Origin of the sequence: Rhizobium sp. SG741, assembly GCF_012275435.1 — a bacterium.
Taxonomy (GTDB): Bacteria; Pseudomonadota; Alphaproteobacteria; order Rhizobiales; family Rhizobiaceae; genus Rhizobium; species Rhizobium lusitanum.
Genome location: NZ_JAAZQP010000001.1, coordinates 55,614 through 110,153, shown reverse-complemented (window position 1 = coordinate 110,153; position 54,540 = coordinate 55,614). Strand labels below are relative to the sequence as shown.

Sequence of the window (54,540 nt, the reverse complement as noted above, 5' to 3'; positions counted from 1 at the left end):
GGCGCCGACCGGCGGCATCATCTTCGTGGACAGCATCCACATCAACACGTCCTTGGTCCGCTTGGTCGGCGAAAATGCCATGGCCCAGGCGGCCGGAACGGCGACGATAAGGCCGAGGATCGTCGAGCCGAAGGCGATGATGACCGAGTTGCCGAAGTGGAGGAAGTAATCCGAGCGCGACTGCACCTCGAAATAATTCTCCAGCGTCCAGTGAAAGAAGAGGAACTGCGGCGGCGAGGCGATCGCGTCGCCTTCCGTCTTGAAGCTCGTCAGGATCGTCCACAGGATCGGGAAGAAGATGAGCAGGGCGACGATCCAGGCGACCACCGACATGAGCACCTTGCGTTGCGTAGTGACTTTGCGTGCCATCTTAAGCCTCCAGATTCTTGCCGACCGCGCGCATCAGGAAGATCGCGACGATATTGGCGAGGATGACTGCGATGATGCCGCCCGCCGATGCGCCGCCGACATCCTGCGACAGCACGATCTGCGAATAGACCAGATAGGTGAGATTGGTCGTGGCCGTGCCCGGGCCGCCATTGGTGGTGACGAGGATTTCGGCGAAGGCGGACAGAAGGAAGATCGTCTCGATCAGGATCACGACCGTAATGGCGCGGGCCAGATGCGGCAGGGTGATATAGATGAACTTCGAAACCGGGCCTGCGCCGTCCATTTCGGCGGCTTCCTTCTGCTCTTCGTCCAGCGACTGCAAAGCGGTGAGCAGGATGAGCGTGGCGAAGGGAAGCCACTGCCAGGCGACGATGATAATGACTGACAGCAGCGGAACGGTCTCCAGCCAAGTCAGCGGATCGAGCCCGAACAATCGGAAGAGATGCGCCAGCAGCCCGTTCACCGGGTTCATGAACATATGCTTCCAGATGAGGGCGGCGACCGTCGGCATCACGAAGAAGGGCGCAAGCACCAGCATGCGCACGATGCCCTGGCCGAAGATCGGCTGATCAAGAAGGAGTGCCAGCGCTATGCCGCCGACCACGGTAATCAGCAACGCACCACCGACGAGCAACAGCGTCACGATCAACGAACTCAGGAAGGCCGGATCGCTTAAGAAGTATTCGAAGTTGAGCCAACCGACGAAGTCGTGCGCGCCGGGCGACAGGAGATTGTAATTCAGCGTCGAGAAATAGATCGTCATCACGAGCGGGACGATCATCCACGCAAAGAGGAGGAGAACCGATGGCGCCATCATGATGCGCGCGGTGGAACGGGTGTGCAACGTTGCCATGGCAAGTACCGACCTATCTTTTAAGCAGGGAGAGGTGGCCGTGGACCGGCTGAAATAAAAAGGGCCGCCAAGGGCAATGCGGGCGCTCGGCGGCCTGGTGGAAAGCAATGCCCGAGAGGAGCACTGCTTTCCATACCTTCAACAGCTTCTATTTCGGATAACCAGCCTTCGTCATTTCGCGGCTGGTCAGCTGCTGTGCGGCCTTGAGAGCCTGATCCACGGAGATCTGGCCGGCAAGGGCTGCGGAGAACTGCTGGCCGACGGCCGTGCCGATGCCCTGGAATTCGGGGATCGCCACGAACTGGACTCCGACATAGGGAACCGGCTTGACGGTCGGATGCGTCGGATCAGCAGAGTTGATCGAGTCGAGCGTCATCTTCGCGAAAGGCGCAGCCTTCTGGTAATCCGCACTCGCATAGAGCGACGTACGGGTGCCGGGAGGTGCATTCAGCCAACCTTCCTTCTGGGCGACAAGGTTGGTGTAATCCTTGCTGGTTGCCCAGGCGATGAACTTCTCGGCGGCCTCAGTCTTCTTCGAAGAGGCCGGGATGGCGAGGTTCCATGCCCAGAGCCAGTTGCCACGCTTGCCGAGACCCTTGTCCGGAGCCAGCGCGAAGCCGACCTTGTCTGCCACCTTCGACTGCTTCGGGTCGGAAACGAACGAAGCGGCAACCGTCGCGTCGATCCACATGCCGCACTTTCCGGTCTGGAAGAGCGACAGGTTTTCGTTGAAGCCGTTCGACGATGCGCCCGGAGGGCCGGCGTCCTTCATCAGCTTGACGTAGAAGTCGAGCGTGTTCTTCCACTCCGGCTGATCGAACTGCGGCTTCCACTTCTCGTCGAACCAGCGCGCGCCGAACGAATTCGACATCGCCGTCAGGAACGCCATGTTCTCACCCCAGCCGGCCTTGCCGCGGAGGCAGATGCCGTAGACTTCATGATCCTTGTCGGTGATCTTGCGGGCAGCATCGGCGATGAAATCCCAGGTCGGCGCATCCGGCATCTTCAGGCCGGCCTTGTCGAACAGGTCCTTGCGGTACATCACCATCGAGCTTTCGCCATAGAACGGCGCAGCGTAAAGCTTGCCGTCCGTGGTCAGGCCGCTGCGAATGGCCGGGAGCAGGTCATTCACATCATAGTTCTTGTCGCCGGAGAGCTTGTCGAGCGGGGCGAGCCAGCCGAGCTTGCTCCAGATCGGCACTTCATAGGTGCCGATCGTCAGAACGTCGTATTGGCCCGCCTTGGTGGCGATGTCGGTCGTAACCTTCTGGCGCAATACGTTTTCTTCAAGGGTGACCCATTGCAGGTCGATATCGGGGTTCTTGGCTTTGAAATCGTCCGTAAGCTTCTGCATACGGACCATGTCGCCATTGTTGACTGTCGCAATTGTAAGGGTTTCAGCAGACGCCAAGCCGGCAAACATCAGGGCCGAGCAGGCGCTCAGCAATATGGTTTTCAATTTCATATCTTCCTCCCAGAAGATTAAAAATGAGCATTCGCTTTGCTCGTGGGCAATTACTCACCTCTTGCGACAAAATGTCAATGCGAATTCGTTGCTGCATTGCCGTGCAAACAACCTATCTATTTGTTTTCATGGACTATATTTTTTGCTCACGCCCTGAGCAAAAATTCGGCAACAGCCTCATCGGTAATCAAACCGTTGATTTGGCGGCCGACGACGGCCGCTTTGATCGCCTCGAACTTGCGTCTTCCCTTGGCGATTCCAATGACGGAAGAGGTGTCGCGCGACGGCAGGGGCGCGCTTGCGACGCGATCGTTGACGTCATCAGGCATCAGCTTCCCCTCGCCATCGAAGACCCAGCCGCAGATCTCGCCGGCAGCGCCGCGCTTCATCAGCGCCAGCATCTCATCCTTCTCGAGAAAGCCGTCGAGGCAAAGGGGCGCCTCGATGCCCATCTCGCCGATACCGACGAAGGTCACGTCGGCCTGCGCGCTGATATCGAGCGTCGAACGCACCAGCGCCTGCGCATGCAGCAGCTCGCGCTCCCCGGCGGAGGACACGAGCACCGGCAGCGGCATTGGAAAGTGCCGCGCCTTGATGACGTCGGCCATGCTGAAGATGACGTTGTAATAGGCAGCCGAGCCGTCCGGGCCGATATTGCCCGTCAGCGACACCACGCGATGCTGCAGACATTCGATGGCAGGCAATTGATCGACCGCGGCCTTCAGCGTGCGGCCGGTACCGATCGCCAGCACGATCGGATCGCTGCGCCTAAGCCAGCGCTCGATCTCGGCGGCGCCCGCCTGGGCGATGCCGATCGTGGAAGACGTGCCGTCGGGATCGCTCGGCACCACGTCGACATGCCGGAGATTGAATTTCTCGCGCAACGCCGCGGCGTATTCCAGGCAGGCGGCGATCGGATGATCCAGCCGCACCTTGATCAGCCGTTCCGCGACAGCCAGCGATACCAGTCTCTGCGCCGATTGTCGGGAGATCCCCATGGCGACCGCAATCTCGTCCTGTGTCCGCCCCGCGACATAGTAGAGCCACCCGGCTCGCGCCGCGTCGTCAAGCCGCCCCTGGGAATCCAGCTTCTTCGCCATCGCATTCCTTTACCGAAACAGCGCTCTTGTCCGAGTATCGGATCACTCAGTTTCCGGCGGGATGACGCCCTTGGTCAAGGTGAAACAACCATAGAAGCGGCGTTCGCCGGTCTGAACAACGCAATAGGCATTCTTTGCACGCTCGTAGAAAGCGAAGCGCTCGACAGGCGACAACGGCCAATGCTTGCCTTCGGCCTTGTCGATCGCCGCCTGCACCTCGTGCTGGACCTGCGGCACCTCGTCGGGTGCGCCGACCACTTCCATGCGCGTCGCCGCATCATCGATGAACGTATCGAGCGGCATCAGGGACAGCAGCGCGGCAACCGCGTCGGCAGCAGAGACGTTGTCGATGCGCAGCAGATGGCCCAAAGTCGTCTGCTGAGCGATGGCTTCGGCGGGAAAATTGGTGTCGACAACGACCAGCATGTCCCCGTGCCCCATCGACTTCAACGCATACAGCACATCCGCATTCAACAGCGGCGAAATTCCCTTCAACATGATCGAGCATCCTTTGATTGCCAGTGGCGGCTCTCCCGCGGCCGCCTCGTTCTCCGGGGCAAAGAAGTAACTACGGCGTTCCTATCTGTCCATAGGCACCGGGAACGTTTTCGGAAGGAAATCAGGCTATGAATACGCTCATCTCAGCACGGCTTATTTCGGCCGTTATTGACCCGATACGTTCACCGGCATTAACTGAGGTCCGGTCAGTAGCTGAGAGGCACAGGTGCGAATTCTTCTGGTGGAAGACGATGATACGATCGGCAGCGCGGTTCGCGATCATATCGCGGCAGGTCCCCATGCCGTCGACTGGGTTAAAAACCTGGCCGATGCCGAAGAGGTCACCAACGCCGTGCAATACGGCCTCATCCTGCTCGACCTGCAACTTCCGGATGGCAGCGGCGTCGATTTTCTGAAAAGACTGCGCCGCAGACCGGATGAAACCCCGGTCATGATCCTCACCGCCCGCGACCAGATCTCCGATCGCATCGAAGGCCTGAACAGCGGCGCGGACGACTACCTCGTCAAGCCGTTCAATCTGGGCGAACTCACCGCCCGCATCCTGGCGGTCGCCCGCCGTTATACCGGCAGTCCACAACCGACCATTCGGTTCGCCGATCTCGAAATCGATCAGCCGCAGCGGCGCGTCCGGCTTGACGGCAGGGACATCGTTCTCACCGGACGCGAATGGGCCGTGCTCGATCTGCTTGTGGCACGACCGGGCGCCATCGTGTCGAAAGACAAGATAGAGGAAGCGCTTTACGCCTTCGGCTCCGAGATCGAGAGCAATACGGTCGAAGTCTATGTCAGCCGTCTGCGCAAGAAGATCGGCAGGGACCGCATTCGGACGGCCCGCGGCGTCGGCTATTGCCTGGGCGACCGATGACTGAGCGCACGGGGCCTAGCCGCGCCAGCATCACCAGGCGTCTCATCGCCGCGCTCACCGGCACGGTCGTGGTCTTCTGGCTGATTGCGGTCGGCATCGGCGTCTATGTGGTCAACAAGGAACTCTCGGAGACCTTTGACGGGGCGTTGCAGGAAACCGCCGAGCGGCTGATGCCGCTGGTACTCGACGATCTTGCCAATCGCGATCCCTCTAGCGATCCGCAAAGCCTCAAGGAACTCAACAAGGGGCTGAACCGCGAATATCTGACCTATCAGGTACTCGACGGAAACGGCAAGGTCATCCTCCATTCGCACGACGCGCCGGCCACGGTCTACGACGTGCCGTTGAAGATCGGTTTCCACAATACGCCGCGATATCGCATCTACACGGAATCATCCCAGGACGGCTCGGTCTTCCTGCATGTCGCCGATGCCTTCAAGAATCGCCGGGAAGCCTCGCGGGAAAGCGGCGTCGCGCTGCTCTGGCCTTTGCTGGCCCTCATCCCCGCCAGCATCATTGCCATCGGCTTCGTCGTCGGCCGCTCCCTGCGGCCGATCGACCGGTTGAGATCGCAGATCGCCACCAAGGACAGCGGCAATATGGCGCCGTTGGATAGCGACGTGCTGCCGCGCGAACTCCAGCCGATCGCCCGCTCCGTCAATCTGCTGCTCGATCGTCTGCGGCTCGCCCTCGAGGCCGAGCGCGAATTCACCGCCAACAGCGCCCATGAATTGCGCACGCCGATCGCGGGCGCTCTCGCGCAGACCCAACGCCTGCTCGCCGAACTGCCGCAAGGCCAGTTGACGGAACGCGCCAGCCGCATCGAGACCTCGCTGTCCAACCTCGCCCGGCTGGCGGAAAAGCTGCTCCAGCTCTCCCGCGCTCAGGCCGGTATCGGCACGGGCGACAAGCCCGCCGATCTGATTGCGGTCATCGAAAGCGTTATCGGCGACTACGACCGCGACACCGGCACCGCCGGCCGCGTCCTATTGGAGACCGGAGCCAAGGAAAAACTGATCCGAAACGTCGATATCGATGCCTTCGCCATCGTCATGCGCAATCTGATCGAAAACGCGTTGATCCACGGCCCGGTCGACGACGAAGTAACCATCAGCGTCGACGGTGGCACGGTCCGCGTCGTCAACGCTGGCGATGTGCTTTCGCAGGAAGAGCTGGCCGGCCTGAAGAAACGCTTCTGGCGCGGCAAGACGAACGCCACCGGTTCGGGCCTCGGGCTTTCCATTGTCGAACGCATCGTCGAGCAGATCGGCGGACGCATCGAACTGCTGTCGCCCGCCACGGGCAGAGCTGATGGTTTCGAGGCCAGGATCACGCTGCCTGCCGGCTGACCGCTTCGCAGCCCGGCACGGATTGATCTTGCAAACACCGGCAAAGGGTGCGAGCAAGTGCCGCATGTTTCCTGCAGGTCGGTATTCATGATCGTTTCCTTCGACATCGGCGGTAGCGCCATCAAAGGCGGCATTGCCCGCTCCATGACGGATATTATGCCGCTGGCGCGGCGCCCCACACCCAAGCACGACTTCGCCGAATTCGTGGGTGTTCTGCGCGCCGTCATCGCCGAAGCAGGCGAGAAGCCGGATTGCTTCTCCTTTTCCATTGCCGGCGTGGTGGACCCCGATACCCAGGCACTCACCTGCGCCAACATTCCCTGCATCCATGGTCGACGCCTGGCAGCAGACCTGGAGGCCGAACTCGGCCATCCCGTCCTGATCGCCAACGATGCCGATTGCTTCGCCATGGCGGAAGCCATGTCCGGCGCCGGCCGCGGTCATCGCATCGTGTTCGGCGCCATTCTCGGCACCGGCGTCGGCGGTGGTCTGGTGGCCGACGGCCGTCTCGTCAACGCTGCCGGCGGCTTTGCCGGCGAATGGGGCCACGGACCCATCATCGCGTCCCATGCCGGCGATCCGCCGGTCGCCATCCCGGCCTATCCCTGCGGCTGCGGCCAGAAGGGCTGTGTCGATACCGTCGGCGGCGCCCGCGGCATCGAACGCCTGCACAAGACGCTGCACGGGCTGGAATTGACCAGTGAAGAAATCATCGACCATTGGCTGAAGGACGACGTGCAGGCACGGCGCACGATCGACGTCATGATCGACCTAGTCGCCTCGCCGCTCGCGCTGACGGTCAACATAACAGGCGCGACCATCGTTCCGGTCGGCGGCGGTCTCTCCAATGTCGAACCGCTGCTGGCGCGGCTGGACGAGGCGGTGCGCGCCCGAATCCTGCGCAAGTTCGGTCGGCCACTGGTGGTGCCCAGCCAATGCAAGCTCGAGCCCGGGCTCATCGGCGCTGCCCTGCTGGGGCTGCAATATGCCGGAGAGCGCGACCATGCTGCTTGAGGTCTGCATCGAGGACATCGCCGGCCTCATGGCTGCCGTCGAGGGTGGCGGCGATCGCATCGAGCTTTGCAGCGCACTCGCCGTCGGCGGCTTGACGCCGAGCGCCGGCCTCATGGCTGCCGCGGCCAGCATGCCCGTTCCCGCCTATGCCATCATCCGCCCGCGCGCCGGCAGCTTCGTCTATTCGGCCGACGAACTCGCCATCATGAAGCGCGATATCGATGCGGCCCGGCATACGGGCCTCGCGGGCGTCGTGCTCGGCGCATCGCTGCCGGATGGACGGCTGGATTTCGATGCGCTGGCGGCGCTCGCCGCCCATGCCGAAGGTCTCGGCACGACGCTGCATCGCGCGTTCGATCTGGTCCCCGATATAGGGGAGGCCGTGGAAGTGGCCATTTCTCTCGGCTTCGAACGCATCCTCACATCGGGAGGCGCAAAGACTGCCGCAGAAGGGGTCGCCGCTCTCGAGCAGGCGATCACTATTGCCGCCGGCCGCATCTCCATCATGCCCGGCTCGGGCGTCAACATCGCGACGATCGGTCAATTGTGGCCACGATTGACGATCAGCGAAGTGCACTCCTCCTGCGCCGTCACCACGGCCGAGACGGACGAACGCCTGCTCACCCTCGGATTCTCGACGGTATCCGCACGCCACACCGATGCGGCGACCGTCAGGGCGCTCAAGGCCTACTTCGCCTGAGCAACGTCATGAATTGACAAAGAAACATTAGAATGATCAATCGTTCATAAACGCATATGCTGTAGCGATGGACGGGCTGCGCAACAGACAGTTATTGCAGCAAGGCAGATTTCCTCGGGAGTAGCTGTAGATCTGAATCATGTCGGTGGCGCCACCTAGCAAGAAAAGCATGGCTGTCTTCTGGATTGCGGCGATCATTATCGGCTCGATCATCTTGGCGACTGCGTTGCTTGCCAACGACATGCGTAACCTGCGGGCGCTGGACAGCCGCTATCACCTGAACCTGTTTTCCCGACCGGCCCAACAGGCCGCAATGTCACCGGCAAAAGCCGCCAGGGTCAAGACTCCGCCGCCTGCCGGAGCTGCCTCGAACAATACGGTTGGAAATGCCGCGACTGTCGTAGCTGGCACAGCGGCACATGCCCCCGCGACACCGGCCAAGGCGGCGGCGGCCAAACCGCCACATACCAAAACATCCCACTTGTTTGACGCCCCCGTCGACGCTCTGCTGAGCGCCTTCGTACGAAACTGGCGGATATCGGGCCAGACGCTCTGCGCCGATCTGGCAAAATTCGGCCTGCCCGTGGGTGAATGGCGGCAAAGTGAATTGGGCACCGGCACATCCGAATGCAGCTATGCCGTCCAGAAGGGCGCCTATGGCAACGCGAACGCGGCATCTTTCTTCATCATCGCCCGCGGCAAGCCGACCGGCGAACTCGACACTATCCGCATCAAAGTGATCATGCCCGATAATCCCGATGGCAAGGCCATCGGTGGCACCTTCGTCGATGCCGTCGTGCTGCTGCTGAACGAGACACACTGGCTGGACTTTCAGACGGCGATGGATGCGATCGGCAAACTGCAGGACGTGACGCTGCAAGCCTTCGGCGCCAAGCTCAGCTTCTTCAAGGAATTCCGGGGCAACAACAGTTTCAATCTTCAGCTGGAATTGCGCAGAACCGCGCCCGAGCAGATCCGGACGGCCATCGTCTTCGATAAGGCGCGCTGGACGCTGCCCTCCCCCTTATCGATCAACTAGAGCAATTCGAGGAAAAGTGCGTAGCGGTTTTCCGTCCGGAATTGCGCAAAAACAATAGCATCGAGCGGCTAGGCGCTTCCGTGAAACGCGTTACCGCTCCAGGCGATCAGGCAAATACCGGATGACGATCGAGCCTTCGGTCTGTCCGGTTTTTGTTGCGCCGCGCCATGGATGGTGGTCATATGAGGACGATTCCGAAGGTCGGCGGATCACCGGCCGCAAGCAACATGATTCCCAAGAGCACGAAGCGGTTTCCGAAGGGATTCATGCCTATCATAAACACTCCGGATCCCCCTCCGGCGGTGGAAAGCTAATACATCCGATGGATTCGACGGACCCCAATCCGCAGGGCCAGACTTTCGCGGTCGAACGCAACCCTCGCCTCCGCTACATCATACCCGCCGTGGTCGCTGTCGCCTTCCTGATGGAACAGCTCGATTCGACCATTCTCATCACCGCCGTTCCGGATATCGCCAAAAGCCTCGGCACCACTCCGGTGCGCATGAACCTCGCGGTGACAACCTATATCCTGACGCTTGCCATGTTCATCCCGGTGAGCGGCTGGTTCGCGGATCGCTTCGGTGCCCGTCGCATCTTTGCCCTGTCCCTCTTCATCTTCACCGCCGGCTCGATCCTGTGCGGCGTGGCAACGAGCCTGCCCATGCTGATCGCCATGCGCGCGCTTCAAGGTTTTGGCGGCGCGATGATGACGCCGGTGGGACGGCTCATCCTCATCCGCAGCTTTCCGCGCAGCCAGCTTGTGACCGCGATGACATATATGACCCTGCCTGCCGTCATCGGCCCGGTGATCGGTCCGGTGCTCGGCGGCTTCCTGACGACCTATCTTTCCTGGCGCTGGATATTCTGGGTGAACCTGCCCTTCGGCCTGATCGGCATATTTATGGCGCTGCGCTATGTCGAGGACACCACACGCGACAAGTCGATCAAGTTCGACTTTCCCGGCTTCATCATGGTCGGTGTCGGCTGCGTGCTGCTGCAATACGGTATCGAAAATATCGGCCGTCCCACAATTCCGCTCTGGGCCATCCTCCTCGTTCTTGCCGCCGCCGGTCTCCTGCTCGTCGGCTTCATCCGCTATGCGAGGACGGCTGTATCGCCGGCTGTGGATCTCACGTTGTTCAAGCTGCGCACGTTCCGCGTCGGCACGCTTGCCGGCGGCATCTGTCGCGTCGGGCTGAACGGCGTTCCCTTCCTGTTGCCGCTGATGCTGCAGGTCGGCTTCGGCCTGAGCCCGATCGTGTCGGGCACGCTGACCTTCGTCAGTGCGCTGAGTGCGCTCGTCGTGCGGCCCGTTTCGGTGAAACTATTGAAGCTCTATGGCTTCGACCGCATCCTGACATGGAGCGCCGTTTTAGGCGCAGCCGTCGTTGCCGGTTTCGCCCTGATCACGCCCGAGACGCCGCACTGGTTCATCATTGTCTATGTCTTCATCTTCGGGCTGGCGCGCGCGGCGCAATTCATGACCTCCAACACGCTGTCATATTCCGATACGCCGGCAGCCCAGCTTAGCCGCGCGACCAGCCTCGGCGGCGTCCTGCAGCAATTGAGCGTCAGTTTCGGCATTTCCGTTGCCGCCATGCTGCTCGGTCTGGTCACGCTGGATGGGTCTGCGCTGACGCCGGAGAAATTCCATCTGGTTTTCCTGCTGATGGCCGTGATCCCGCTGCTCGGCATACCCGGCTTCCTCAAGCTGCAGCCGGAAGATGGTGTGCAGGTGAGCGGCCATCACCGCCGACCTGAAAAGTCATCATAGAAGGTCTGCAGCTCTCACGCCGCGAGCACGGAAGAGCGCGGATGCACGAGATGGTCGCGAAGCACCGTCCCGGCGCCATCGACTTCCTGCATCACCACATCATAACTCCACAGGTCGGCAAGATGCTGGAGTACCCGCTTGGCGTCCATATCGTCAAGCAGCGCGCCGTTCAGCACCGTGTGCCGGACGATCAACCGCCTGTCGCCGGCGAGATCGACATCGACGATCTCGATATGTGGATCGATCCAGCCGACGTCATATTGCCGCGCCAGTTCCCGGCGGATGCGCCGGTAGCCGCGCTCGTCATGGATCGCCGCCACCCTCAAACCCTCTTCCTCTTCGGGATCGTCGGTCAGGTGGAACATCCGCATCTTCCGCATCAGATGCGGGCTGAGGAATTGCGAGACGAAGCTCTCGTCACGATAATTGGCCCAGAGGTCGCGCAGCACTGCCATGGCATCGCCGGTGCCGGCGATTTCCGGGAACCACTGCCTGTCCTCCTCCTTCGGCTTCGTCACGATGCGCTCGAGGTCCTGCATCATGGCAAAACCGATCGCATAGGGGTTGAGGCCGGAATAGCGCTGATCGTTGAAGCTCGGCTGGAAAACCACGTTGGTATGGGATTTCAGGAATTCCAGGAAATCGCCGTCGCTGATACCGCCAAGCTCATGCAGCCGGGTCATGATGCGATAGTGCACATAGGTCGCGGTGCCCTCGTTCATCACCTTGGTCTGGCTCTGCGGGTAGAAATATTGGGCGACGTGGCGCACGATGCGGATGATCTCGCGCTGCCAGGGCTTCAGCCGTGGCGCCATTTTCTCCAGGAAGTAAAGAATGTTCTCCTGCGGCAGGCCCGCAAGCGAGCGCCGCCGCTCCAGATCGAGGTCGGGCATCTTCTTGCCTGGCCCGACCGGAATCGTGCGCCAGAGATCGTTGAAGATCCGCTCGTCATATTCGCGGCGTTCGCGCTCGCGCTTTTCCTCGTCGCGCAGGTCGGGCGTCTTCCTGCCGGCATAGCGATGGACGCCATGCGACATCAGCGCATGCGCGGCATCAAGCGTCCGCTCGACGGCGGCATGACCATAACGCTCCTCGCAACGCGCGACATAGCCCTTGGCGAAATTGAGGTAGTCGAGAATGCCCTCGGCGTCCGTCCAAAGTTTGAACAGGTAGTTGTTCTTGAAGAAGTGGTTGTGGCCGAAGGCGGCATGCGCGATGACCAGCGCCTGCATCGTCGCCGTATTCTCCTCCATCAGGTAGGAGATGCATGGCGAGCTGTTGATGACGATCTCATAGGCGAGCCCGCGAAGACCCTTACGATAGAAGGCCTCGTGATGGGCGAAATGCTTGCCGAAGGACCAGTGCTTGTAGAACAGCGGCATGCCGATCGAGGAATAGACGTCGAGCATCTGCTCGGCGGTGATGATCTCGATCTGGTTGGGGTAAACGTCGAGACCAAGTTCCTTGACGGCAATCTTCTCGCAGGCATCGTGGATTCGCTGAATGGTGGCGAAATCCCAGTCCGCACCTTCAAAAAGCCGTTCCATCGATGCTTTCGCCATCATCCGCTCCTGGTTTCTGCCGTCCGACGCTGGAAGAGATCGTGGAAGACCGGATAGATCTGGCTACGATCGTTCACGCGCCGCATCGAGAGCACCGGCCAGGCCGCCTGCAGCCGCTCGTAGAGCGACCAGATCGCCGAGCCCGACGAGATCGCGACGCTGCGTGATTCGCCCACTTCCAGATAGGCGAAATACTGGCAAACCGGCAGGATTTCGCTAGTCAGGAGCGCAGCGGTCGTCGCATTGTCTGAATAGGCGTTGTCACCGTCCGATGCCTGCGCGGCATAGATATTCCAGTCCGATGGCGGGAAGCGATCGTGCACAATCCGCCGCATCGCTTCGAGCGCACTCGAAACCTGTGTGCCACCCGTCGCCGGACTGCGAAAGAACGTCTCCTCATCCACCTCCTCGGCCACGTCGGTATGCCGGATGAAGACGATCTCGACACGGCGATACTGCCGGGTGAGGAAGATGTAGAGCAGCATGTAGAAGCGCTTGGCGAGATCCTTCATGTGCTCGGACATCGAGCCGGATACATCCATCAAGCAGAACATGACAGCCTGCGCCACCGGCTTCGGCTCGTTCTCGAAACGGCGATAGCGGATGTCGATCGGATCGATATAGGGAATGCGCCGAACCTTGGATTCCAGCAGCTTAATCTCAGCCTCGAGCTGGGCCCGACGCTTCTCGTCCTTGCACTCTTCTGCCTCTTCGATGAGCTTGGCGACCGTTTCCGGCTTCGGACGATGCAGGGCGACACGCCGCATCATCGCCAGCCGCATGGTGCGGTTGATCGCCAGATTGGCGGGCGATCCCGTCACCGAATAGCCTGATCGTACTGGATTGATCTGGTCTGTCGATATAAGCCGCCGCTTGGCGAGATCCGGCAGCTCGAGATCGTCGAGGAAGAGATCGAGGAACTCATCGCGCGTCAGGATGAAGCGGAAGGCGTCCTCGCCGGTACCGTCGCCGCCGGCGCGCGGCTTGCCGCCGCCGCTTTCAGGACGCGGGATGATGTCGCCTTCCAGAAAGTCCTTGTTGCCGGGAAGAATATGCTCCCGCAGCCCTTCCGGGCCGCGATGGAACCGAGGTTCCTCGGTTCCATCCAGGGGAATGCTGATTTCGCCACCTTTCAGAATGTCCTGAATGTCGCGATTTTGAGAGGTTTCATAGACCGCTCTCTGCACCAGCGCTTTTGCTCTTCGCAAAAATCGTTGACGATTTTCTAAACTTTTGCCGCCTGGGTTCAGGCGTCGGTCAACAATGTGCATTCCTTCTTCCTTGGTGGCTCATCCCGCCTGTTTCACACGCATGTACCATTCCACAAGCCGTCGAACCTGACGCTCGGTATAACCCCGCGCCATCATGCGCTCGACGAATTCGCCATGTTTCTTTTCGGACTCGCCGTCCTTCTTGGACCCGAACGAGATAACAGGCAGAAGATCCTCGACCTGGGAGAACATCCGCTTTTCGATGACTTCGCGGATTTTCTCGTAGCTCGTCCAGGATGGATTCTTGCCGCCGTGGCTCGCCCGTGCCCTCAGGCAGAACTTGACGATCTCGTTGCGGAAATCTTTCGGGTTGGCGATGCCGGCTGGTTTCTCGATCTTGGTGAGTTCCTGATTGAGAAGCTCGCGGTCCAGAAGCTGACCTGTATCGGGATCCTTGAAGTCGACATCCTCGATCCAGGCGTCGGCGTAGTCGACGTAGCGATCAAAGAGGTTCTGTCCGTAATCCGAATAGGACTCCAGATAGGCTTTCTGGATCTCATGCCCGATGAATTCCGCGTACCGCGGCCCGAGTTCGCTCTTGATGAACTCGATGTAAAGCTTCTCGGTTTCGAGCGGCAGCTGCTCCCTGCGGATCGACTGCTCCAGCATATACATCAGGTGCACCGGATCAGCGCCGATCTCGGTGGTGTCGTAGTTGAAGGTCGCCGCCAGCACCTTGAAGGCAAAGCGGGTCGAAGCCCCGTCCATGCCTTCGTCGACGCCGGCAGAGTCGCGATATTCCTGCACGCTGCGCGCTCTCGGATCGGTCTCCTTCAGGCTCTCGCCGTCATAGACCCGAAGCTTGGAGAAAGCAGTCGAGTTTTCATGCTTGGAGAGCCGCGTCAGAACCGTGAAGCGGGCGAGCGTCTCCAAAGTCGACGGCGCGCAGGGCGCGTCGCTGAGCTCGGATTCCTCGATCAGCTTCTCGTAGATCTTCTGCTCTTCGGTGACCCGCAGGCAATAAGGCACCTTGACCACACAGATGCGGTCGATGAACGCCTCATTGTTCTTGTTGGCCTTGAAGGTCTGCCACTCCGACTCGTTCGAATGGGCGAGAATGATGCCGGAGAAGGGAATGGCGCCGATATTCTCGGTGCCGATATAATTGCCTTCCTGGGTCGCCGTCAGCAGCGGATGCAGCATCTTGATCGGCGCCTTGAACATCTCGACGAACTCGAGAATGCCCTGGTTGGCGCGGTTCAGCGCACCCGAATAGCTGTAGGCGTCAGGATCGTTCTGCGCCAGGCTTTCGAGCTTGCGGATATCCACCTTGCCGACCAGCGAGGAGATATCCTGGTTGTTCTCGTCGCCCGGCTCCGTCTTGGCGACGGCAATTTGTCGCAGCCTGGAGGGCTGCATCCGGACGATGCGGAAACGGGAAATATCGCCTTCGAACTCTTCCAGCCGCTTCAGGCACCATGGACTCATGAGGCCGGTCAGGCGGCGACGCGGAATGCCGTAGCGCTCCTCGATCATCGGCCCCATGGTGACGGGGTCGAACAGGCTGAGCGGACTTTCGAAGACCGGGCTCAGCTCATTGCCGGCCTTGAGCACATAGATCGGATGCACTTCCATCAGCGACTTCAGCCGCTCGGCAAGTGAGGATTTGCCTCCGCCGACAGGCCCGAGCAGATAGAGGATCTGTTTACGCTCTTCCAGCCCTTGCGCCGCATGACGGAAGAAGGCGACGATGCGTTCGATCGTCTCCTCCATGCCGAAAAAGCCGGCAAAGGCGGGATAGGTCCGGATTGTCCGGTTCATAAAGATACGCCCAAGTCTGGTGTCCTTGGCCGTATCGATCAGCAGTGGTTCTCCCATCGCGGCCAGCAGGCGCTCCGACGCATTTGCGTACATGAGCGGATCATCCCGGCACGCATCCAGGTATTCGGAGAATGACATCTCGACTTCGCGCCGTGCTTCGAAAGAACGGGCGAACGTGTTGAATAGCACATCGTTATTTGACATGGCGCCTCGATAGCTTGCTATTGCAATAAACGCCGGACTTAACGAGATCACTTATCCCGCTAGTATCTAAGGTGCGGTAAGAGTCGCTTCGAATCAATAGGTGACCCGTACAATAATTCGTACGCTTGATTGCAAATGTCATCAACATGTTGAAGGGACCATGCACCGAATTAATGAAGAACGCCCTTAAGTTGTTGCAATCAACGACACCCCATCAAGGGATGTACACCCTCGAAAAGACAACTTGACCGGCTTTCCCATGCGGGAAGCCCGGCCTTGATGAACCGAGCGAGACCAGCGTCAACCCGACAATATCAGCATAATTTTGGAGAAAAGATGGTGCCCAGAGCCGGAATCGAACCAGCGACACGCGGATTTTCAATCCGCTGCTCTACCAACTGAGCTATCTGGGCATCCGAGCTTCGCGTACGGATAAGAGCCTTGAAAGGCTCTGGGCGGTTGGTTCGCCCCGGAAGCGAGCGGGGTTATAGCATCTTGTTCGTCCATGTCCAGCCGCAAATGACTCTTTTTTGACAGGAAATGGAGTTTTGGCAATTCACGAGCAAAATGAAGGGGTTCGCAACGCCGAACAACGCAGGGAAGCGGTGTTTACTCGCTCTCGGAGCCGTCGGCTTTCTCCTCTTCCTCGGTAACGGGAATGGCGTAGGAGCCATTGAGCCACCGCGAAAGATCGAGCGAACGGCAGCGATCCGAACAGAAGGGATAGTGTTCGCGTACCGAAGGACGGCCGCATTCCGCGCAAGCGCGCGTCTTGCGCAGCGGCTCGATCTTCGAGCCCACCTTGATCTCACCAACCTTCGTCATGATTCCTATCCTTCCTGCCATCCGGCGTGAACGTCGAATCCCTCGCCCGCCAGCAAAAGCATGGTCTCATAAAGCGGCAATCCGACGACATTGCTGTAGGAGCCGATCAGCTTCTGCACGAAGGAGCCCGCAAGCCCCTGGATGCCATAGGCTCCGGCCTTGCCCCGCCACTGGCCGGACGCCAGATACATTTCGATATCACGGCTGGAAAGCCGCTTGAAGCGCACCTTGGTCTCCACAACTTTCTGACGCAGCTTGCGGTCCGGGGTGATCAGGCAGATCCCAGTATAGACGACATGGCCTCGTCCCGAGAGAAGATGCAGGGCCGAAGAGGCTTCGTCGACGAACTCCGCCTTCGGCAGGATACGCCGGCCGACGGCAACGACCGTATCGGCGGAGAGAATATAGCTGCTCTGCCAGGCGACATCGCTCTTCACGGCCGCGAACGCCGCCTCGCCCTTCTCAGCCGAAAGCCGCCGCGCCAGCGAGCGCGGATGCTCCGACTTCTTCGGCGTCTCGTCGATGTCCATGGGCATGAGACGTGAAGGCTCGATGCCTGACTGGTGCAGGAGCTCGACGCGACGCGGCGATCCGGAAGCCAGTATCAGCTTGTGTTTCAACGCCATCAGACCTCGACCTGTCATGCGGGGATGAGAACCGGCTCCAGAGCATGATGCCGAAAAGTGTTAGGGGATTTCGGGCGACATCATGCTCTACTTCTTTGAACCCAGAGCGGCGAACTATTTGAAACGGTAGGTGATGCGGCCCTTGGTCAGGTCATAGGGGGTCATTTCCACCAGCACCTTGTCGCCGGCAAGAACGCGGATGCGGTTCTTGCGCATGCGGCCTGCCGTGTGGGCGATGATCTCGTGCTCATTTTCCAGCTTCACGCGGAATGTCGCGTTCGGCAGGAGTTCGGTGACGACACCGGGAAATTCGAGGACTTCTTCTTTCGGCATTAAAGCTTCTTTTCCTGTCGGTTGAGGTCGGCGCCCATGGCAAAAAGCCGGGGGTCGCCGGAAATTGCGCGGAAACTACACAATCGCCGCGGTTTTGTGAACCTCGTTGATAAGGGTTTCTGCATTTGTTTCATCCGCAGCTCTAAAGCGAGCCGCGATGTTCCACAAGTCGGCTTTCGATCAGCCCGAGAAGATAGTCCCGAACCTCGCGATAGGCGGTGAGAACCTGCTCGCGGGTTCCGTCCGTCGCGGAGGGATCCATGGTCGGCCAATAAATGACATCCACGGCATTGGCCCTGGTCAATTCCAGGGCGGCGTGATGCGCCTCCGGCGAGAGCGTGATGATGACATCGAAGAAATCATCCTCCAGTTCCTCCATGGTCTGCGGCTGCCGGCGGCCGAGCGAAAGCCCCATCTCATCAAGCACGACATCGACGAAGGGATTGCGCTCGCCGGCGCGCACGCCCGCCGAGGCGATATAGGTGCCCTGCGGCAGCATATAGCGCGCGATCGCCTCGGCCATCGGCGAGCGGATGGTATTGAGCCCGCACATGAAGAGGATGGCGCCGGGCGCTTTGCCACCATGCTCGCCCCCCTGCCTCTGCTCTGGCACCCGCCCCATGACAGTCACCCGCGCCAATAGAGCACGCAGACAAGCGTAAAGAGCCGGCGGGCTGTGTCGAAATCCATGACGATCTTGCCGTTCAGCCGGTCCATCAGCGTCCGGGAGCCTTCGTTGTGGATGCCGCGCCGGCCCATGTCGATCGCCTCGATGCGACTGGGCGTGGAGGAGCGTATCGCCTCGTAGTAGCTCTCGCAGATCATGAAGTAATCCTTCACGATGCGGCGGAACGGTGTCAGCGACAGGATGTGCGTGGCGACGACGACGCCATCTTCCGTGCGGATATCGAAGACCAGCTTCTGGTCGACCAGCGACAGATTGAGCAGATAGGGGCCGCCCTTGTGTCCCACAGGCTCGAAGCTGTTTTCCTCGATCAGGTCGAAGATGGCGACGGCGCGCTCATGTTCGACATCCGGCGTCGAGCGGCCGATCGTGTCGTCCAGGACAACGTCGCTCAGCCGGAAGACGCCTTCAGCCATGCCTCACCCCTCGAGATTGAGGCGGATCGCGACGGACCGCGCGTGTGCGTCCAGCCCCTCGGAATTGGCAAGCGCGATCGCCGCCGGTCCCAGCGCGCGTAGCTGTTCTGGCCCGAGCCGCAGGATCGACGTGCGCTTGACGAAGTCGAGCACGGAAAGGCCGGACGAGAAGCGGGCGGAACGGGCCGTCGGCAGCACATGGTTTGAGCCGCCGACATAATCGCCGATCACTTCGGGCGTATGGCGGCCGACGAAGATCGCGCCGGCATTGCGGATACCGGCAAGCAACGCGTCGGGATCGTCAACGGCGAGTTCCACATGCTCGGCGGCGATGCGGTTGGCAAGCGGAACGGCCTGCCTCAGATCGGCTACCTGGATGATGGCGCCGAAATCCCGCCAGCTTGCCGCCGCCGTCTGCGCCCGGCTCAACTGCTTGAGCTGGCGCTCGACGGCGCCTTCGACAGCCTTGCCGAATTCGGCATCGTCGGTGATCAGGATCGACTGCGCGCCCTCGTCATGCTCGGCCTGCGCCAAGAGATCGGCGGCGAGCCAATCCGGATCGTTGTTCTTGTCGGCGATGACGAGCACTTCCGAAGGGCCGGCGATCATATCGATGCCGACGGTGCCGAAAACATGCCGCTTGGCGGCGGCCACATAGGCATTGCCGGGGCCGGTAATCTTGTAGACCGGAGCAATCGTCTCCGTGCCATAGGCAAGGGCCGCGATCGCCTGCGCGCCGCCGATGCGGTAGATCTCCTCGACGCCGGCCATGCGGGCAGCGGCCAGCACCGCCGGGTTGATGGCGCCGCCCATGGTCGGCACCGTGATGACGACACGCTCGACGCCGGCGACCTTGGCCGGCACGGCATTCATCAGCACAGAGCTCGGATAGCTTGCCGTACCACCCGGCACATAGAGGCCGACGGCTTCGATCGCCGTCCAGCGCGAGCCGAGGCCGACGCCGAGATCGTCCTCATAGATATCGTCCTTCGGCAATTGCCGGCGATGATGCGATTCGATGCGGGTGGCGGCAACCTTGAGCGCCCCCAGCACCTCGGAGGGAACGGCTGCGATCGCCGCATCGATCTCGGCTTCGGCGACGCGCATGGGCGTCGTGGCGAAATCGATGCCTTCGAATTTCTGGGAATAGTGAGCAAGGGCGGCATCGCCGCGCGTCCGCACATCGTCGATGATGCCTCGCACTACGGCATTCACATCTTCGGACACTTCCCGTTTGGTCGTCAGAAAGGCGGCAAACTGCTGCTCGAACCCTTCCGATGCCTGATCCAGCCAGATAGCCAACGCTGATAATCCTCTTTCATCGAGGCCGCCCTGAGCGGCCGGCATTCATCGATCGCCTGCCTATTCGCCCGCATCCGGATGGCGGGGCTTATGCGCGGTTTCCCATGCGCCGCCGATATCGGCAAGCTGAACCTCGATGCATTCGACATCGAGCGCAATGGTGGCCTTGCCGGCAAGCGTCAGCTCGATCGTACCGTCAGGCCCCTCGCCCTTCTGCTCGAAGCGGATGGCGAGCAGCGACAGCACCTCGTCGCGGTTGCGCCGGTCGACGCCATTGGAGCGCACGGCCTGCACCCGCTTGAACACCAGCGCGGCGCGATGGCGCTGATAGGGTTTGCCGCGCTCGCCGGATTGTTCCCAGGCAAAACGATTGGCCGCAAGCGAGAACTGCCCGAGCGTCGGCGCAAAGGACATGTCGCCGACCTTGAAGACGCTATCCTGCATATGCGCGGATATGACGCCCAGATCTTCGTTGTCGAGTGCCATTAGCTTCAGATCGCCCATTCGCCCTTTATCCCCGATCGCACAATCGAAACGCCGTAACAGACGTTTCCCTTCTGTGGACATAGGATGCGAGCGCAAAAGACGCAACCGAAGAAAGCGGGCTCGCCCGCTCTCTGCACGACAAGAAATAATTTTAGTCGCTGATGCGCTCGACCACCGCGCCGCAGCGCGTCAGCTTGTCTTCCAGCCGCTCGAAGCCACGATCGAGATGATAGATGCGCGACACCACAGTCTCACCCTCGGCGGCAAGGCCGGCGATGACGAGCGAGACGGAGGCGCGAAGATCGGTCGCCATGACCGGCGCGCCCTTCAATCGCTCGACACCCTCGATGCGGGCCGTCTGGCCGGAAAGCGAGATCCTGGCGCCGAGGCGGGCGAGCTCCTGCACATGCATGAAGCGGTTTTCGAAGATGGTTTCGGTGATATGTGCGGTACCCGACGAGCGCGTCATCAGCGCCATGAACTGCGCCTGCAGGTCGGTCGGGAAGCCGGGGAACGGATCGGTGACGATATCGACGGGCTGGATGCCGCCGCCGTTGCGCTTGATGCGGATGCCGTTATTGGTCGCCGAAATATCGGCGCCGGCGCGGCGCAGGCTTTCGAGCGCGGTGTCAAGCAGCGCCATATCGGTATTTTCCAGGCGAACATCGCCGCCGGCCATGGCGACGGCCATGGCATAGGTGCCGGTCTCGATGCGGTCAGGCAGAACGCGGTGGCGGGCACCGGAAAGCGAGGTGACGCCTTCGATGGTGATCGTGCTGGTGCCGGCGCCGGAAATCTTGGCGCCCATGGCGATCAGGCAATTGGCAAGATCGACGATTTCGGGCTCGCGTGCCGCATTGCCGATGACGGTCGTGCCGCGGGCAAGCGTCGCCGCCATCATCATTACATGCGTGGCACCGACCGAAACCTTCGGGAAGACATAGCGCGCACCGATGAGGCCGCCCTTGGGCGCCGTGGCATTGATATAGCCGGCGTCGATTTCCATGGTGGCGCCGAGCGCCTCGAGGCCCTCGATGAACAGATCGACCGGACGCGTGCCGATGGCGCAGCCGCCCGGCAGCGACACGCGCGCCTGGCCCTCGCGGGCAAGCAGCGGCCCGATGACCCAGAAGCTCGCGCGCATCTTGGCGACCAGTTCATAGGGTGCGGTCGTATCGACGATGGTGCGGCAGGTGAAATGGATGGTGCGGGAATAGCCGTCTTCCTGGCGCTCGCGCCGACCGTTGACGGCAACGTCGACGCCATGGTTGCCGAGGATGCGCATCAGAAGCTCGACATCGGCCAGATGCGGCACGTTCTCCAGTGTCAGCGTATCGCTGGTCAAAAGCGAGGCGATCATCAGCGGCAGGGCGGCATTCTTGGCGCCGGAGATCGGAATGATACCGTTAAGCTCGTTGCCGCCGACAATCCTGATACGATCCATATGTGCAATACGGGCAAGGCCCGCCTTTCCTGAAGTTCCGTCCGCCTGGGAAAAAGCGCTCTTTAGACGAAATAGATTAAGGCTTCAATTCGTTTGATGATGGGCGACATCAATCATTGCGATTCGTCCATTTTTGCGGCAGCATCCGGCTCATCCCCAGCTTTTGCAGCCGGCAGCCCATCCGTCTCGTCCGCCTGCCCGGCGCGGCGGGCGCGCACCTGCTGCTTGCGACGCGACAGATTCTCGCGCAGCTTCAGCGCCGCCCGCTCGCGCCGCCTGTCCGCCTCGGTTATCTGCTTGCCGCCCGCGAGCTCACCCGCCTCGCCGGCGGTCAAACCGCCCTGCAAAACCTTGCCGTCATCGATTTTCGTCTTGTCCGCACCCATCTCTTCGTCATAGCGGAAAACCCCGCCCGTCAAAAGACCGACACATTTTTTCCCACGATCTTTCACCGAAGTTGAAAATTGCGGCTTGCACTCAGCCCCGACCTATGGCAATAGCCGCCTCGCCCAATACGGCGCACTTAACCGCGCCACGGTATGCTGCTATAGCTCAGGGGTAGAGCACTCCCTTGGTAAGGGAGAGGCCGAGAGTTCAAATCTCTCTAGCAGCACCAGTTTTTCTTAATAAAAACAACCATTTACAGAAATAGCGCCCTACTTGGCGCTGCGCTACTGTGCAGAACAAAGCGCGAAAATGTACGTGAAAACGCTCGGTTTCGTACAAAATCTGTACAGGGTGGTGCATGCTTCGTTCTGCCCGCCCTCTGCCATTCTCGTGCCAATCGCACACATTTGTCACATCTAAACAACACGCTTCGGCTGCTGGTATCACGAGTTCATATTCGTGTTGCTCGTGCCGCCTTTTGCGGTATTACTCAACATGGGCTTGAACACCCTGACTTCACATAGGCCGTCAGCCACGCTGATTGCCGAAACAATGCGCTGCTTAGCGGCAGGCGCTATCGCCAAGGTCATTGCTGGCCGGGGGCGGTGTGCCATGTCCAAGGCTCGCCTAAAAGCGCATCGGCGCGTCTGTGAAGCGCGTGTTCAACCCCCGGCTTTCGGCGCCGTGAGCCGAATGAGGGGCGAGAAGAAATGTCAGTAGCAGCGTATGTCGGGAGCGTCGCGCGGGTCTGCACCTACCGGACGACTTGGAAATTCAGAATTGGAGATGTCGTTCATTTTGACGGCATGCCAAGCATTGTTCTTGCGAGACAATGCAGCGCGATGGGGAGACAGATTTACGAGATCTGGCTTACTGGGCAACGTGACAATAGACCGTGTCGGTGGGTGGCTGGGAAGGAACTGTTATAAAAAAAGCCCGCACGAGGCGGGCCTTAGTAGGTCAAGCTACCCGCCTAAGTGCGTCGTCGACCATGCTGTAGAGCTCGTCGATTGATCCCTGGTTGACAAGGATGGCATCCATATCCTCGCATCCTTTCTCCGACGCGTGATTGCCGGCAATCCCCCCGCGACCGGCAAGAAGGTAGATGTTGCCGCCAAACTTCCTGATAGCGGCGGCCTCGTTCGGTAAGCGGCAATCGTCAACTACGACCTTGTCGCCAGAGACCAAGACAGCTTCGACACGCCGGCGCCATAGGCTTATCCACAGATCCTCGCCGATGCATCCCCGCCCCCACTCCGTCCCGAGCGTCTGCATGGCGTGCCGCGGCGTCTTGCCAAGCAACTTCGAGCTTGGTTGCTCCTTGAGAGCGCCCTCGATCTCAGCTTCCGTCAGACCGATCGCGCGCATCATGTCTTTCAGCGGGCCAGCGAATTTCACCAGCTTGTAACCGCGCCGCTCGACGAGATGGCGAGTGGCCGTCGATTTGCCGCTGCCCGCCACGCCAGTGAAGGCGACGACATCGGGAAAATTGTCGTTGGCGGCTGGCATGCGTCTGAGAACGCCATCCGCACCGCAGTCAGTCGCCTCCGCCTTTCCGATCGCAGCTCCGAGCGCAGCTACCTGATTATTGTCATTGGCCGCCTTGGCCGGCGACAGGCACGGAATGCCGATGAGATCCCCATCTACGGTCCATGGAGACCAGTTGTCCGAATTGGGTGTCATACCTTCTCCTCTTCCTTCACAGGCGCCCTACGGCGCGGTTCTTCGATCGACGGTGCCAATGGCTGGCCAGGATTTAGCAACGCACGCAGCGAACCAAGGCGGTCGGCTACGAGCGGGCGGAAGCGCGTGGCGCGGAACGGCATCTCATCCGCACCGTAGCCGCCAGGATCTGCGCCGCGCGTCACCTCGGCCAGCCGCACGCCGACGAATTCACCGTCAATGTAGTGCGTGTACGGCCCCACCCACGACAGGGTATAGATTTCGCCCTCTTGGATGCCTTGATCGATACTGACGTGCGGAAAGGTGGCATCGACGCAGACGACTTTTTGTCCGACATAGAAATGGTTCACGCCGCCCTCCTCGACTGCTCCGTGTCGCGCGCCAGGGCTTCGAACGTCCAAAGGAATTCTTGCTCAGCTTCCTGTGGCGTCCAACAACGGATCCAGACGCCAAGCGGATTATTGTGGCGAGCGTGCCAGGGCATCGGCCGCATGTTGACGAGCTCGTCGCCGATGATGCGCGTGTCGGCCTCGTGGACAATATCGGGGATCTCAGCGTTCAGTCCGAACCGCTTGGCGACGGCAAGCCAGTTCCGCTGTTCGATCTCCTTGTAGTTAGCCAGCCACGGCTTGAGCGGTCGCGGCACGTCGACGCAATACGTCTCCGGTGCGTCATGCAGCAGCCCATACAGCGCAGTCATCGGCCCATAAGTGGATCGGAGCCAGCGCGCGATAAGAACGCTGTGTTCGGCCACGCTGTAGTGCAGGATGCAATGTCCAGCGTATCGGCACTGCAGGCTGAGCGAATGCGCAATGTCCTCAATAAAAACTTCTTCCGGCCGAGGATCACACGGCCAGTATTGACGGCCGGTGTATGTGGCCATGAAGTCGCCTTCGCGGCGATCGAGGCCGATATAGTGCCCCACGGCAAAGCCGGCAGACTGCCCGCTCTCATCGGGTGGCGTGTTGTCGTTGGCAGCGACCAGCGTGCGCTGTACGCCGAGTGTGGTGATTGGGTCGCTATACTGTTTCTGCGAAAACGGTATAACTCCGTCTTCGTCTGGAATTCTTCCGCCATATAGGGTCATTCATGTCTCCTCTTCTTGGTAGTCGCCGCCGGCTGGTGACCGGCGGCGGGTTGTTATTTCAGTCGGATTGCGCCAGGCAGCTTTCCGCCGCCTGCGTGCTTTGTGCATGCCTCGTAATTGTGGTAGCTACCGCCGCAGTATGTGCAGCGAAGACTTCCTGCCGTGCCATTCGATGGGCAACATGTATAGGGGTGGCCATGCTTGCCGCAGTAGCCGCAGCGCATCAGACGACCCACCCCATGAACTTCTTGAGCGTATCACCTATGCGCGCGGCCACACCGCAATGCTCTTGGGTGCGTCCGTACGTGGTCATGTGTTCCCCGTGCGGCTCAGGTGTGTCGTGGCAGCGTCGACCGTAAATTACTACTTGGTCGTATCCGTAGTCGTCAGCGATGCGCTTCGCCGCAACAATGGGTATTTCCGTCATCGCCTTCATGCCGCCCTCTTCTGCTCAGCCGGTGTGTTGTCGTTCGCCGCATCCATCATGGCGACACGCACACGCGAAACCTCGCCGAACTGCCGGTGATATGAGATCGACTGCATCGACCGGCCCGACAGGAAGCCGGAGCCGAAATGCCACGCATCCTGAGGCGTTGGCGTCTGATGGCTCTCAGAAATCACGCCGTTGCCCTCTGTGGCGATCTTGCTGGTGTGATGGATGTGGAACCCATGGACGTAGCGGAAGCGCGTGGCGCCCCAATCCTCGGCCCGGCGGTGGGCCATGATGCTGGCCATGTCCTTCAGCTTGACGGTGTGGCCGTGCGTGGCGCCGAGCATGACAGATCCGAATCTGAACCAGAAGAATAGCGACGGATCGACGTCTACCGTCACGCGCGGCTCATTGCGATACCAAGCCAGCAGGAAGTAGGCGACCGCAACGGACGCGTGTTCATCGTGATTGCCTGGCAGGATTCTCACCGTCACGTGGCCATGTCTTCGCAGGTTGGCGTCAATCGCGCGCACGACGAGGCGGCAAGCCGTCATCAGCACCTTTTGATAGCGCCCGTCGACCTGCAGAGCATTGCCGGAACGCGCCGTCTTGTTTTCGTTCGTATCGCTGTGGAGCAGATCGCCACCGCCCAATACAATAGCGTCGGCGCTTGGCGGCGTGCGTGCAATCAGATCCTCGACTGCATCGCCAATGACCCGCTCCGCGATCTTCAGATCCCAATTGGTGTCAGTCTCGCGATGCCAGGCGAACAAACCGATATGCCAGTCTGCTAGCGGAGTCAGCGTGAGCAGCGACGTAGCCGGTGCCAAGACAAGCGGAACTGGCTCGGCCGGAGGCACGTCTACGAAAGCTTCTTTCAGGATCGCCGCAATATCCTGCGGAGCGTATTCGTTGCGGGTCTTGATCCACTGCTGCATGATCCGGCCTTCCGGATCAACAAGCGCTGAAACACCTTTGATGGTGTGACCGGCCGGAACGTTGAACTCTTCGCCTGCCTCTGGACGCTGCTGAACGAACTCGCGAACGACATCGCCGTCTTCATTGGTGACGGTAGTCGTCTTCGTCAGGCGAAATCCAGGCAATACCGGCTTCGTGCCTAGCATCCCGCGCTCAGCCGCAACTTTTAGCCTGTGATTGAACGTCTGCCTTGGCAAGCCAAGCAGCACTGCCGCCGCAGTCTTTTCGCCAAGAGCGACATACGCGTCGGCGGCTTCTTTGGCGAGTTCGTCGCTCAGTAGTGGTGTTGGCATTCCGCCTCCTAGTTAAGTCGCATCGGATACAAAGAATGATGGAACGTTGTTGTAAACTTACAAATTTGTCAAGAAACGCACTTGACGCTTGACTGAGAACAAAAAAGGAACAAATATTCAGTCAGTGAGGTGCGTTATGTGGAAGCTTTGGGAATCGATCATTCCTGGCAGCAAGCCGCGATACAAATGGCGGCATAGCTGGATGGAAAAGCCGGGAACGGATTTCGTCGGTTTCGACGGCGATAGGCAGATAGGTCGCATTTTCCAAATCGATGAAGCGTGGACCAAGGAAAAGTGGTTTTGGATCGTTCACACGGAGGGCGAATGCAAGATGAATTGGCCAACTGCAGGTTACGAGATCGACGTCACATATGCCGCTTGCCGCGTCGAAATGGTCTATGAGCACATTCGCAGAGGCGAGCAGCGGTCAGTGCCAGATTGAGCACGAACGAAAAAAGCCCCTACCCGGCAAAGGATAGGGGCTTCTGTCAGCTCGAGCGCGCTGCGCGCTGAGGCTTGTTCTGGTTCTCGACTACGCGATCGACACGAAGCGTCATATTATCGATGGCTGTTTTCACGCCGCCGATTGCGCCCATGATCTGCTCTGTCGTCTCGCGGAGTCCCTCTTTGGTGATGTACTTCTCCGCGGTGTGGAGCTTGTGCTCAGCCAGATCCTCGCGGAGCACAGTTGTCTCTGTTTTCACCTTCTCGACCTTGGCGTCTATCTTCCACCAGATACCCCAGCCGGAGCCGGCAACCATGATGAAGAACCCCACCACTTTCATGATGTCCTCCGCCGTCATTTCTTAGCCGCCAATCCGCGATCTCGCTCCGCATAGAAATCACGAAGCGCGGCCTTGCTGCGTCGGCAATCGATAAGCGCCTTTCGGTCTTTGATCCAAAGGCTTTCTGTCTGGCTTTGCGCCAGTGCGTCCTTGCCGATGTCGACGGGCTGCGCGCAATCTTTGGTGAGCGCGGAATCCGGGGCGGCCAGTGAAGGTGCCGGCGGAGGGCTAACGTATTTGGTTGACGCGGAGCACGCTGGAAGCGCCAAGAGCAGGGCGGCCAGCGTTAGGATCTTGGCTAGCTTCACGCTGCAATTCCTCGATTTTAGATTGAAGGGTGTCGTTATCGGCCTGCATCTGCGCGATGCGTCGTGCTTCTGCGGCCTTGGCGGCGTCGTTAACGGCGCTCTGCCGCTCGACCTCATCAGCGCGTGCCGTAGCAGCATCTGCCTTCATGGTGGCGATGGTGGCTGTGTAGGCCGTAGCCGCCCGCTGATAGCCGCGGTGATCGGCTAGTAGATAGACGCCGACGAACGCCAAGACAGCCACGAGGGCGCCAGATATCCAGCGCCCAATGCTTGTGCTGAGAAAAGCGATCATGTCGACGGACCTGCGTTATCAGGGCTACCTGGCTGCTTCGCCTTGTTCTTGTCATCGGCGATCGAGCCGAAGACGTAGGAGGCGAAGATCAGCCCGATGAGGCCATTCAGGTTGATGAAAGCCGTGTCGAGTAGCGGATTGGTCTGGACATGGAACATGGCCCAGCCTGTGATTGCGCTCATGGCAATCCCCGACCAAATCAGGGCGATGAAGATGATCCGGCGCCGCGCCGCCCAATCACCGGACGCCTTATGATCCATGAAAAACTTCGAAATCATTCCGGGCTCGGCCATTAAGATGCCCCCTCGATCGCCGCCGCGAACTTCCGGGCGTAGCCGGCGATATCAGCTGCCCGATCCGTACCGTTGATGATCTTGCGGGCGCCGATCCAGTCAGTTGTCGTAGCCGTGAAGAAATCGGAGAGCTTCCTGCCGGTGAATCGGCCGTTGGTCATGCCGTCAAACAGGATCTCGACGGCCTTGACGGGATCGAGCGCCATGTCTGGATTGTCGGCAATGCCATACTTGGCGTAGTTATCGTGGCCGGTGATCTGCACCAGTCCGCGCCCGCGATATTTCCATCCGTCGCCGCTTGCTTCGTTGCCGTTGCCCATGCGGTTCGCATAGGCACGGTTCGCGATGCGCTGCGGCTGGCGGGCATAGGATGCCGCCTGCGCAGCGGTGAAATATTTCGGGAAGGTGGCGCGGAGGCCGGCCGCCGAATAGTTCAGGTTCTCCGAGATGGCACACATGGTGTTGTCCGCCTCGTGATAAACCGTCGCCAGCATATAGGCGAGCCAGCGGTTATCGAACGGCTTGGCTTGCCAGGCGTCAATAATGGCCTCTGTGCCATTCACCTGATTCGTCGACAGGCGCCCGCCAAACAGCGAAGTGCGCACCGCGTCGAAGAATTTTGAGTGGTCCATTGTAGGCTCCAATAGAAAAGGGCCGCCGAAGCGACCCCGTAGATTATTTTCTGATTTTTGGTATAAGCAGGGACCTAGATTGCAGGAGAGACCAATTGTTTGGCTTCAGTCTGAAAAAAGATCGCGGCGTTTCCGCTCAAATTGGTGCATGGGAAAAAACTTCGAAGTTCTTCCCGGTCTGGCTTGTCGAAGGCGAATGGTCCTGGGAGGACGGGCAGCTGTGGCGTCGCCGATCGCCGGACGGTTGGCAGTACACTCAGGACGAACCGACGTGGGAAGAGCGCGAAGCCGCTGCCTGGTAGCCATCAGTTCACGAACTTCATCGCTTCTGCTGCGATCATGTCGGCGATATACTGATGGCCGATGTCATTTGGGTGAGCCGCGCTGTTCATAAGCCCATCTGCATTTGCGCGATCCCACGACCGCGAGAATATAGATCTCGTGTCGACGAAACCGCATCCATATTGTGCCGCAACGCTTTTGGCCGATTCTGCGTAGACTTCGTATGTGCCATTGATGAATGGACCCGAACCCGTGGCGGGCGGATCGACCACGATGATGCAGTTACCACGCACGACCGAAGTAACAGCCATGGCCGCCAGATTTCGCTTGAAAAAATAGGCCGTGTTGTTGGTGAGTAGATCGTTGGTCATGCAGTAAAGTACGACGAGATCGGCGGTAAAGGCCGCTAGACCACCGAGAGGTGCCCAAGGCGTCCCGTTGTCGGCGAACGTGTCGGAAGTTTGCCCACGGCCTCCAGATACCGTCACTGCGATATTAGGGACTGTGACGGGGATAAACTCGACGCCATTCCAGAATGCCGGCCCAGCTCCACCATTTTCCTTTACCGTTAGGAGCGTGTTGGAGGCTCCCGTCGACAAGGTTTTAGATTGGAGAGAATTCGCACCATTCTGGTTCAATGACGTCAATAGGCCATTGTCAACGTAAATGCCCACGTTTTGCGAAAGACCCGGAGAAAGAGGATACCAAATATTCAATCCGTTGAATGAGAAACCCGGCTGATAGGTGAGATATCCTTTATTTGGCGTCGTTCCGGGTTGCCATATATGCCGCCCACCCAAAATATTGTTTGAAGGATGCGATGCCCACCCTACCCCAAAGCCAACGCGAGTATCGAAGGTGTTGATGTTCGTGCCATCGATGCTGGTGTTGTAATCTCCCATCCATCCGGTTCGCTGCGCCGTAAGGCTGTATCGCGCAAAGCTCGCGGTCAGCTTTTCACAGAAACCGGTGAGCGCCGTCCCGATAAGACCGCCTGAACTGCCGGAACCTTGACCTGCAACGTGAGAATGACCGTGCACCAAAATTCTGGCGGAAGGACCGCCAGCAACTGCCGCAGCAACCTTTCTCCCGAAGATGCTTCTATTTGTGATGGTCATCAGAACGCCCCGTTCGTGTAAATGCCGCTCATGGTCAAGGACGTCGTGGCGCTGAAATTTGCATCTGTAAGCGCCACAGGACCCGTTGAACCGGCTACACCGATTGACACGGATGTTGTGCCAGTTGCGATAACGCCAAAGGTGGGGCTCTGGGTTACAAAATTACTGCCAGAAACTATAAGCAAACTTCCGCCTGAACTTGTTGCAAACGGAAGGCCGCTTATAGTTGCCGCACCCGTAGCGGAGCCTTTTGATGTCAAGGTGATACCGAAACTTGCGTAAATCAGAGGCCCTATACGCTGATATGTCCCCGATTGAACGCTATAGGTGATGCCGGTCGACGAGCCTCCGAATGCCAAGACTGGCGTCCAGCTACCGCCGACCGTAGCCGTCGCAGTTGCTGCCGATGTCAGGCCGAGGTTTGTGCGTGCCGCGCTGGCTGTTGCCCCTGCCGTGCCACCTTGCGCGATCGATAGCGGCGTCGCCAGACCGGTAAGCGAAGTGATGTCGCTGTTTGCCCCAGAGGCGGCGGCCGACAGGGCGCTCCTAGCTGCTGCGGCAGTGCCACCTCCAGTACCCCCCGACGTAATTGGGAGGACGTTCGCTAGGCTCAGGCTGTTGATATTAACTACGCCGGTTGAACGGGTAATCGATAGTGGGGTATCTATAAATGTTCCAGCATCCGAGTAGCGGTTAAAGAATAAATCGGAGCTGACATTACCTCCAGACTCCGTTCCACCTGTTACACCTCCAATCCAACGAGTGCTGCCGCTGGAGTTGAATTGCCAGCCTCGAGTATTTGCTGCTGGAGTGTTAAAGACGTTTGCTTGACTGGTAGAGGTGAAGGTTTGCACCCCAGACCAAGTATTAGCCCCGTCCAAGAAAGGAATAGCGGTTCCACTCGTCCCGGTATTCTGAGTCGCGGCCGTGCCAAGCCCAAGATTGGTGCGCGCACCAGAAGCGGTAGAAGCGCCCGTGCCGCCGTCGCCAATCGCCAGATCAGTGATCCCGGTAATCGAGCCGCCGGTGATCGTGACGGCATTCGAATTCTGATGCGCCATCGAGCCTAGCGCACCGCAATCCGTGATTATATTGGCGCTTGTTCCCCAGCACGCAATATCTCCCAAGGTCGGAGATGTGGTGCCCGGCTTGAGGAAGTCCGTTACCGGCTCGCGGCCCGCCAATCCGGCACTGTCGTGCCCCACAATATTGGTAAGGGTCCGTGTAGGAAGTCTATCGATCGACACCGTTGCCGATTGCGCATGTGCGCTGGTCGCGACAACGCATAGCGCGAGAATGCCGAAGAATATGTTCTTCAGTTTAAGCATACTGACCTCCATTCGAAGAGACCCCGGCCGATGTCCCCGGGAAGTAATTCGGGCCGGCGCCAAAGGTGTTGATAACGCCATTCAAATTGGCGACATAGCGAACTCCAGTGACGGTACCGGTCACAGTTGCTGCTGGATTGCCTACAAGAATTGCGCCGAGGGCGGTAGCATTCGCGACATTGGTATAGACGGGACCGTTAGTGATTGTGATCGACGCGGCGATAACGATCGAACCCTGCTGCACATACAGCATATTGACCGCAGATCCGCCGAATTTGCAGCCAGTAGAGATGGTTATGCTGGCGCCAGCAGAGCAAACAAGATTGGAAATCGTGCCAACGGCGTCCGTGCCGAATGTGACATTCTGCAAAACGAGGTTCGTGCCAGAATTGATCGCGATAACGCAGGCATTTGAAGAAATAGCTGCACTATTTTTGACAAAGACGCCTGTGAGGAATACTTGACCGTATGAGGCGCCGACTAGTCCAGAGCTGCCGCCGGCCGGACCAGCGCCAGCGATAATGTAGGTATCCTGAGAAGCCGTACTTCCTTTGATCTCAATCGAGCCCACGTTTGCAAATATGGGGCCGGGAGGCGCATAGGTACCAGCAATACCTAGCTGGATGATCAGCCTACTATTCGCCAGGAAATAGCGAGTATTTCCAAATGCCACAGCGGCGGCGATAGTTGCAAAGGCATGAGCGGAATCATTTGCCGATCCGTCGTTGGCGTCATTCCCATCTGTTCGCACATAAAGAGTGACGTTACCGGCCGAGATAACAGGGATCTCGCTATAGGAAATCCCCTGAATCTGCCACGCAGAACCTGTGCAAATGAACTGCATTATTGCGTTGGCAGGCAGGTCACCGATTTGCAGAGCATTCCCTAGACGGGTTTGGATCGGAAGAGGGCCGGCGCCGGCGTCAAGGGTGGCGGCGCCAGTGTTTTTCGTCGTGATCTTCAAAACCACGCCGATGCCTGCGGTATTCGAGGTGACGGCCGGGGTCAGCGTGGTCGTCAGCGCATTTGCCGTGCCGCCGGCCACTGCATAATTGAGTTTCCCAGACTGGATAGCCTTCGCTACCTGAGACAAATCGCTATTGCTGGGCGTCAGTCCGGCAGCCTGGATGAGCGCAATAAGTTCGCGCTGCGGATATTCGACGGCGCCGGCCGGTATGATCGATCCTTGAATGCCCGACGATGGGTTGCCGTTAACATATGACGCGTTCGGATTGGATGTCTGATCGTATGGTTGACTGTACTGCATAAAAATGTGCCCAATAAAAAAAGGCCTCGCAAGAAGGCCTTTTGTTGGAAGAAATGGGGTGGGTGCGGCTGTCGAGCCAAAATGGCGACGCCTTACATTCCGGTCAGATAGACGCCGTTGCTGTCGGTCAGGAAAGTGCCTGAACTGTCAGTGAGGAATGCTGCGGCCAGAAGAGAGTAGTCGAATGAAACTTCGGTCTGCGCCGGTTTCCATCGGCGAATAACGCATTCAATGTCTGTGGCGAGCGCAATGGTCACCATGTGATCAACGCCAACCTCTCCGCCACCCGTGCCGGTTCTGAACCACGTCTCGCGATTGTTCGTGAGCTTGACGGTCCACTGATACCGAATGCTTGGGTAGCCGATCACCCATCGATAATCGTTCGAATATATATCGGTGCGCGTGTCGCCGCAGCGGCTCATGCCAGCCATGTAGGGGGAATATTCCTGAATCATCACGGTATATCCCAGACCCTGAGCCACGCTCACGAAGTATGGAATTGACTGACCGCCTTCGGAGGTCATCTTCTGAACAAGGGCGTTTCGCCTGTCGGCGATCGTTACCGCCTCAGCTATGCAGGGGTCAGGAAGCCCCCATGCCGTCTCCCATGAATCGAGCATTTCTGATGTGACGCGCGGATCGCTTTCGATCTCGAGCAGATCGGCCGCCCTGCCATCGACATAGGACCAGTTGCTGGCAAGACCGTTCAGCACCTTCATCAGGAGAGCGTCGGTCTCACGCGGCCATGCCGGTCCTGTTGGCAGATTGTCTGCCATTGCCTGCTGATAGTCAGATTGGGTCCGCCTAACGTGCGTGTCAGCCATAGGTTATGGTCCCCAGCACCGCCATGGAGCCGTTATCTGGCATAGCCTGGTCGGCCATTGTCAAAGTGAAACTATCCACGCCAGACGCGCCTAGGATCGCATCTGATACCCATGCGGCGTAGATCGTCTGGGCCGGCTGAGATACGCCGTTGGACGAATAGGCAGGTTTCGCACGATCGGCCAGCATGGCTATGACAGCGTTCGAGATGGCTGCGCGTGTCGACGCGTCGTCTCCCACGAGATTCGTAATCGTAAAAGCAATGGGATGGAGCGTCGGGGCGACAACGAACAGATCCTTAGTCGCGACCGGCCTCACTGTATCCAGATATGCTTTGACGGTTGCAATATCGTCGCTGGTCGGCAGACCGTTATTCGACGAGCGCAAATCATCCATCATGAAGCGCACAGTCACCGTGCCGTCGCCCATCTCGAGCGGCGAGCACCAAGCACGCGTAACGCCTGGTACTTCAAGCGTCCACGCTACATAGTCGTCGGCATCGCCGCCCTGTGGCGGCTTTTGGATTCGATCGAGCACGCGGTTTCTGAGAGAAACATCGCTTTCCGCATCAGCGCCGCCGGCTAGAGAAACGACAATTGCCGTGCCATCAACGCCTGAAAGCGCCGTCGTGATCGACAAAGATGTGCCAACATCGAGATTACCATTGGCTCCTGCGGTCTGCGCCTCGATATTGCCGGCTGCGTCACCGGAGCCGAGGGTAACGTCAGCTGTGGTTTGAAACGTGACCGCGCCATTACTAAGCTCGGTGCCGGCGTTAATCACAGTTCCGGCCGTGCCAGTAAAGGTTGCCGTACCGGTGGAGTATGTCGCTTGTTTGCGTCCATTCTTCAGCCAGATCGACGCGTGACGATCTAGCCATTCGTGTTCGGCCGTATCGGGCATCAGCTGCTTTGAAAGCCAATCCAGATACTGCAGGGTAAGATGCGCCATGGCACTGTTGCCGTCCGTCATTATCCTGAGCGGACTATTCGGGACGATCGAGCCAAGTTTCGTGGCTGAAATCATCTGGTCGCGACCGCGCTTTCGCAGCGTCGCTAGATCAGGGGTAGACCAAGTCAAGATATGTCATCCCATAAATCTTGAAATTGCAAAGAGATTAGGGAATTGTTTCCCCGATACAGGACGATCGAAGCTGATATGCTCGTTTCGTTGTAGCGCTGTACATCTACTTCCAATTTTGTTGCTATTTTTTTGTCTAGAAATGGCTGAAGACATTCAATCAAGTAAGTCTTAGCTCTGGCGACGGTCGCGCCGTACTTGTAGTTTTCGTCGGTGATCTTGGCTCGGTTAAGAAGCCACAAGCGCGTACCGACTTGCCAACCGCCCCATATCTCTTCGGCGTCAGAATCACCCCACCATCCTCGAAGGTCAGTGTCGCCATCTACCGGCAGCTCATCGTCAGCGTTGGCGCGCCGATCGGTGCCAATTGCCATCAGGACGGCCGAGATTAGATCGTGAGTGCTGTCGAGCGTATTTTGATCTGTGGTCAGCCAATCGAGGGTGATGGCCTCCGTCCCCTGACCGGGCGCGATGCGAATGTTGCTCAAGCTGGCACTCCCGTATTGCCGACGCCAGGAGTGACTTCGGTGTGAACGTGATCGAAACCGATGTCCTTGCCGTTGTGCGTAACCGTGCCGCCCTCAATTGCCACACCGGCCGGCGAGATCGTCATGGTGACGCCGCCGGCCGTAATGGTGAGGGGATTGCCAGCGGTGTTGATATTGATCCCGTCGGCAGCCAGATGAACCTCAGCGCCGTTGTAGTGGTAGAGCGTCACATCGCCGGCAGGCCTGCCTTTTGGGCGGCTTCGTCGGTCGCCAAACGCCAAAACGACAGGATGCGACCTGTTTCCACCGACAAATCCGATGATTACTTCTGCGCTCCCGTCGCTGCCGCTTGCGGCAGGAACGGCGGTAAGGCCGTAGCTCTCAAAGTGCTCAACGTCAGAAAGGCTTTCGTCTTGTAGGCCGACAAGGTTGAGCGTCCGCAGCTTGCCGCCATCCTTGACGGACTTTATGCTTCCGCGTGCAATTGTCATGAAGGTCTCGCGTTCTGCGCTAGAAAATGACTTCCTGCCCCTTTGGCCCATCCGTCGTCGGGGGCGTCGGGGTAACGGGCGTCGATGTAGCCTTTTGAGCGTCGGTCTGCTCTGTGGGTGTGTTTTGCACGTCAACCGGGGACGTGAGCCATTTCTGCGCTATCAGCGTGGTGCGAGTTCCCGCCTGATCCTGCGTGAAAGTGACCTCCGCAATCTGCAGGTCTGAAGTCTTCAGCATCAGCATCGGAGAATCGATTGAGGTATAGTCGAACACCTCAGGGAGATTGCCCGTGGATAGTAGCCAGCCCTGATAGACAATGCGGACAATGACCTGCTGGCTTAGGGAGAGTAGCTGGCTGTATCCGGCCGCCTGCTTCAAATCGTCGCTGTCGGCCGGAATATCAGCCTGGATCTGCTTATCGATGTTGTAGTTTGAGCCCTTGGCGTCGGCCTTGCCATAGTAGGCGCCGCGGTTCTGGGCTGGCGTGCTGTTGTCGCTTCCGCGCTGCTGGCCAGTAACGGAAATAGTCGTATCTGGCGCGTTCTGCGCAAGACAGCTGGCGGAAAGAATATTTCGTCCCTCGACGAATTCAGCCGTCGGCTTTTTGTCGGCATTCCCCTGAGCGACAAGGTTACCGTTTTTGTCGTCTCGAAGCCAAACACCGCGATATTTCGACAACCTCGACAACAGATTGAAGATCGTCTCACCAGGCTCAATGTTCACGTATTTGAATGCTTTGTCCCATCCCGCCGGCGGGTTGCTTGCCTTCAGCACCACACCGACCGGTGCCAGCACCTTGTTGGCGATGGCCTGAAAGCTGTAGTTCTTAAACTCGCCGTCCTTCAGCGGAATGGACTGCCTGACGGCCTTGAGCACCTGCGACGCGAACGTAACTCGCACCGAATGGTTATTGGCGTCGTAGGCAACCTGGCGTTCGTGGATATGGCCGGATGCAAACAACACGCCGGCGAGCTTCACCGTTGCAGAGTCGCCTGGTTTGATCTGCAGCGCCTGTCCGACCGAACCGTTGGCGCCGACTTTTTCAGTCACGCTCAAGGTGACCATCCGCACAACTGGATTGCTACTGGCTGTGGCCGTTACTGAGTCCCAATCACGGAAAACCTTTCCGTTGATTGTGACTTCGCACGTCTCTTCTATCTTGGGCAAAACGGATTACTCCGTGAGCGCCCTGATGCTATCCGGCATGAAAGCCGGGTGAACGGGGCTATTTTCATTGATGATTTCGTCGGCGCGGCTGGCGTCGCCGTACAGGACATTCGCCAGGGTCAGCGCCGTGCGGCGCTTGCCGAATGTGTAAGTGGCCAGCTTGGGAAGCTGACTAGCGCGCTGCGACAGGTCGTAGGCGACCGCACCGTGAAGCGCGAGGAAGGCTTGATAAACTGCCGACTCGAGATTGTCGGCGGCATAGTCTTCGATCGCTTCAAGGTCGTCAACCATACGAGCTAGAATGGCCTCCGCCTCGCTGCGGCTGGTCAAGATGGCGTTCGATACCGCCCTGCTCTCTTCCGCAATGCACATTCTGAGCAGCATCTGCCGCATGGTGATGCCGACAGAATAGCTAGGCGTGAGCGCCGAGATGGTAGACCTTATGGCGTAAAACTGGTCAGCCGTAATGCTTGCAGTCGTGGCCGCCGTAAAGCACGCCAGCGCTGTTGAGCCGATAGATCCGGCGAGCAGCATCGACCTGGCATCCACTTTCAATGTGGTGCATGCTCGATCGAGCGCAGCACCCTCTTCGGTGGTTCCAGACGTCAGAGATGATAGATTGTCTGCCGTGCTCTGCAAGATCGACACGGCCTCGTTCAATTCGGTGCGGGTCAAGCTGTGCCAACCCCTCTTAATTGAGTAACGCCATGTGTTGTGTTGGTCAGCGTCGTATCTGCGGCAGTTGCGGCAGCGCTACCAGCGCTGTCTGCCGCGCTAGAGGTTGCGGATTGCGTGTCCGCTGCGGCGGGCGTGTATGGACTGGTTCCGGCCTCGACCAGCAGGATTTCAAACCTGGCCATGCCGCCTTCTTCACGCTGCTCCGATCGGCTGTAGCCGTCACAGACAACATTCATGATGCCCATGGTCGGATGGATCAGCGTACCGCCGCCCTCGGTGTCGAGAGCAGCGGCAAGAAGTTCACTATCAATGGTGTACTCATCGCCAATGACGTAGGCCGAAATGGAAAACTTGCGGGCGCGACGACCCATGTCTTCCGTATATGGGTCGTCGCGCTTGGGGTATTCATGCGTTACTGTCCGCCGGCCGCCCTGTTTTGCGCCGCCTTCCACATGGAATGGAACGCCACGAAACGACGCCGGAAGCAGCAATTGCCGCCAGAGAGGAGATGCCATCGTTTTTCCTTGGGTGACAGCGCTTTACAGCGACACGGAATTACCGCGGTCAATCTTCAGGTTCTGAAAGAGCTCGCTGTCGCTCTTCTTCACAGTGACTGGATGGTCTTTGCTGTGGACGTGAATATCCACCTTGCCGGTCGGTGCCGTAGCAGCGCCGGTACCAGAAAGACCGGCGTTAGCTGCCTCTTTTGCGAGGGATTTGCGCAGCGCATTACCAATGGCGGCTCGGTTATTAAACTGACGCGGCCCCTGATCCAGAGGACCCTCGTATTCCTTGATGGCCAGGCGAAGAATCTCTCTGGCGCTTCCGGCTTTTACGGCCTTGTCCCAAATACCCATCTTCTTCATTTCCCAGATCATGGCTTTGGTCTGGTCGCCCATGCCGGCACTTCTTACATCAATGCCGGTACCCTTCAGGATATCCCTGACACGAGGCATGTGCCATTGCACACTACCAAAAGCAGTTGGCCTGCCTTTTACGAAGTCTCCACGTTGCGCACTGCCGTAGTCGGATTCGGCGCCCATAGTCGCGCCGGCCCAGGTAATGGCGTTTTCACGAGACATGCCGGCCGACATCAGTTGATCGACGATGGCCTTGGCCCGCTGCGCCTTGCTCCCGGTGGGGATTGGCCCGGTTCCTGCTCCGCTTACGTCGAAGCTGCCACCCGTGCCGCCGCCGCCAAATACAGCCCTACTGCCGCCCCACGATGCGTTCTGTATACCGTTTCCGCCACCTATGCCGGTCGCAGCTCCACCATCAAGATAGCTCTGGGTGAAGGCAATCATGCCGAGCTCGACGCCTTTTGCAAGGATAGCTATTGCGGCGCTGTCGCGCGCCGTGGAGGCGCCTGCTATGGCTTCCTGCATGCCGGGGTGGTATGCCGTTGGATGGTAAAGCCCATTGCGTCCGCGGACCATTGAAGGATCTCGCTCGGGCTGATCAGATTTGGGGGCTGTGCTCTGAATCGCCCTATCAAGAGGGCCGCCTTTTTCGATCGGATTGAGATTTGAAAGCCAGCTTGGCAGCCAGGATGAAGGATTCACCTTGTAATACTGGCCGTCCTTTGCATCACCCCTGTTTTCGGTTGCGTTCGCTTTGGCAGTGCCGTTTGCCCAATCGACGATAGTTTTGATATCGGAAAACAGGTCTTGAAAATTCTTGGCTGCGCCAGCCCAATTGACAGCCTCAATCGACGTAACGACATCATGGAAGAATACCTTGACGTCGCCAACGTGCGCACCAGCAAACTCCTTGAAGGCATCGGCCGCAGCGGTAATGTCCGGCGCCAACTCCCCTCCGACGGAATCCTTCAATTTCTCAAATGTCGCGCTGAGATGCGAAATTGCATCCTGAAACGCCTCTGCCTTCTTTGTATCCTCTTCCGAAGGCACGTAGGTGTTCTTGCCCGCCGCAGCCATACGCTTATCGAGCGAGGCCTTGCCGTTCGCACCGAATTCCGCGAAGTCTCCCGTGCCGAAAAACAATTCCGACAGGGTGCGCCGCGATTGCGCGTTCTTCTGCATGGCAAGGTAGTTTAGTTCTTTCTTAACTACCTCGTCATTGGATTTCGTATTCGCCAGATCGTCAGCGATACCTCTGCCGCCCCGAAGGCCCGCAATGGCACCAAAATTTCCCTGACGAAGCCGCATCGCGTCTGCATTGCGAGCGGCGAATGAAAGACCGCCAGCAATTGCATCAGGATCGATCGCAAGGCCGTCAGATACCTGCTGCATCTTCTGCAGCGTGGTAACGGCAATGCCTGTCTCGTGAGAAAACTTCCTCATGCGCACGGCATTGTCGGCAAAGGATCGAACGGCCGTTCCAACAGCTGTCAGCGCGCCAGCGGCAGTGAAGGCGCCTGCGCCGAGGGCACCGAGCCCAAGGCCAGTGGTCAGGCCGCCGAGGCCATTCGTGACCGCTTTGGTGACGCCCTCCGCCTCTTTGCGCAAGCTTTCCATCTGCTTGCCGACCTGCTTCATGCCGTCTGGGACTTTCACGTCCTTCAGTCGGCTCACAAGGTCTTTCAGCGGCTTGGTAAACTTATCGAGGACAGTAGCCGGAAGTACCAAAGCCTCAGTCATCGCGGGTACGCTCCAGATATTTCAAGGTGTAGCTGTGCAATTCCGCCAACTCATGGTGCGGGCGAGCCAGAAAATCGAACGGGTTGACGTGAAATGTCATCGCCAGATCGATAGCCATGTTGACGGAGTCGTCAGCTACACCGGCATGAAAAAACTTGTGAGATGCCACCCAAGGCTGATCAGATCCTTCGGCTTAAGCTTTGCCACCGTGGACGGCGGCACGCTGGAAAGACGGCTGATCATTGCCGCCATCCGCGCGTCATCAATCAAGACGCGCGGTGGGTCGCTTATTGGGTCGAACTGAACAGGATTTCCAACTGCGATGACATCGGCGCCGGTCGGCTCGCGAAGCACGAGCTCCTTCACCATCTCACCGTGCGCCTCGATTTCGTAATCGAATGTGTAGGTGAACTTTCCGTCTTTCCATGCCGTCACTTGTTAGGTTCCTTCCGTGCAGGAAACGCCTTCGAAGCGAATCTTCACTTTGCCATCGACGGTCTCCATCGGAAGATCGCCGGCCTGCCACGCGTTTTTCAGCGTATAGGTGTGACCGTTGGCGATCTCGGCCGTAACCGTGGCGCCTGTGATGCCTTTCACGTCGGAGATCTTCCACTGGTCCGTCAGTGTGAAGTCGCCTTCAATGTAAGGCACGACTGGCATTTCAGAGTAACCGTGCACATAGTCCTGGCCGGCGATACCCGTCCTCGTTACCGAGGACGGCATGATCACCAGATTCCCGCGCAACGGGTATTGCGTTCCGTCTACCTTGACGTACGCAGTGCCTGCGGCTCTAAGTCCCATATTTTGTTATCCTTTACGAGGCGCTGGAGTACTGCAGCCGGAACTGTGCGAGCACGGCGAAGATGCGCAGACCGTTGATGATGTCCGGCGGATACAGGACGTCGACGCGGTCGGGGTTTGTGCTGTTGCGCTCAACAACGAGATTGGAAGCGAACGCATCCAAATTCTCGACGAGGCCGTCATATTCCATGTCAGAATATTCCGACACAAGCTCTGCCTTGATGATCTTCGGAGTGATGATCGCCTGCCCCGTCGCGAAGACGGTACCGTCATTCGCCAGCTTGTGGCGCGGATACTTGCTCGTGATCGCGTTCTTCAGGCGCCGGAAGATCTCGGCCAGCGTGTAGAGCGTCGTTGCCAGCGCATAAGCATTGTCCGACTGACCATAGCTGTTCTTCTGGTACCGCATGGCCTCGCGCATGATCGCCGGGTAGCCGTTCGGATTGACCTTCTGAATGGCAATGCCAACCGAAACCAGATTGTTCATCTGGGTAGCATTGAATCGCGCTTCAGGCGGCGCCGGCAGAACGCCGGTCATTTCCAGCGTCTGAAGCGGGCGTGCCGGATCATTCGCCAGGCCGCAGATGGCTGCGGACGCATAGGCTGCGGTCCAGTCCCATACTGGCGACGGCGACGCCGGCTCGACAGCAAGGACGCTTTCAACCGCCGAGTTGCCAGTTGGACCCCAGGTCATGAGGTTGCTGTAGGTGTCGCGCCGGGCACTCCAAACAGCGCCATAGAGCTCGCGCATCCAGCCCCAACGGCCGGTGTCACCAAAGCCATATTCGGTGTCGAACAGAGCTAGCGTGCCGGTATCGGTGTACGGCAGACCGACGAAGTCATACTGCGTTTCACCGAGTGCGACGATCGCATTATCGAAAGTCGGGACGCCGGCGCCGTTGGTTGCCGCAGTGTGGACGAGCGTGATGCCTGCCGGGAGCGCCTGGCCGCCATTCGAACCAAGATAGGTGTCGGTGACAACGATGTCGTTGCCTGTCGCACCCTTCCATTGGCACGTATACGTCACGACGCCTGCTACAGCCGCGGCCGTAGACGGAAGGGTAGTCATTGCATTGACGGCAGCTGCGATAGAAGTTGCGATCACAGCCGCGGTGTCGCCGCTCTTGACGCCAACGCTTACAAGCTGGCCGGCAATGTAGAGCGAGATGATCCCGGATGCCGTTGCGGTGCCCGATACCGTCGTCGTCTGGGTAGCGGCTACGCCGCCCGTGGGGTCGTCAACGGCCATGCAGTAAAGCAGAGCCGAAGGATAGACCTTGAACAGCCGGTCCACCATGCGTTCCAGCATGGAACCTTCGCCGAAAAGCTTTTTCGCAACAGCGACCGAGCCGATGGCGTAGACCTTATTCGACAAGGAATTGCCGGCGGCGAGCTTTTGACCGATGAAAATAGCAGGGTGGCTTGCGGTGCTACCCGTGCCGGCCTGCGAGGAATCGACTTCCGCATAAAAGAGCGGAACGTTCCATGTCGAGGGGAATGAATTGAAAGAAACAGACATTAAGAATTATCCGTTTTCGTGCTGATGCTCGACGCCTTGACAGATGCCGGCTCGCTCTTTGCGATGGCCCCATCGTTGATAAGGCGGAACGTGAATTGATCTGCGAGCCAATCGGCGCCGCCATCAGGAAGGATGCCGGAGACAGGATGGCTAAGCTTCGCGCCCGCTTCTGCGGGGACGACAAAAACCGTTTTGCTCATGTGGTGATGATCTTTTTGGTTAGGACGCCGGCAACGACCACGTCCTGTTGAACTGGTCCGCTGCGTCGTCGTTGTTCGGCTTTGCCGTAACGCTCAGGGTCGTGAAGTCATCGTTGATGACTGGATTGTAAATCCAGCGATAGAAGAACTGGAATTCCAACTGCAGCTCTAGGAAGTAGGTCTCGCCTTCCTTCTCGAATATGCGTCGACGGCGGATGCCGTTGATAGATTCGAAACGGAAGCTCTCGTCGGTTCCGAAACCCACGAACGTCGGATCTGTCAGCAGTGTGTTTTCGATCGCGTCGATGTCGGCATCTATGATGCCGTCTGTAACAGACGGATCATCGAAGCCGCGCGATACTGCAACAATTATCGTCGCTGTGACGCCGAACTTCGGAGGGCCTGCATTTGCGTCACCGTCCGGATCAAGGCGCTCATCAGCGATGAAGATCGATAGCGCCGGCAGATCGTCTACCGACAGCGTCGGTGTTCCCTGCTTGCGAATAGTCATATAGCCAGGGAGATTCGAGAGGCGACTATATATCGCCTCCCTGATGGCCGTGGTATGGCTGGTCATCGGATCTCTTTCAGCTTCAGCTCGGCGCCGCCCTGCCCATCTGGAAAGAGCGCATCAACCTTGTATGCATTGCCATTGAGCGTGATCTTGTCACCCTCACGAGGCGGTATAGAAAAGTCGCTCAACCGAATGCCAAGAGTGACATTCGTGGAAGCCATCTCAGAGCCATCAGCCAGCATAACCGTTGCGACGGAGCGATCGTAAATGCCCTCTGCAGTGTACGGCTGTGCGCTAGGTTGCGATCGAAGCGGCGTGACCAATACAGTCACGCCGAAAGCCGCCATGCATGGCGACAAAACTAGGTTGTCAAAATCCATGGCGGCCGGCCGGTTAGCTCGCGGTGCCGGTGTACAGGACTTCCGGACGTGTGCAGATGTACAGCGGGTAGCTGTAGATCTCGAACTTCGTCCAGGCATTCCTGTCACGATCGGGGATCGTCAGAGCGTACTGCTCCTGGCCGAAAGTATTGATCCACGGATCGAATTCGGCCGGGCCGTAGGCAACCTGAAACAGGTCACGGACGCCGACAGGGAAGAAGACTGCCGCGTTATCGGCGACTGCCACGGTCGACTTGTCGTCGGTGCCGCGATAGTTGTGGAAGTAGATGCCGCCGAAGTAGAAGGCATCGAACACCGACGCCTGCGTAGCGCGCAGACCTTCGGCAGCAAGCCAGTTCTTGTAGGTCAGATCGACGGAAGGATGCTTCACGAGAGCGTCGAAGAATGCATCACCGACGAGCGCATGAACGGTCGTGCTGGTCGTAAAGCCGCCCTTGGCGGCGCGAGCCATGCCGCGTGCGACCTTCTTGCAGAGATCGTTCACGTTGATCGTGTCGTCGGAGAATGCGAATGCTACCGGCGTATTCGGGGAGATTCCCCACTCGGCGAACCAGTCGATAAGGACGCTACCATCCGAATCCAGCCACTTGCCCTGAAGGGCGCCGAGGCGTGCAAATTCTGCGGTAAGGTCAAAGTCGTCCTTCAGACGGGACAGACGGCGAGCCGCTTCAGCCTGAACCTGCATCAGCTCGGTTTCAGTGCCGAACTGACGAATACCGCTCAGCTGCTCGGCGTAAAGCGTGAACGCTTTTGCCCAGCGCTTGGTGCTGTAGTTGCGGATATCGCGCTTGTCGTCCTGAAGCTGCGTCGGTGCCGAGCCGATCTGCGACGTCGGGATAAGCTGCATGAAGCCGTCGCGCTTTTCGATCGCGATGCTTCGGGTGTTGGTCGGAACGGGCTCAAAGATATTGAGCTCATTCAGGAACTGCGGCTTGTAGGGGATTTTCTCAAGCGCAGTGGTCAGCGATACGGTGTGAAACGCATCGCTGTTAAAGATGTCCATGCTTGCCATTAGGTGAAATATTCCTTTAGCGGACGGAAATGCCGAGCGCGGCCAGTTGTGCGTTCTGGGTGGCAACTTCTGTCGGGGTGTCGATCGACGCGTCGCGCGTGAGGTGCTTGCCGTTCACTTCGCAGGTGCGAGTGAATGCGGTCACGGCATGGTCGGCGCTGGTGGCGTCAACGCGATAGCCGGTGATTCCGGCTGCGATCTGGGAGCCGTCCGTAGCCGCGGGGACCGAGGGAATGTATTTTCCCGAGGCGGTGATCTTGCCGACGACGGTGCCGGGCTGGACAATGCCGGCGCCCGAAGCAATCGTGATGACATCGCGCGAGATATAGCCAGGCGCTTCGGTAACCAGGAACTCGAGGCTCCATGGCTGCTGAGTAAAAACTGTCATGTCTGAAATTCCTTAACGCTTATTCAGCTTTGCGACGGCCACATCCCAGCCCTTCGCAACATCTTCGGCTTTGGTTCGACCGATGGTGCCTCGCGCATTGCTGACGTGGCCTTCGTTCTCGGAACGGGCTTTCAGAAGCTTGCGACGGACGTCCGCCACGGGCACGGACTTCGAAAGGAAGCCGGCCGTCATGTCTTCGCGTCCCGCGAGAGCGCACAGATCGGCGACGCGGCGGGCATAGGACAGACCCTTGACTGCAGCGCGAGCCTTGCGGCTAGTCGGCGTGTCGTCGTCTTCCTTATCGTCTTCGTCTGCGTCGGCCTTCATGTCGTCATCCTCATCGGAATCGTCCTTCAGGTCGTCGTCATCGTCTGCGCTGAGATCGTTGTCGTCGTCGGCGCGCGCCTTGCGTGCCTTGCGAGCCCTCTTGGCGTCGGACGGCTTGTCATCGTTTTCGTCGCCGTCTTCGGCGTAGCCGTCATCCTCAGCTTTGGCCAGGATCGCGGCGAGCGCATCAAGCTTTGCCGACAGAGCAGCAATGGCCGCATCGGTCTTGTTCATTTTTGGCGTCACAGCCATAGCAATTCCTTTATGCATGGCAGTTTCGACTGCCGCACGTAAATGTTGTGGAACGAGTTTGAGATTGATCGACGCTTGCGAGGGGTCGATGACCTCGTCGCATAGGCCGAACTCAACGGCTTCCTGAGCGTTCAGAAGACGGTTCTCTTTCATCAAGGCGAGAACATCTTCTTGCGATTGCCCGGTTTTCTTGGCGTATGCCTCAACGTATCGATCGGTCAGCCTCTGCAGGTCTTCCGACGCAATCCTGAGTTCATCTGCCGTCCCGCCCGCACCGCCACTGTACGGCTCATGAATCAACATAAAACCGTTGCTGGCGATCTCGACGCGATCCGCGGCCATCGCGATGAGCGTGGCAGCACTTGCAGCCAGGCCCTCAATGCGGGCCGTGATCTGCGCCGGGGACATTGCCAGGATCGTGAAGATCGCCTCGGCGGTGAACACGTCGCCGCCGGGCGAATTGATCCTGACGAGCACTTCGGCCGGGTTGCCGAGAGCTTTGAACTCAGCGTCAAACCATTGAGCCGTGATACCTTCGCCGGTCTCATCAGCGCCAATGCCGCTGAATAGGCATATCTCAGCTGGTGACGGCCCTAGAGCCAGCACCCTCTTCTTTCGAATCATCTGGTCGCCTGCCCTTCTAAGTTTTCTTCATTAGATTCGGCTTGGTCGGGATCGGCGTCATCCGCCGGCGGCGTCTTGGACAAAGACTGTCCAAGCGGGCTATCGGTCAGAAGGATTCCAAGATCACTGATGCGGGCCTGATCAGCTGCAATGCGTCGATCGGTTTCCTCGGGGTCGAACCCGAGCTCCTCGATAACGTCACTGCGAGACTTGAACCCGTTATCAACCAGCAGCTTTTCCGCCTGGCCGTCCTTCAATGGGTCGATCCAGTCGAAACGCGGTGGTATCCATTTGACCTTGAGGTACTTCCGACGATTTTGCAGAAGGTCTGGAATGTCGGCTTCGCCGCTGATCACGGCATCCGTGAGCCATCGCGCCCAAACAGGGCGGCACATCTGGAATACCATGCAGCTATGTTGAAGCTGCGCGAGCCGGTTTCTGAATTCGACAAGGGACTGACGCGACGAGGAGTAATTCGCCTTGGCATTGTCACCAGTCGCCGACATATATGGAACGCCCATGCCCGACGAGGCGGCAAGCAAGTTTCGATACTGGAAAGGCTCGTACGAATTACCAGCCTCGGTAGGCTCGCTGAACTTGATCTCTTCGCCAGGTAGCAAGCTCTGGATAGTGCCAGGCTCCAATACCGGGAACGGTCCCGACTCGCCGTTCTGGACGATGTCGCTGTCTTCATCAAACATGTCTGCCGGCGCGGCGCTCGTAATAAATCCCGCATACATTGCGGCGAGCTTTTTGCGCTCGAGCTCTGCGTCGTCATATTGATCGACGGTGAAGAGCTTGACGATCGACGGCGTGATCCACGGAACACCGCGCATCTGGCCAGGTCGAAGCGGCCTGTAGATGTGCAGCACCTCGTCGGCAGGCACCCTGACATAGGTCAGCGGGTGGACGCGGTAATAGGGATCGCCCGGATAGACCGAATAGAACCAGTAAGCGATGCGACGATCGTTGCCATCAAGCTCAATGCCGTTGATGATCTGATTGCCATCATCCGCCATATGGTTCTTGTTGTAGGCAAGCATTTCGCTTTCCAGCAGCTGCAATTGCAGCGGCACGCCGGGCATGTTGTTGCTGCCGGATCGAAAGCGGATAAAGCACTCCCCGGCCTCGAACAGCGCGCGCGCCACGAGCGCCTGCAAGCCGTAGAAATCGGTCTGTCCGGTAAAGTCTGCCTGGTCGGTCCATTCCCGCCAAAGCGATTGCAGACTGTCTTTGACGGCTGCGTCGCCAAGTAGGAGTGACGGCTTAATGCCTGTCCCTACGAGATTGGCAACAAAAGACTCCGCGGCTGACGCCACATATGGATTGTTCCGCAACAGATCGCGGGATCGCGCCCGCAATTGCTCTCCGTCGGCGGACACGAGCTGCGTCATGCTGGCGCGCGTAGGCTGCCAAGTCGACAAGCGACGGCGCATTTGCGCGCCCTCGAAACCCATGCCGGTGTAATATGCCTTGGCCGACTTGGGCTTTCGGCCCAAACCAAGCGACTTCAAAAGAGAAAATACCAAAGCTTCACCCCTCAAAGGTTCTTGAAGGTGATGGGGCGAAACTGGCGCTTGATCTTCACGCCGTTCAGGTCGGCCTCGATCAGCGCCTTGAGTTCGAGCATTTGCTGCAGATCTCGATACTGCACCGATTTGCCCTGGTAGCTGACGCTCGTCGCGCCAGCCGCAATCGCGGCGCAAAGCGCCGTGTACTGGGCCTGTGTGTATGTTGACATCGAAGATCCTAGAGAAAGCTCGAACGGCTGATGCGCCGAACTGGGCCGCGCCTTGGTGGCGCTTGCGCTATTGGTCTTGCGGCTGGTACCGGCACGGGACGTGGCGAAGGCGCTGCAACAGGGACGTTGTCATTCGCCGGTGCGTCTGTATGCGGCGGCGTCTGTTCTTCTGGTTCGTCGGCCGGCGGCTGTTCAGCCTTGGGACGCCGCACGATATCAAGGCGGGTGCGCAGCGACTTCAGTGCAGCGTAGGCATAGACAAACGTGTCCAGCGCCTCGTTGCGCTTGCCGGCGCCACAGACCCACACTCGGTATGGTCGCCCATCCCGGTAGCGTGTGACGGCCTGCTCTGCGGTCAGCTGAAAGAAGTAATCAGCATCGACAGCCTCGGCCTGCGGAAAGTGAATGTAGCCAGGCGCCGGCGCCGCAATACGCAACCGGCCGTAGACCGCGTCCTTTGCGGTATCGACGCCAACGAGAAACACGTTCTCGTTGGTCTTTGTCTTCGAGGCGCGCGGCGGCCAGACAGGCTTAGCGCCCGCCATACCCTTGATGGGCCAGACGCGGCGTGCCTTGCGGCTCTTGCAGAACGCGAGAACCATTGCGGCATGATGGCCGCCGGTGTCGATGGCGACGGAATGCACGCGCAGAGAGCGTCCGCTGTCCGTGGACAACGGTGTCAGCAGATATTCGTCCAGGCGACGCCATGTGTCTTGCTGCGACGGATCTCCGGGTATCACAAGGTAGTCGGCAACCCATGCCTCTTCCCCTGCTCCCCAGCCAATAACCTGAACCTCAAGGCGATCGCCCTGAACGTCAACGCCGGCAGTCGCAACACGCACGTTGTCGGGAAGTGTATCCCTGTCGTAGGTCTCTATACGCGATAGCAGCGGGCCTGCCGAAACAGTCTCGCCGCGCTCCTCCCAAGTCTCGCCTAGGACGGTGTTCGTCCAGACCTTCAGAAGCTCTGGGTGATCCTTCGCCTCAAGGAATTCGACAACGATATCTTCCAGCCGCACCCAAGGAGACAGAAGGCCGGGAATATGAAACCCAGCAATGCCCTTGAATTCCGCTGTAGCGCGCCACTCGCCAAGCCGTATGGCGGCCCAGCGTTGCGTGTCGCTCCAAAGCGATCCGCAATCCTCGCAGACATAGTGCGCCGTTTCCGGCCTATGCCCCTCATGTTTGTTCCAATGAACCTGCGACCACTTGAGATATTGGCCCACGCCGCACTCCGGGCACGGAACAAAATAGCGTCGCTGATCGCTGTTCTGAAACTCGCGATCGATGACGCTTGCCCCCTTAATTGTAGGGGTGGACCCGACGAGCGTCTTCCGGTTCCAGAAGGTCAATTGGCGCTTCTGCGCCAGTTTTAGCGGGTCGCCTTCGTCGCCGGCGGAGACCGGATAACGGTCGACCTCGTCGGCGAGGACAATGCGGATTGGTCGCGACGCGAGGCTTGCCGGAGAGTTGGCGCCAACAATCGTAACCTGGCCACCGGGGAACGACTTGTGCAGCATGGTATTGCCGCTGTCGCGCGATTTGCTGTCTGACACCTTGGCGGTCAGCGCCGGCGTATCGCGCACCATTGGCGCCAAGCGATCCTTTGACCATGCCTGCGCCATATCGAGCGTCGGCTGCATGATCAGGACCGTGGAGGGGTCTTGATCGATATAGTAGCCGATGGTGTTGTTCAGGATCTCGGTGTAGCCGACCTGGCTGCCCTTCGAGATAACGACCTTCGTCACCTCTGGGTCGGCCATGGCATCCATGATACCGCGCTGGTATTCAGCGCGGGACGTTAGCCACCTTCCGGGCTCGGCCGACGCTTCCGGACTTAGGCGTCTTTCCTTGTCGGCCCACTCGCTTATCGTCAGATTCGGCGGCGGTGTCAGCACCGTCCAGCAACTCTTCTGAATCGCCTGGTGGGCTGAACGTCCAGTCTCGGAGGCGTGTTCCTGCGAGTTCTTCAAGAGCGTTGTGGACTTCATTCTTCACCACGTCGCGAACAACGACTGTTGACGTCTCCCCCACCACCAGTGGTGCGACCTTAGATGGAATGGTCAGGATCTTTGCCCTGACGCGAGCGAATGCCGACGTGACGGCCGAAACCATTTCTGAGAGCGGAGCGAGCTCGCCGCGTGTCACGGCGTTCTGAAGCTCAAGCCTGTCCGCTGCCTCTTTGTCCTTGCGGGCGCGCTCTTGCTCGCCGTCAATCTTGCCGGGTGGCACTGCCTGCGCGGCTTCACGGCCGGCGGCGACTTCACGGATATGCCGGATGTATTCCAGCCGGACCACGTCGAGATCGTAAGAGCCGCGCGACGATTTCGTGATGATACTGCGCGCAACCAAATCGGCTGCGGTGCGCGTATTCACGTCGATGTGCTCTGCAACTTCTGCAATGGTCGCCACAGGTTCAGCCCTCGAAATCTTGGGGAGCCGAACATGATGGCCCCCCTCCAATAAAAAACCTGCACCTAGAAAGACTACGCGGTGGCGCGATCAGTGAGAAGCTATTGAATTCTAAGTACCTTCGACTTTTTCATGCATAGGTGATGAAATGAGATATGCATTTGTTGCAATGCATGAGCTGCCAGAGATATGCGTCTAGCGCATAGATGACCTGATCGAGTTGGACATCGCTGATGTCCCAAGCCGCCGCAACTGCGCCTCCATGCTCACACGGAAGTCGCGCCTGAACGGCACGTCTGGCTTGATGGTCACGCTTGGCTTGAGGACGAACATGCGCTTGATACCGCGCCCTGCTCCTCCCCACGATCCACCGGCCTTACTCACTTGGCCTTTCTTCTTGCCACGCTTGTAAACGTAGATCGGATACTTCTTGCCGTATGGCTTGAAGATAGCTCCATTGCGCTCGAAGGCGCCAGCAAGTGCAGTGGGTCGTTGTGACTTGGCGATACCAGTCGCACCGAGGCGCTGGCCTGCGATAGGCACAGCGACGCGATGGTGTTCGGTGCGCTTTACACCGCCATCTGCGTGGAGCTTGAGATTGCCGCGACCTTGGGCGCGGGCGTCGGTGATCTTGACCGTGAGGTTTGATCGACTGGAATTCTCGACGCCGAGGGCGAAAGCAATAAAGCCCTTGTTGCGCTGCGTCATGTGCTGCGGCCACGTCTGGGAAATCAGCGTGCGGCGCGTTTCATGCGCCGCTGCGTTCAGCGTCTTGCTGATCGCAAATGCCATCTGCTTTGGAGAGGCTTCAAGGCGTCTGGCGGCTTTCTCGAAGGCTGAAGTGTCAAAATTGACGAGAGCCACCATCGAAACGCCGCCATGAAGAATTGGAGAGGTAAGCTGGAATCGAACCAGCATTGAGCGAATTTGCAATTCGCTGCGTCACCGTTCCGCCATTACCTCAATTGGTTGCAGGAATGGGATTTGAACCCACGACCTTCAGGTTATGAGCCTGACGAGCTACCGGACTGCTCTACCCTGCTGAATTGGTACAACTACAGCGCCTTTGCCAGCGCCACGACTTCTTCCCACGCATGCAGGCTGACGCCGAGCTTGTCATAGACGGACTTGATCTTTGTGGCAGCGCTGGCGAACTCGTCGACGACGGCCTTGATATCGGCTTCAGCACCAGCTACAAGCGCGGATGCATCGGCAGCGACGGCGGTTTCAACGGTGGTTGCGACTGCGGCAACCTGAGCGGTTACGTCGGTCATCTCGGATTTTCCTTTCGAGAACAGGCTTTTCAGCCAAGCGATAAATTTGGACATGGGGAATTCCTTCTAGAAAAGCCAAAAGCGGCGAGGAACGCCGGGTTACAACGCCCGTTGCTCAACTCGCCGCACGATCGCCCGTCGCTGGAGGAGGCAGCGCCAGGCAATGGTAATAATGGATGCATCCGACAACTACGCGTCCGCAGCGTCTCCATGTTGGTTCATGGTATCGAGCTTGCAAGCAGAGGATCGGGGTGCTCATAGTTAGGCCCGGCTCATCACTGGCCGAGCCTCCGTCGCAATCTATTTGTGCGCCCGGAAGGATGTGGGGTAGCAAGTTATTGCCGACCCCTTCATAGATACACCCTTCGAGTTTTCAGAAAGTGGACCTAACTTGCGTATGCCTCTATGGCAGCCATTAGATTATCATTGGCAGCAATGAGAGCGCGCCGACCGCCTTTGCGTCTGGCGTATTCTCGTCGTTGACCAACGGCGATGCCAACGTCTTCAAAGCTATTTGCACCAACAGCAGTATCGAGGGTTTCTTTGTCCTTTGCAGACAGAGACGCTACAGAGGCGGCCCATGCGTGACGATCAGCCTTGGCAGTAACAATGTCCTGCCACGCCAACGAACCGCTCTCGCCACGCTGCGTCTTCACCATGCCAGGGAAGACATCGGCCATTTTCTGAGATGCGCATGGAAGGCCGTCAGGGTATCTGGTGACAGTCACCTTGGACATATCCGTGTTGGCCTTGGCTTCTTCAAGCATGGTGATCGCTTCGGCTCGTGTGTAGTTTCGACCCTGACGACGCTTGCCGCCAGCACGATAACGATGCGGCAGCGTCTTCATAAGGTCGGCGAAATAGTGATTGCTTGCCGTAACATGCTGACCGTCTTCCTCGGCGCCGAGCTGACTTTCGGCCGCATCTTTTGTTCCGAGCAACGCACCGACCGGCATGCGGATCTGCGCAGCAACGACCTTGCCGTCAATCGTGAGCTTGTGACCACGCTCTGTCTGCGTTCCGTCACTGAAACGCAAGCGGCCGATGCGGATGATCTGGCCAGCGCTGTTGCGTTCAACGTCACCCTCTTCGACATGACGCATGATTTCCTCGATCGACGGCTTCATGCGCCAACGGCGCTCGACAGTCATGCCTTCCGTGTCTTCTGGATTGTTGTCGTTCGCTGCAACAGTGGTCCACGTTGTCTGTAATGGTTCCGGATCATGGTCGGGGGTGGATGCATAAAGACGAAGCGCTTCAAGTTGCTCGGCCAAGGTTCCGTGTCTCGTCATGTGATCTCCTCTGGTGCGTTGGTGTGGTGCGTATGGTGACGCTGGTGTAAACTTACAAATTTGTCAAGAATTGGCGACAAGCCAACTGCGCACAATGTTGACTGCTTGCCGAGCAGCATCCTCGCATGTCGTGGCACGGCATACGATTTGCCTGTCGAAACCGAGGGCCGCAAGTAAAGGATGACGAATCTTCTGACTTGGCTCGAGCTTGGCATTGCCGACCTTGTTCTCTATCAGGCCGAGCCTGCCGCCCGTCATGTAGATCCGCACGTCGTGCTCACCAGCAGTCAATCCAGCTGCCAGAGCCTCGGCGCGAGCCGTGGGGCCGCGCTTCGCTGCATTCTGATCGCCGGCCAATGTGAACTGTCCTTTGCCGCGCAACACGTCATCGACGGTGCGAGCATATTCCGGCATGGCGCGAAGTGCGCGAACCTGAGCAGCTTGCAGCTCCCATTCCTTGGGCGCGGCGTCTTGCACGGCAATGCGCGTGCCGGTCGCCGACGTCGTGGTGACGATATTGACCCGCTTGCCATTAAGGCGTGTCGTCTGAGTGGTGCGCTTGGTAGCTGATCTGGCCATACTGGTCTCCTTGGTGGTGGTGGTCGTATTTGCGGTTATTTTCTCTTCAACACAAAACCGGGACAAAGCACCGGGACAACACCCACACCTAAAGGTGTGTGGGGTTTTTGTCCCGCTGGATGCTCGTGGGACAAAGTAAAAAAAATCTTGTCCCGCTCTTGTCCCGCAACACTGTTTTTATTGAGTTATTTTTGTCCCGCTCTTGTCCCGCTCTGTCCTTATGCCTATTTTTTAGCCGGACAAAACAGCGGGACAAGGCACCCTTGCTGGACAAGTCGTTTGTCCCGCTTTCTACTAATTTTGTAGACTACGGGACAAACAGCGGGACAATCGGGACAAACGGGACAAAACACCTTGTAAGTCATTGTTTTTGCTACGGGACAAAATAGATCGTTGTCCCGCTATGCCGCCCAATACCAAATTCCGATATTATTCACGTGCCCAGCCTCAATGAGCGCTGCAGGCGCTCTCTGGAACTGCTTACGCGCAGTCTCTGCCGAACCTGTGGTTGACATGTCCCGACTAGCGTAGAACTCGGTGCGCCATGTTTGCTCGTCGACGACAAGAACGTCATCTGGGAAGGAATGGCCGCTCGGCTCAATTCCGTTCTTCTCGATTGCCTTCCTCAGAGCCGCGAGCACATCGCCCTTGAAGCCCTTCAGCGTTCCACTGCTAGGCGGCTTGTCTGTTTCTGCCGGCACAACCACGGGCGCTGTGGTCGGCTCGCCGTC

General features: G+C 58.8%; 65 protein-coding genes and 4 tRNA genes (2 of these 69 running past the window's edge). 10 read left to right on the top strand and 59 right to left on the bottom strand.

Annotated features, from left to right (window positions below; genetic code table 11):
* The 5 genes from FHT29_RS00635 to FHT29_RS00615 all read right to left on the bottom strand — a co-directional run.
* Positions 1-369: the 5' end (the start) of a carbohydrate ABC transporter permease gene (locus tag FHT29_RS00635; protein ID WP_037200073.1), read on the bottom strand. Its footprint begins 474 nt before the window's first position; the window shows 369 of its 843 coding nt (coding positions 1-369); it begins with the start codon at positions 367-369; its stop codon lies beyond the left edge, outside the window.
* Position 370: 1 nt separating this feature from the next.
* On the bottom strand, positions 371-1,243 hold the full coding sequence (locus FHT29_RS00630; protein WP_037200071.1) for a sugar ABC transporter permease: 873 nt from the start codon (positions 1,241-1,243) through the stop codon (positions 371-373).
* A 148-nt stretch (positions 1,244-1,391) separates the two neighbouring features.
* Positions 1,392-2,708: a sugar ABC transporter substrate-binding protein gene (locus tag FHT29_RS00625; protein ID WP_037200070.1), complete on the bottom strand. Its 1,317-nt coding sequence runs from the start codon at positions 2,706-2,708 to the stop codon at positions 1,392-1,394.
* A 146-nt stretch (positions 2,709-2,854) separates the two neighbouring features.
* Positions 2,855-3,808, bottom strand: a complete 954-nt coding sequence (locus FHT29_RS00620) for a sugar-binding transcriptional regulator (protein WP_037200068.1) — start codon at positions 3,806-3,808, stop codon at positions 2,855-2,857.
* A gap of 42 nt (positions 3,809-3,850) precedes the next feature.
* Entirely contained in the window at positions 3,851-4,306 is a 456-nt protein-coding gene (locus tag FHT29_RS00615) for an RbsD/FucU family protein (protein WP_037200067.1), read from the bottom strand.
* Between the two features lie 226 nt (positions 4,307-4,532).
* On the opposite strand from FHT29_RS00615, the gene FHT29_RS00610 reads away from it, so the two are divergent.
* The 6 genes from FHT29_RS00610 (at position 4,533) to FHT29_RS00585 (ending at position 11,068) form a co-directional block, all read left to right on the top strand.
* Complete coding sequence (locus FHT29_RS00610; protein ID WP_037200066.1) at positions 4,533-5,192, top strand: response regulator transcription factor; 660 nt, start codon at positions 4,533-4,535, stop codon at positions 5,190-5,192.
* Positions 5,189-6,541, top strand: coding sequence for an ATP-binding protein (locus FHT29_RS00605; protein ID WP_037200064.1), 1,353 nt, complete (start codon positions 5,189-5,191; stop codon positions 6,539-6,541). The genes FHT29_RS00610 and FHT29_RS00605 overlap by 4 nt, the downstream gene beginning before the upstream one ends.
* A gap of 87 nt (positions 6,542-6,628) precedes the next feature.
* Positions 6,629-7,555 (top strand): ROK family protein, encoded by a 927-nt coding sequence (locus FHT29_RS00600; RefSeq protein WP_037200063.1) that lies wholly within the window; start codon positions 6,629-6,631, stop codon positions 7,553-7,555.
* On the top strand, positions 7,545-8,255 hold the full coding sequence (locus FHT29_RS00595; RefSeq protein WP_037200061.1) for a copper homeostasis protein CutC: 711 nt from the start codon (positions 7,545-7,547) through the stop codon (positions 8,253-8,255). Before FHT29_RS00600 ends, FHT29_RS00595 begins: the two co-directional genes overlap by 11 nt.
* Before the next feature lie 169 nt (positions 8,256-8,424).
* Positions 8,425-9,294, top strand: coding sequence for a DUF6030 family protein (locus FHT29_RS00590; protein ID WP_246702968.1), 870 nt, complete (start codon positions 8,425-8,427; stop codon positions 9,292-9,294).
* 322 nt (positions 9,295-9,616) lie between these two features.
* Positions 9,617-11,068: a DHA2 family efflux MFS transporter permease subunit gene (locus FHT29_RS00585; protein ID WP_047555257.1), complete on the top strand. Its 1,452-nt coding sequence runs from the start codon at positions 9,617-9,619 to the stop codon at positions 11,066-11,068.
* Between the two features lie 14 nt (positions 11,069-11,082).
* On the opposite strand, the gene FHT29_RS00580 is transcribed toward FHT29_RS00585, so the two are convergent.
* The 13 genes from FHT29_RS00580 to FHT29_RS00520 all read right to left on the bottom strand — a co-directional run bounded on the left by FHT29_RS00580 (position 11,083) and on the right by FHT29_RS00520 (position 22,369).
* Complete coding sequence (locus tag FHT29_RS00580; protein WP_047555256.1) at positions 11,083-12,633, bottom strand: SpoVR family protein; 1,551 nt, start codon at positions 12,631-12,633, stop codon at positions 11,083-11,085.
* Complete coding sequence (locus tag FHT29_RS00575) at positions 12,630-13,901, bottom strand: YeaH/YhbH family protein (RefSeq protein WP_168598993.1); 1,272 nt, start codon at positions 13,899-13,901, stop codon at positions 12,630-12,632. Before FHT29_RS00575 ends, FHT29_RS00580 begins: the two co-directional genes overlap by 4 nt.
* 18 nt (positions 13,902-13,919) lie before the next feature.
* Positions 13,920-15,866, bottom strand: a complete 1,947-nt coding sequence (locus tag FHT29_RS00570) for a PrkA family serine protein kinase (RefSeq protein WP_037200054.1) — start codon at positions 15,864-15,866, stop codon at positions 13,920-13,922.
* A 337-nt stretch (positions 15,867-16,203) separates the two neighbouring features.
* A tRNA-Phe gene (locus FHT29_RS00565) sits at positions 16,204-16,279 on the bottom strand.
* Between the two features lie 196 nt (positions 16,280-16,475).
* Complete coding sequence (yacG, locus tag FHT29_RS00560; protein WP_037200052.1) at positions 16,476-16,691, bottom strand: DNA gyrase inhibitor YacG; 216 nt, start codon at positions 16,689-16,691, stop codon at positions 16,476-16,478.
* Positions 16,692-16,696: 5 nt separating this feature from the next.
* Positions 16,697-17,317: a Maf-like protein gene (locus FHT29_RS00555; protein WP_047555254.1), complete on the bottom strand. Its 621-nt coding sequence runs from the start codon at positions 17,315-17,317 to the stop codon at positions 16,697-16,699.
* Positions 17,318-17,431: 114 nt separating this feature from the next.
* Positions 17,432-17,650 carry a translation initiation factor IF-1 gene (infA, locus tag FHT29_RS00550; RefSeq protein ID WP_004117876.1) on the bottom strand — a complete coding sequence of 73 codons (219 nt, stop codon included), beginning with the start codon at positions 17,648-17,650 and terminating at the stop codon, positions 17,432-17,434.
* 142 nt (positions 17,651-17,792) lie between these two features.
* On the bottom strand, positions 17,793-18,272 hold the full coding sequence (locus FHT29_RS00545) for a low molecular weight phosphatase family protein (protein ID WP_052211978.1): 480 nt from the start codon (positions 18,270-18,272) through the stop codon (positions 17,793-17,795).
* A 5-nt stretch (positions 18,273-18,277) separates the two neighbouring features.
* Complete coding sequence (locus FHT29_RS00540; RefSeq protein ID WP_037200050.1) at positions 18,278-18,751, bottom strand: UPF0262 family protein; 474 nt, start codon at positions 18,749-18,751, stop codon at positions 18,278-18,280.
* A 3-nt stretch (positions 18,752-18,754) separates the two neighbouring features.
* Positions 18,755-20,053, bottom strand: a complete 1,299-nt coding sequence (gene hisD, locus FHT29_RS00535) for a histidinol dehydrogenase (RefSeq protein WP_037200094.1) — start codon at positions 20,051-20,053, stop codon at positions 18,755-18,757.
* 60 nt (positions 20,054-20,113) lie between these two features.
* Positions 20,114-20,557, bottom strand: coding sequence for a DUF2948 family protein (locus tag FHT29_RS00530; protein WP_037200049.1), 444 nt, complete (start codon positions 20,555-20,557; stop codon positions 20,114-20,116).
* Between the two features lie 133 nt (positions 20,558-20,690).
* Positions 20,691-21,983, bottom strand: a complete 1,293-nt coding sequence (murA, locus tag FHT29_RS00525) for a UDP-N-acetylglucosamine 1-carboxyvinyltransferase (RefSeq protein ID WP_047555253.1) — start codon at positions 21,981-21,983, stop codon at positions 20,691-20,693.
* 113 nt (positions 21,984-22,096) lie between these two features.
* The gene (locus FHT29_RS00520; protein WP_244655185.1) at positions 22,097-22,369 is read right to left on the bottom strand and encodes a hypothetical protein; all 273 of its coding nucleotides are present in this window, start codon (positions 22,367-22,369) and stop codon (positions 22,097-22,099) included.
* Between the two features lie 155 nt (positions 22,370-22,524).
* On the opposite strand from FHT29_RS00520, the gene FHT29_RS00515 reads away from it, so the two are divergent.
* Positions 22,525-22,599, top strand: a tRNA-Thr gene (locus FHT29_RS00515).
* A 731-nt stretch (positions 22,600-23,330) separates the two neighbouring features.
* Here FHT29_RS00515 and FHT29_RS00510 read toward each other — a convergent pair.
* The 5 genes from FHT29_RS00510 to FHT29_RS00490 form a co-directional block, all read right to left on the bottom strand.
* On the bottom strand, positions 23,331-24,053 hold the full coding sequence (locus FHT29_RS00510; protein ID WP_246702967.1) for a deoxynucleotide monophosphate kinase: 723 nt from the start codon (positions 24,051-24,053) through the stop codon (positions 23,331-23,333).
* A complete protein-coding gene (locus tag FHT29_RS00505; RefSeq protein ID WP_168598992.1) occupies positions 24,050-24,403 on the bottom strand; it encodes a CAP-Gly domain protein in 354 nt (117 codons plus the stop codon). Before FHT29_RS00505 ends, FHT29_RS00510 begins: the two co-directional genes overlap by 4 nt.
* Complete coding sequence (locus FHT29_RS00500) at positions 24,400-25,140, bottom strand: hypothetical protein (protein ID WP_210255344.1); 741 nt, start codon at positions 25,138-25,140, stop codon at positions 24,400-24,402. The genes FHT29_RS00505 and FHT29_RS00500 overlap by 4 nt, the downstream gene beginning before the upstream one ends.
* Positions 25,141-25,363: 223 nt before the next feature.
* Positions 25,364-25,576: a hypothetical protein gene (locus FHT29_RS00495; RefSeq protein ID WP_210255343.1), complete on the bottom strand. Its 213-nt coding sequence runs from the start codon at positions 25,574-25,576 to the stop codon at positions 25,364-25,366.
* Positions 25,573-26,841 (bottom strand): metallophosphoesterase, encoded by a 1,269-nt coding sequence (locus tag FHT29_RS00490; protein WP_168598991.1) that lies wholly within the window; start codon positions 26,839-26,841, stop codon positions 25,573-25,575. Before FHT29_RS00490 ends, FHT29_RS00495 begins: the two co-directional genes overlap by 4 nt.
* Positions 26,842-26,929: 88 nt before the next feature.
* Between FHT29_RS00490 and FHT29_RS00485 the strand changes: the two genes are divergently transcribed.
* A complete protein-coding gene (locus FHT29_RS00485; RefSeq protein ID WP_246702966.1) occupies positions 26,930-27,283 on the top strand; it encodes a hypothetical protein in 354 nt (117 codons plus the stop codon).
* A gap of 46 nt (positions 27,284-27,329) precedes the next feature.
* Here FHT29_RS00485 and FHT29_RS00480 read toward each other — a convergent pair whose 3' ends face one another.
* Together FHT29_RS00480 and FHT29_RS00475 are read right to left on the bottom strand one after the other, a co-directional pair.
* On the bottom strand, positions 27,330-27,626 hold the full coding sequence (locus tag FHT29_RS00480; RefSeq protein ID WP_246702965.1) for a hypothetical protein: 297 nt from the start codon (positions 27,624-27,626) through the stop codon (positions 27,330-27,332).
* 14 nt (positions 27,627-27,640) lie between these two features.
* The gene (locus FHT29_RS00475) at positions 27,641-27,934 is read right to left on the bottom strand and encodes a dehydrogenase (RefSeq protein ID WP_168598989.1); all 294 of its coding nucleotides are present in this window, start codon (positions 27,932-27,934) and stop codon (positions 27,641-27,643) included.
* On the opposite strand from FHT29_RS00475, the gene FHT29_RS00470 reads away from it, so the two are divergent.
* Complete coding sequence (locus FHT29_RS00470; RefSeq protein WP_168598988.1) at positions 27,921-28,142, top strand: hypothetical protein; 222 nt, start codon at positions 27,921-27,923, stop codon at positions 28,140-28,142. The genes FHT29_RS00475 and FHT29_RS00470 overlap by 14 nt on opposite strands.
* Positions 28,143-28,222: 80 nt before the next feature.
* Here the strand turns inward: FHT29_RS00470 and FHT29_RS00465 are convergent, their stop codons facing one another.
* Both FHT29_RS00465 and FHT29_RS00460 read right to left on the bottom strand, forming a co-directional pair.
* Positions 28,223-28,408 carry a hypothetical protein gene (locus FHT29_RS00465; RefSeq protein ID WP_168598987.1) on the bottom strand — a complete coding sequence of 62 codons (186 nt, stop codon included), beginning with the start codon at positions 28,406-28,408 and terminating at the stop codon, positions 28,223-28,225.
* A gap of 110 nt (positions 28,409-28,518) precedes the next feature.
* Positions 28,519-29,151, bottom strand: coding sequence for a hypothetical protein (locus FHT29_RS00460; protein WP_168598986.1), 633 nt, complete (start codon positions 29,149-29,151; stop codon positions 28,519-28,521).
* A 95-nt stretch (positions 29,152-29,246) separates the two neighbouring features.
* On the opposite strand from FHT29_RS00460, the gene FHT29_RS00455 reads away from it, so the two are divergent.
* On the top strand, positions 29,247-29,453 hold the full coding sequence (locus tag FHT29_RS00455; protein WP_168598985.1) for a hypothetical protein: 207 nt from the start codon (positions 29,247-29,249) through the stop codon (positions 29,451-29,453).
* A gap of 3 nt (positions 29,454-29,456) precedes the next feature.
* Here the strand turns inward: FHT29_RS00455 and FHT29_RS00450 are convergent, their stop codons facing one another.
* The 32 genes from FHT29_RS00450 to FHT29_RS00300 form a co-directional block, all read right to left on the bottom strand.
* A complete protein-coding gene (locus FHT29_RS00450) occupies positions 29,457-30,551 on the bottom strand; it encodes an SGNH/GDSL hydrolase family protein (protein ID WP_168598984.1) in 1,095 nt (364 codons plus the stop codon).
* Positions 30,551-31,879, bottom strand: coding sequence for a hypothetical protein (locus FHT29_RS00445; RefSeq protein ID WP_168598983.1), 1,329 nt, complete (start codon positions 31,877-31,879; stop codon positions 30,551-30,553). Before FHT29_RS00445 ends, FHT29_RS00450 begins: the two co-directional genes overlap by 1 nt.
* On the bottom strand, positions 31,872-33,146 hold the full coding sequence (locus FHT29_RS00440) for a hypothetical protein (protein WP_168598982.1): 1,275 nt from the start codon (positions 33,144-33,146) through the stop codon (positions 31,872-31,874). Before FHT29_RS00440 ends, FHT29_RS00445 begins: the two co-directional genes overlap by 8 nt.
* A gap of 92 nt (positions 33,147-33,238) precedes the next feature.
* On the bottom strand, positions 33,239-33,922 hold the full coding sequence (locus tag FHT29_RS00435; RefSeq protein ID WP_168598981.1) for a putative phage tail protein: 684 nt from the start codon (positions 33,920-33,922) through the stop codon (positions 33,239-33,241).
* Positions 33,923-33,962: 40 nt separating this feature from the next.
* A complete protein-coding gene (locus tag FHT29_RS00430) occupies positions 33,963-35,048 on the bottom strand; it encodes a baseplate J/gp47 family protein (protein ID WP_168598980.1) in 1,086 nt (361 codons plus the stop codon).
* A complete protein-coding gene (locus tag FHT29_RS00425) occupies positions 35,045-35,536 on the bottom strand; it encodes a phage GP46 family protein (RefSeq protein ID WP_168598979.1) in 492 nt (163 codons plus the stop codon). Before FHT29_RS00425 ends, FHT29_RS00430 begins: the two co-directional genes overlap by 4 nt.
* Positions 35,533-36,027, bottom strand: coding sequence for a phage baseplate assembly protein V (locus FHT29_RS00420; RefSeq protein ID WP_168598978.1), 495 nt, complete (start codon positions 36,025-36,027; stop codon positions 35,533-35,535). The genes FHT29_RS00425 and FHT29_RS00420 overlap by 4 nt, the downstream gene beginning before the upstream one ends.
* Before the next feature lie 19 nt (positions 36,028-36,046).
* Positions 36,047-37,195, bottom strand: coding sequence for a phage baseplate assembly protein (locus FHT29_RS00415; protein WP_348644827.1), 1,149 nt, complete (start codon positions 37,193-37,195; stop codon positions 36,047-36,049).
* 6 nt (positions 37,196-37,201) lie between these two features.
* Complete coding sequence (locus FHT29_RS00410) at positions 37,202-37,870, bottom strand: hypothetical protein (protein ID WP_168598976.1); 669 nt, start codon at positions 37,868-37,870, stop codon at positions 37,202-37,204.
* Entirely contained in the window at positions 37,867-38,388 is a 522-nt protein-coding gene (locus FHT29_RS00405) for a DNA circularization N-terminal domain-containing protein (RefSeq protein ID WP_168598975.1), read from the bottom strand. Before FHT29_RS00405 ends, FHT29_RS00410 begins: the two co-directional genes overlap by 4 nt.
* A 24-nt stretch (positions 38,389-38,412) precedes the next feature.
* On the bottom strand, positions 38,413-40,473 hold the full coding sequence (locus FHT29_RS00400; protein WP_168598974.1) for a phage tail tip lysozyme: 2,061 nt from the start codon (positions 40,471-40,473) through the stop codon (positions 38,413-38,415).
* Positions 40,466-40,591 (bottom strand): hypothetical protein, encoded by a 126-nt coding sequence (locus FHT29_RS34885; protein ID WP_280949840.1) that lies wholly within the window; start codon positions 40,589-40,591, stop codon positions 40,466-40,468. The genes FHT29_RS00400 and FHT29_RS34885 overlap by 8 nt, the downstream gene beginning before the upstream one ends.
* A gap of 17 nt (positions 40,592-40,608) precedes the next feature.
* Complete coding sequence (locus FHT29_RS00395) at positions 40,609-40,908, bottom strand: phage tail assembly protein (RefSeq protein ID WP_051976392.1); 300 nt, start codon at positions 40,906-40,908, stop codon at positions 40,609-40,611.
* 3 nt (positions 40,909-40,911) lie between these two features.
* On the bottom strand, positions 40,912-41,274 hold the full coding sequence (locus tag FHT29_RS00390; protein ID WP_034503101.1) for a phage tail tube protein: 363 nt from the start codon (positions 41,272-41,274) through the stop codon (positions 40,912-40,914).
* A gap of 13 nt (positions 41,275-41,287) precedes the next feature.
* On the bottom strand, positions 41,288-42,793 hold the full coding sequence (locus FHT29_RS00385; RefSeq protein ID WP_168598973.1) for a phage tail sheath C-terminal domain-containing protein: 1,506 nt from the start codon (positions 42,791-42,793) through the stop codon (positions 41,288-41,290).
* Positions 42,793-42,993, bottom strand: coding sequence for a hypothetical protein (locus FHT29_RS00380; RefSeq protein ID WP_034503098.1), 201 nt, complete (start codon positions 42,991-42,993; stop codon positions 42,793-42,795). Before FHT29_RS00380 ends, FHT29_RS00385 begins: the two co-directional genes overlap by 1 nt.
* A gap of 19 nt (positions 42,994-43,012) precedes the next feature.
* Positions 43,013-43,570, bottom strand: a complete 558-nt coding sequence (locus tag FHT29_RS00375; RefSeq protein WP_168598972.1) for a hypothetical protein — start codon at positions 43,568-43,570, stop codon at positions 43,013-43,015.
* Entirely contained in the window at positions 43,567-43,887 is a 321-nt protein-coding gene (locus FHT29_RS00370) for a hypothetical protein (protein ID WP_168598971.1), read from the bottom strand. The genes FHT29_RS00375 and FHT29_RS00370 overlap by 4 nt, the downstream gene beginning before the upstream one ends.
* A 13-nt stretch (positions 43,888-43,900) precedes the next feature.
* Positions 43,901-44,920 (bottom strand): major capsid protein, encoded by a 1,020-nt coding sequence (locus tag FHT29_RS00365; protein WP_168598970.1) that lies wholly within the window; start codon positions 44,918-44,920, stop codon positions 43,901-43,903.
* A gap of 16 nt (positions 44,921-44,936) precedes the next feature.
* Positions 44,937-45,308 (bottom strand): head decoration protein, encoded by a 372-nt coding sequence (locus FHT29_RS00360; RefSeq protein WP_034503089.1) that lies wholly within the window; start codon positions 45,306-45,308, stop codon positions 44,937-44,939.
* Positions 45,309-45,320: 12 nt separating this feature from the next.
* Entirely contained in the window at positions 45,321-46,511 is a 1,191-nt protein-coding gene (locus tag FHT29_RS00355) for a head maturation protease, ClpP-related (protein ID WP_168598969.1), read from the bottom strand.
* Positions 46,508-47,947: a phage portal protein gene (locus FHT29_RS00350; RefSeq protein ID WP_281408356.1), complete on the bottom strand. Its 1,440-nt coding sequence runs from the start codon at positions 47,945-47,947 to the stop codon at positions 46,508-46,510. Before FHT29_RS00350 ends, FHT29_RS00355 begins: the two co-directional genes overlap by 4 nt.
* Before the next feature lie 104 nt (positions 47,948-48,051).
* Positions 48,052-48,252, bottom strand: a complete 201-nt coding sequence (locus FHT29_RS00345; protein WP_155294929.1) for a hypothetical protein — start codon at positions 48,250-48,252, stop codon at positions 48,052-48,054.
* A gap of 8 nt (positions 48,253-48,260) precedes the next feature.
* Positions 48,261-50,024: a terminase gpA endonuclease subunit gene (locus tag FHT29_RS00340; RefSeq protein WP_348644826.1), complete on the bottom strand. Its 1,764-nt coding sequence runs from the start codon at positions 50,022-50,024 to the stop codon at positions 48,261-48,263.
* A 16-nt stretch (positions 50,025-50,040) separates the two neighbouring features.
* Complete coding sequence (locus FHT29_RS35030) at positions 50,041-50,664, bottom strand: hypothetical protein (protein ID WP_051976388.1); 624 nt, start codon at positions 50,662-50,664, stop codon at positions 50,041-50,043.
* A gap of 195 nt (positions 50,665-50,859) precedes the next feature.
* Positions 50,860-51,582 (bottom strand): hypothetical protein, encoded by a 723-nt coding sequence (locus FHT29_RS00330; RefSeq protein ID WP_168598966.1) that lies wholly within the window; start codon positions 51,580-51,582, stop codon positions 50,860-50,862.
* A tRNA-Cys gene (locus FHT29_RS00325) sits at positions 51,553-51,627 on the bottom strand. Before FHT29_RS00325 ends, FHT29_RS00330 begins: the two co-directional genes overlap by 30 nt.
* A 3-nt stretch (positions 51,628-51,630) precedes the next feature.
* Positions 51,631-51,707: transfer RNA gene (locus FHT29_RS00320), tRNA-Met, on the bottom strand.
* A gap of 12 nt (positions 51,708-51,719) precedes the next feature.
* Complete coding sequence (locus FHT29_RS00315; protein WP_168598965.1) at positions 51,720-51,992, bottom strand: hypothetical protein; 273 nt, start codon at positions 51,990-51,992, stop codon at positions 51,720-51,722.
* Positions 51,993-52,324: 332 nt separating this feature from the next.
* Entirely contained in the window at positions 52,325-53,230 is a 906-nt protein-coding gene (locus FHT29_RS00310) for a hypothetical protein (protein WP_168598964.1), read from the bottom strand.
* Positions 53,231-53,293: 63 nt separating this feature from the next.
* Complete coding sequence (locus tag FHT29_RS00305; RefSeq protein ID WP_168598963.1) at positions 53,294-53,809, bottom strand: VRR-NUC domain-containing protein; 516 nt, start codon at positions 53,807-53,809, stop codon at positions 53,294-53,296.
* Between the two features lie 401 nt (positions 53,810-54,210).
* On the bottom strand, positions 54,211-54,540 hold the 3' end of the coding sequence (locus tag FHT29_RS00300; RefSeq protein WP_168598962.1) for an AAA family ATPase. Its footprint extends 1,812 nt past the window's final position; 330 of the gene's 2,142 nt are visible here — the last part of the coding sequence; the start codon falls outside the window, past its right edge — the gene reads right to left on this strand; it ends in the stop codon at positions 54,211-54,213.

Bases quoted from the DNA above. Each gene is read 5' to 3' on its own strand.
- FHT29_RS00400 (WP_168598974.1), bottom strand. From the start codon at position 40,473: ATGACTGAGGCTTTGGTACTTCCGGCTACTGTCCTCGATAAGTTTACC.
- FHT29_RS00530 (WP_037200049.1), bottom strand. From the start codon at position 20,557: ATGGGCGATCTGAAGCTAATGGCACTCGACAACGAAGATCTGGGCGTC.
- FHT29_RS00435 (WP_168598981.1), bottom strand. From the start codon at position 33,922: ATGGCAGACAATCTGCCAACAGGACCGGCATGGCCGCGTGAGACCGAC.
- FHT29_RS00490 (WP_168598991.1), bottom strand. From the start codon at position 26,841: ATGCCAACACCACTACTGAGCGACGAACTCGCCAAAGAAGCCGCCGAC.
- FHT29_RS00465 (WP_168598987.1), bottom strand. From the start codon at position 28,408: ATGAGCGCAATCACAGGCTGGGCCATGTTCCATGTCCAGACCAATCCG.
- FHT29_RS00420 (WP_168598978.1), bottom strand. From the start codon at position 36,027: ATGACAATTGCACGCGGAAGCATAAAGTCCGTCAAGGATGGCGGCAAG.
- FHT29_RS00445 (WP_168598983.1), bottom strand. From the start codon at position 31,879: ATGCTTAAACTGAAGAACATATTCTTCGGCATTCTCGCGCTATGCGTT.
- FHT29_RS00600 (WP_037200063.1), top strand. From the start codon at position 6,629: ATGATCGTTTCCTTCGACATCGGCGGTAGCGCCATCAAAGGCGGCATT.
- murA (WP_047555253.1), bottom strand. From the start codon at position 21,983: ATGGATCGTATCAGGATTGTCGGCGGCAACGAGCTTAACGGTATCATT.
- FHT29_RS00575 (WP_168598993.1), bottom strand. From the start codon at position 13,901: ATGCACATTGTTGACCGACGCCTGAACCCAGGCGGCAAAAGTTTAGAA.
- FHT29_RS00365 (WP_168598970.1), bottom strand. From the start codon at position 44,920: ATGGCAAGCATGGACATCTTTAACAGCGATGCGTTTCACACCGTATCG.
- FHT29_RS00450 (WP_168598984.1), bottom strand. From the start codon at position 30,551: ATGACCATCACAAATAGAAGCATCTTCGGGAGAAAGGTTGCTGCGGCA.
- FHT29_RS00380 (WP_034503098.1), bottom strand. From the start codon at position 42,993: ATGAGCAAAACGGTTTTTGTCGTCCCCGCAGAAGCGGGCGCGAAGCTT.
- FHT29_RS00345 (WP_155294929.1), bottom strand. From the start codon at position 48,252: ATGTCAACATACACACAGGCCCAGTACACGGCGCTTTGCGCCGCGATT.
- FHT29_RS00540 (WP_037200050.1), bottom strand. From the start codon at position 18,751: ATGGCTGAAGGCGTCTTCCGGCTGAGCGACGTTGTCCTGGACGACACG.
- FHT29_RS00350 (WP_281408356.1), bottom strand. From the start codon at position 47,947: ATGCGCCGTCGCTTGTCGACTTGGCAGCCTACGCGCGCCAGCATGACG.
- FHT29_RS00585 (WP_047555257.1), top strand. From the start codon at position 9,617: ATGGATTCGACGGACCCCAATCCGCAGGGCCAGACTTTCGCGGTCGAA.
- FHT29_RS00580 (WP_047555256.1), bottom strand. From the start codon at position 12,633: ATGATGGCGAAAGCATCGATGGAACGGCTTTTTGAAGGTGCGGACTGG.
- FHT29_RS00385 (WP_168598973.1), bottom strand. From the start codon at position 42,793: ATGTCTGTTTCTTTCAATTCATTCCCCTCGACATGGAACGTTCCGCTC.
- FHT29_RS00310 (WP_168598964.1), bottom strand. From the start codon at position 53,230: ATGACGAGACACGGAACCTTGGCCGAGCAACTTGAAGCGCTTCGTCTT.
- FHT29_RS00630 (WP_037200071.1), bottom strand. From the start codon at position 1,243: ATGGCAACGTTGCACACCCGTTCCACCGCGCGCATCATGATGGCGCCA.
- FHT29_RS00510 (WP_246702967.1), bottom strand. From the start codon at position 24,053: ATGACACCCAATTCGGACAACTGGTCTCCATGGACCGTAGATGGGGAT.
- FHT29_RS34885 (WP_280949840.1), bottom strand. From the start codon at position 40,591: ATGGCTATCGATCTGGCGATGACATTTCACGTCAACCCGTTCGATTTT.
- FHT29_RS00605 (WP_037200064.1), top strand. From the start codon at position 5,189: ATGACTGAGCGCACGGGGCCTAGCCGCGCCAGCATCACCAGGCGTCTC.
- FHT29_RS00355 (WP_168598969.1), bottom strand. From the start codon at position 46,511: ATGATTCGAAAGAAGAGGGTGCTGGCTCTAGGGCCGTCACCAGCTGAG.
- FHT29_RS00405 (WP_168598975.1), bottom strand. From the start codon at position 38,388: ATGGCATCTCCTCTCTGGCGGCAATTGCTGCTTCCGGCGTCGTTTCGT.
- FHT29_RS00545 (WP_052211978.1), bottom strand. From the start codon at position 18,272: ATGGGGCGGGTGCCAGAGCAGAGGCAGGGGGGCGAGCATGGTGGCAAA.
- FHT29_RS00440 (WP_168598982.1), bottom strand. From the start codon at position 33,146: ATGCAGTACAGTCAACCATACGATCAGACATCCAATCCGAACGCGTCA.
- FHT29_RS00460 (WP_168598986.1), bottom strand. From the start codon at position 29,151: ATGGACCACTCAAAATTCTTCGACGCGGTGCGCACTTCGCTGTTTGGC.
- FHT29_RS00330 (WP_168598966.1), bottom strand. From the start codon at position 51,582: ATGCTGGTTCGATTCCAGCTTACCTCTCCAATTCTTCATGGCGGCGTT.
- FHT29_RS00495 (WP_210255343.1), bottom strand. From the start codon at position 25,576: ATGAAGGCGATGACGGAAATACCCATTGTTGCGGCGAAGCGCATCGCT.
- FHT29_RS00625 (WP_037200070.1), bottom strand. From the start codon at position 2,708: ATGAAATTGAAAACCATATTGCTGAGCGCCTGCTCGGCCCTGATGTTT.
- FHT29_RS00590 (WP_246702968.1), top strand. From the start codon at position 8,425: ATGGCTGTCTTCTGGATTGCGGCGATCATTATCGGCTCGATCATCTTG.
- FHT29_RS00520 (WP_244655185.1), bottom strand. From the start codon at position 22,369: ATGGGTGCGGACAAGACGAAAATCGATGACGGCAAGGTTTTGCAGGGC.
- FHT29_RS00595 (WP_037200061.1), top strand. From the start codon at position 7,545: ATGCTGCTTGAGGTCTGCATCGAGGACATCGCCGGCCTCATGGCTGCC.
- yacG (WP_037200052.1), bottom strand. From the start codon at position 16,691: ATGACGAAGGTTGGTGAGATCAAGGTGGGCTCGAAGATCGAGCCGCTG.
- FHT29_RS00480 (WP_246702965.1), bottom strand. From the start codon at position 27,626: ATGAAAGTGGTGGGGTTCTTCATCATGGTTGCCGGCTCCGGCTGGGGT.
- FHT29_RS00305 (WP_168598963.1), bottom strand. From the start codon at position 53,809: ATGGCCAGATCAGCTACCAAGCGCACCACTCAGACGACACGCCTTAAT.
- FHT29_RS00620 (WP_037200068.1), bottom strand. From the start codon at position 3,808: ATGGCGAAGAAGCTGGATTCCCAGGGGCGGCTTGACGACGCGGCGCGA.
- infA (WP_004117876.1), bottom strand. From the start codon at position 17,650: ATGCCGAAAGAAGAAGTCCTCGAATTTCCCGGTGTCGTCACCGAACTC.
- FHT29_RS00390 (WP_034503101.1), bottom strand. From the start codon at position 41,274: ATGGGACTTAGAGCCGCAGGCACTGCGTACGTCAAGGTAGACGGAACG.
- FHT29_RS00615 (WP_037200067.1), bottom strand. From the start codon at position 4,306: ATGTTGAAGGGAATTTCGCCGCTGTTGAATGCGGATGTGCTGTATGCG.
- FHT29_RS00340 (WP_348644826.1), bottom strand. From the start codon at position 50,024: ATGGATGCCATGGCCGACCCAGAGGTGACGAAGGTCGTTATCTCGAAG.
- FHT29_RS00315 (WP_168598965.1), bottom strand. From the start codon at position 51,992: ATGTCCAAATTTATCGCTTGGCTGAAAAGCCTGTTCTCGAAAGGAAAA.
- FHT29_RS00375 (WP_168598972.1), bottom strand. From the start codon at position 43,570: ATGACCAGCCATACCACGGCCATCAGGGAGGCGATATATAGTCGCCTC.
- FHT29_RS00555 (WP_047555254.1), bottom strand. From the start codon at position 17,317: ATGGCGTTGAAACACAAGCTGATACTGGCTTCCGGATCGCCGCGTCGC.
- FHT29_RS00570 (WP_037200054.1), bottom strand. From the start codon at position 15,866: ATGTCAAATAACGATGTGCTATTCAACACGTTCGCCCGTTCTTTCGAA.
- FHT29_RS00360 (WP_034503089.1), bottom strand. From the start codon at position 45,308: ATGACAGTTTTTACTCAGCAGCCATGGAGCCTCGAGTTCCTGGTTACC.
- FHT29_RS00370 (WP_168598971.1), bottom strand. From the start codon at position 43,887: ATGGATTTTGACAACCTAGTTTTGTCGCCATGCATGGCGGCTTTCGGC.
- FHT29_RS00500 (WP_210255344.1), bottom strand. From the start codon at position 25,140: ATGACCCTATATGGCGGAAGAATTCCAGACGAAGACGGAGTTATACCG.